Origin of the sequence: Leifsonia sp. NPDC058194 (assembly GCF_042883605.1) — a bacterium.
Lineage (GTDB): Bacteria > Actinomycetota > Actinomycetes > Actinomycetales > Microbacteriaceae > Leifsonia.
Genome location: NZ_JBHVVL010000003.1, coordinates 164,484 through 219,502, shown reverse-complemented (window position 1 = coordinate 219,502; position 55,019 = coordinate 164,484). Strand labels below are relative to the sequence as shown.

Annotated in this window: 54 protein-coding genes (2 of these 54 cut by a window edge); 22 read left to right on the top strand and 32 right to left on the bottom strand. The window is 72.2% G+C overall.

Going from position 1 to position 55,019, the window contains the following annotated elements:
• On the top strand, positions 1-205 hold the 3' portion of the coding sequence (locus ACFVU2_RS13215) for an SDR family oxidoreductase (protein WP_387874949.1). 590 nt of this gene lie to the left of the window's left edge; 205 of the gene's 795 nt are visible here — the last part of the coding sequence; its start codon lies beyond the left edge, outside the window; it ends in the stop codon at positions 203-205.
• Positions 206-212: 7 nt separating this feature from the next.
• Here the strand turns inward: ACFVU2_RS13215 and ACFVU2_RS13210 are convergent, their stop codons facing one another.
• The 3 genes from ACFVU2_RS13210 to ACFVU2_RS13200 are packed head-to-tail and all read right to left on the bottom strand — an operon-like array spanning position 213 to position 3,099.
• Positions 213-1,292, bottom strand: coding sequence for a DNA glycosylase AlkZ-like family protein (locus ACFVU2_RS13210; protein WP_387874946.1), 1,080 nt, complete (start codon positions 1,290-1,292; stop codon positions 213-215).
• Positions 1,289-2,389 (bottom strand): NAD(P)/FAD-dependent oxidoreductase, encoded by a 1,101-nt coding sequence (locus tag ACFVU2_RS13205; RefSeq protein ID WP_387874943.1) that lies wholly within the window; start codon positions 2,387-2,389, stop codon positions 1,289-1,291. Before ACFVU2_RS13205 ends, ACFVU2_RS13210 begins: the two co-directional genes overlap by 4 nt.
• On the bottom strand, positions 2,386-3,099 hold the full coding sequence (locus tag ACFVU2_RS13200) for an alpha/beta fold hydrolase (RefSeq protein WP_387874941.1): 714 nt from the start codon (positions 3,097-3,099) through the stop codon (positions 2,386-2,388). Before ACFVU2_RS13200 ends, ACFVU2_RS13205 begins: the two co-directional genes overlap by 4 nt.
• Before the next feature lie 152 nt (positions 3,100-3,251).
• Between ACFVU2_RS13200 and ACFVU2_RS13195 the strand changes: the two genes are divergently transcribed.
• Positions 3,252-4,139: an aldo/keto reductase gene (locus tag ACFVU2_RS13195; RefSeq protein ID WP_387874939.1), complete on the top strand. Its 888-nt coding sequence runs from the start codon at positions 3,252-3,254 to the stop codon at positions 4,137-4,139.
• Between the two features lie 60 nt (positions 4,140-4,199).
• Here the strand turns inward: ACFVU2_RS13195 and ACFVU2_RS13190 are convergent, their stop codons facing one another.
• Positions 4,200-5,000 carry an SDR family oxidoreductase gene (locus ACFVU2_RS13190; protein WP_387874937.1) on the bottom strand — a complete coding sequence of 267 codons (801 nt, stop codon included), beginning with the start codon at positions 4,998-5,000 and terminating at the stop codon, positions 4,200-4,202.
• 75 nt (positions 5,001-5,075) lie between these two features.
• Here ACFVU2_RS13190 and ACFVU2_RS13185 point away from each other — a divergent pair, with 75 nt between their 5' ends.
• The gene (locus ACFVU2_RS13185; protein ID WP_387874935.1) at positions 5,076-5,675 is read left to right on the top strand and encodes a TetR/AcrR family transcriptional regulator; all 600 of its coding nucleotides are present in this window, start codon (positions 5,076-5,078) and stop codon (positions 5,673-5,675) included.
• A gap of 11 nt (positions 5,676-5,686) precedes the next feature.
• On the opposite strand, the gene ACFVU2_RS13180 is transcribed toward ACFVU2_RS13185, so the two are convergent.
• Positions 5,687-6,088: a hypothetical protein gene (locus ACFVU2_RS13180; RefSeq protein ID WP_387874933.1), complete on the bottom strand. Its 402-nt coding sequence runs from the start codon at positions 6,086-6,088 to the stop codon at positions 5,687-5,689.
• A gap of 200 nt (positions 6,089-6,288) precedes the next feature.
• Here ACFVU2_RS13180 and ACFVU2_RS13175 point away from each other — a divergent pair, with 200 nt between their 5' ends.
• Complete coding sequence (locus ACFVU2_RS13175) at positions 6,289-8,832, top strand: ATP-dependent Clp protease ATP-binding subunit (RefSeq protein ID WP_387874932.1); 2,544 nt, start codon at positions 6,289-6,291, stop codon at positions 8,830-8,832.
• A gap of 73 nt (positions 8,833-8,905) precedes the next feature.
• Here ACFVU2_RS13175 and ACFVU2_RS13170 read toward each other — a convergent pair whose 3' ends face one another.
• The gene (locus ACFVU2_RS13170) at positions 8,906-9,856 is read right to left on the bottom strand and encodes a LacI family DNA-binding transcriptional regulator (RefSeq protein WP_387874929.1); all 951 of its coding nucleotides are present in this window, start codon (positions 9,854-9,856) and stop codon (positions 8,906-8,908) included.
• Positions 9,857-9,927: 71 nt separating this feature from the next.
• Between ACFVU2_RS13170 and ACFVU2_RS13165 the strand changes: the two genes are divergently transcribed.
• Both ACFVU2_RS13165 and ACFVU2_RS13160 read left to right on the top strand, forming a co-directional pair.
• Entirely contained in the window at positions 9,928-10,944 is a 1,017-nt protein-coding gene (locus ACFVU2_RS13165) for a zinc-binding dehydrogenase (protein WP_387874926.1), read from the top strand.
• Between the two features lie 99 nt (positions 10,945-11,043).
• The gene (locus tag ACFVU2_RS13160) at positions 11,044-13,566 is read left to right on the top strand and encodes a penicillin-binding protein (RefSeq protein WP_387874923.1); all 2,523 of its coding nucleotides are present in this window, start codon (positions 11,044-11,046) and stop codon (positions 13,564-13,566) included.
• On the opposite strand, the gene ACFVU2_RS13155 is transcribed toward ACFVU2_RS13160, so the two are convergent.
• The 4 genes from ACFVU2_RS13155 to ACFVU2_RS13140 all read right to left on the bottom strand — a co-directional run bounded on the left by ACFVU2_RS13155 (position 13,563) and on the right by ACFVU2_RS13140 (position 16,734).
• Complete coding sequence (locus ACFVU2_RS13155; RefSeq protein ID WP_387874921.1) at positions 13,563-14,438, bottom strand: 3-methyladenine DNA glycosylase; 876 nt, start codon at positions 14,436-14,438, stop codon at positions 13,563-13,565. The two genes, ACFVU2_RS13160 and ACFVU2_RS13155, sit on opposite strands and share 4 nt — an antisense overlap.
• 14 nt (positions 14,439-14,452) lie before the next feature.
• Positions 14,453-15,097 carry an HD domain-containing protein gene (locus tag ACFVU2_RS13150; protein ID WP_387874918.1) on the bottom strand — a complete coding sequence of 215 codons (645 nt, stop codon included), beginning with the start codon at positions 15,095-15,097 and terminating at the stop codon, positions 14,453-14,455.
• Positions 15,098-15,232: 135 nt separating this feature from the next.
• On the bottom strand, positions 15,233-16,267 hold the full coding sequence (locus ACFVU2_RS13145) for a zinc-dependent alcohol dehydrogenase family protein (RefSeq protein WP_387874917.1): 1,035 nt from the start codon (positions 16,265-16,267) through the stop codon (positions 15,233-15,235).
• Positions 16,264-16,734 carry a (deoxy)nucleoside triphosphate pyrophosphohydrolase gene (locus tag ACFVU2_RS13140; protein WP_387874915.1) on the bottom strand — a complete coding sequence of 157 codons (471 nt, stop codon included), beginning with the start codon at positions 16,732-16,734 and terminating at the stop codon, positions 16,264-16,266. Before ACFVU2_RS13140 ends, ACFVU2_RS13145 begins: the two co-directional genes overlap by 4 nt.
• Before the next feature lie 49 nt (positions 16,735-16,783).
• On the opposite strand from ACFVU2_RS13140, the gene ACFVU2_RS13135 reads away from it, so the two are divergent.
• From ACFVU2_RS13135 to ACFVU2_RS13125, 3 genes are read left to right on the top strand one after another with little or no spacing between them, the layout of a single operon-like run.
• On the top strand, positions 16,784-17,461 hold the full coding sequence (locus ACFVU2_RS13135) for a DUF1345 domain-containing protein (RefSeq protein WP_387874913.1): 678 nt from the start codon (positions 16,784-16,786) through the stop codon (positions 17,459-17,461).
• Positions 17,462-17,508: 47 nt separating this feature from the next.
• Entirely contained in the window at positions 17,509-18,054 is a 546-nt protein-coding gene (locus ACFVU2_RS13130) for a cysteine hydrolase family protein (RefSeq protein ID WP_387874910.1), read from the top strand.
• Between the two features lie 30 nt (positions 18,055-18,084).
• Positions 18,085-18,666: a hypothetical protein gene (locus ACFVU2_RS13125; RefSeq protein ID WP_387874908.1), complete on the top strand. Its 582-nt coding sequence runs from the start codon at positions 18,085-18,087 to the stop codon at positions 18,664-18,666.
• Positions 18,667-18,781: 115 nt separating this feature from the next.
• On the opposite strand, the gene hpaD is transcribed toward ACFVU2_RS13125, so the two are convergent.
• From hpaD to hpaH, 6 genes are all read right to left on the bottom strand, one after another.
• The gene (hpaD, locus tag ACFVU2_RS13120; protein ID WP_387874906.1) at positions 18,782-19,876 is read right to left on the bottom strand and encodes a 3,4-dihydroxyphenylacetate 2,3-dioxygenase; all 1,095 of its coding nucleotides are present in this window, start codon (positions 19,874-19,876) and stop codon (positions 18,782-18,784) included.
• A 46-nt stretch (positions 19,877-19,922) separates the two neighbouring features.
• On the bottom strand, positions 19,923-21,419 hold the full coding sequence (gene hpaE / locus ACFVU2_RS13115) for a 5-carboxymethyl-2-hydroxymuconate semialdehyde dehydrogenase (RefSeq protein WP_387874903.1): 1,497 nt from the start codon (positions 21,417-21,419) through the stop codon (positions 19,923-19,925).
• A gap of 28 nt (positions 21,420-21,447) precedes the next feature.
• Entirely contained in the window at positions 21,448-22,137 is a 690-nt protein-coding gene (locus ACFVU2_RS13110) for a GntR family transcriptional regulator (protein WP_387874900.1), read from the bottom strand.
• Positions 22,119-23,561: a fumarylacetoacetate hydrolase family protein gene (locus ACFVU2_RS13105; protein ID WP_387874897.1), complete on the bottom strand. Its 1,443-nt coding sequence runs from the start codon at positions 23,559-23,561 to the stop codon at positions 22,119-22,121. The genes ACFVU2_RS13110 and ACFVU2_RS13105 overlap by 19 nt, the downstream gene beginning before the upstream one ends.
• A 314-nt stretch (positions 23,562-23,875) precedes the next feature.
• A complete protein-coding gene (locus ACFVU2_RS13100) occupies positions 23,876-24,691 on the bottom strand; it encodes an HpcH/HpaI aldolase/citrate lyase family protein (protein WP_387874894.1) in 816 nt (271 codons plus the stop codon).
• Positions 24,676-25,461, bottom strand: coding sequence for a 2-oxo-hept-4-ene-1,7-dioate hydratase (hpaH, locus tag ACFVU2_RS13095; RefSeq protein WP_387874892.1), 786 nt, complete (start codon positions 25,459-25,461; stop codon positions 24,676-24,678). Before hpaH ends, ACFVU2_RS13100 begins: the two co-directional genes overlap by 16 nt.
• 301 nt (positions 25,462-25,762) lie before the next feature.
• Here hpaH and ACFVU2_RS13090 point away from each other — a divergent pair, with 301 nt between their 5' ends.
• The 5 genes from ACFVU2_RS13090 to ACFVU2_RS13070 all read left to right on the top strand — a co-directional run bounded on the left by ACFVU2_RS13090 (position 25,763) and on the right by ACFVU2_RS13070 (position 32,388).
• Positions 25,763-27,286, top strand: coding sequence for an ABC transporter substrate-binding protein (locus tag ACFVU2_RS13090; protein ID WP_387874891.1), 1,524 nt, complete (start codon positions 25,763-25,765; stop codon positions 27,284-27,286).
• Positions 27,287-27,362: 76 nt separating this feature from the next.
• A complete protein-coding gene (locus ACFVU2_RS13085) occupies positions 27,363-28,304 on the top strand; it encodes an ABC transporter permease (protein ID WP_387874888.1) in 942 nt (313 codons plus the stop codon).
• Positions 28,301-30,136, top strand: a complete 1,836-nt coding sequence (locus ACFVU2_RS13080) for a dipeptide/oligopeptide/nickel ABC transporter permease/ATP-binding protein (protein ID WP_387874886.1) — start codon at positions 28,301-28,303, stop codon at positions 30,134-30,136. The genes ACFVU2_RS13085 and ACFVU2_RS13080 overlap by 4 nt, the downstream gene beginning before the upstream one ends.
• Positions 30,133-30,966 (top strand): ATP-binding cassette domain-containing protein, encoded by an 834-nt coding sequence (locus ACFVU2_RS13075; RefSeq protein WP_387874883.1) that lies wholly within the window; start codon positions 30,133-30,135, stop codon positions 30,964-30,966. The genes ACFVU2_RS13080 and ACFVU2_RS13075 overlap by 4 nt, the downstream gene beginning before the upstream one ends.
• Positions 30,967-31,095: 129 nt before the next feature.
• Positions 31,096-32,388, top strand: a complete 1,293-nt coding sequence (locus tag ACFVU2_RS13070) for a hypothetical protein (protein ID WP_387874881.1) — start codon at positions 31,096-31,098, stop codon at positions 32,386-32,388.
• Between the two features lie 10 nt (positions 32,389-32,398).
• Here the strand turns inward: ACFVU2_RS13070 and ACFVU2_RS13065 are convergent, their stop codons facing one another.
• The 5 genes from ACFVU2_RS13065 to ACFVU2_RS13045 all read right to left on the bottom strand — a co-directional run bounded on the left by ACFVU2_RS13065 (position 32,399) and on the right by ACFVU2_RS13045 (position 37,759).
• Complete coding sequence (locus ACFVU2_RS13065; RefSeq protein WP_387874878.1) at positions 32,399-33,637, bottom strand: multidrug effflux MFS transporter; 1,239 nt, start codon at positions 33,635-33,637, stop codon at positions 32,399-32,401.
• Positions 33,634-34,614, bottom strand: coding sequence for an alpha/beta hydrolase (locus ACFVU2_RS13060; protein WP_387874875.1), 981 nt, complete (start codon positions 34,612-34,614; stop codon positions 33,634-33,636). The genes ACFVU2_RS13065 and ACFVU2_RS13060 overlap by 4 nt, the downstream gene beginning before the upstream one ends.
• Complete coding sequence (locus ACFVU2_RS13055; RefSeq protein ID WP_387874872.1) at positions 34,611-35,588, bottom strand: alpha/beta hydrolase; 978 nt, start codon at positions 35,586-35,588, stop codon at positions 34,611-34,613. The genes ACFVU2_RS13060 and ACFVU2_RS13055 overlap by 4 nt, the downstream gene beginning before the upstream one ends.
• A 61-nt stretch (positions 35,589-35,649) precedes the next feature.
• Positions 35,650-36,612: an aldo/keto reductase gene (locus ACFVU2_RS13050; RefSeq protein ID WP_387874870.1), complete on the bottom strand. Its 963-nt coding sequence runs from the start codon at positions 36,610-36,612 to the stop codon at positions 35,650-35,652.
• A 19-nt stretch (positions 36,613-36,631) separates the two neighbouring features.
• The gene (locus ACFVU2_RS13045; protein WP_387874869.1) at positions 36,632-37,759 is read right to left on the bottom strand and encodes a zinc-binding dehydrogenase; all 1,128 of its coding nucleotides are present in this window, start codon (positions 37,757-37,759) and stop codon (positions 36,632-36,634) included.
• 114 nt (positions 37,760-37,873) lie between these two features.
• Between ACFVU2_RS13045 and ACFVU2_RS13040 the strand changes: the two genes are divergently transcribed.
• Positions 37,874-39,334 (top strand): amidohydrolase, encoded by a 1,461-nt coding sequence (locus ACFVU2_RS13040; protein WP_387874867.1) that lies wholly within the window; start codon positions 37,874-37,876, stop codon positions 39,332-39,334.
• 25 nt (positions 39,335-39,359) lie between these two features.
• On the opposite strand, the gene ACFVU2_RS13035 is transcribed toward ACFVU2_RS13040, so the two are convergent.
• Entirely contained in the window at positions 39,360-40,112 is a 753-nt protein-coding gene (locus ACFVU2_RS13035; protein WP_387874865.1) for an SDR family NAD(P)-dependent oxidoreductase, read from the bottom strand.
• Between the two features lie 99 nt (positions 40,113-40,211).
• Between ACFVU2_RS13035 and ACFVU2_RS13030 the strand changes: the two genes are divergently transcribed.
• A complete protein-coding gene (locus ACFVU2_RS13030) occupies positions 40,212-41,186 on the top strand; it encodes an aldo/keto reductase (protein WP_387874863.1) in 975 nt (324 codons plus the stop codon).
• An 84-nt stretch (positions 41,187-41,270) separates the two neighbouring features.
• Here ACFVU2_RS13030 and ACFVU2_RS13025 read toward each other — a convergent pair whose 3' ends face one another.
• Positions 41,271-42,035: an alpha/beta fold hydrolase gene (locus ACFVU2_RS13025; protein ID WP_387874862.1), complete on the bottom strand. Its 765-nt coding sequence runs from the start codon at positions 42,033-42,035 to the stop codon at positions 41,271-41,273.
• Between the two features lie 114 nt (positions 42,036-42,149).
• On the opposite strand from ACFVU2_RS13025, the gene ACFVU2_RS13020 reads away from it, so the two are divergent.
• Both ACFVU2_RS13020 and ACFVU2_RS13015 read left to right on the top strand, forming a co-directional pair.
• Positions 42,150-43,145: a methyltransferase gene (locus ACFVU2_RS13020; RefSeq protein WP_387874860.1), complete on the top strand. Its 996-nt coding sequence runs from the start codon at positions 42,150-42,152 to the stop codon at positions 43,143-43,145.
• Between the two features lie 20 nt (positions 43,146-43,165).
• Positions 43,166-44,101 (top strand): MBL fold metallo-hydrolase, encoded by a 936-nt coding sequence (locus ACFVU2_RS13015; RefSeq protein ID WP_387874857.1) that lies wholly within the window; start codon positions 43,166-43,168, stop codon positions 44,099-44,101.
• On the opposite strand, the gene ACFVU2_RS13010 is transcribed toward ACFVU2_RS13015, so the two are convergent.
• From ACFVU2_RS13010 to ACFVU2_RS12990, 5 genes are all read right to left on the bottom strand, one after another.
• Positions 44,088-44,681, bottom strand: a complete 594-nt coding sequence (locus ACFVU2_RS13010; RefSeq protein ID WP_387874854.1) for a TetR/AcrR family transcriptional regulator — start codon at positions 44,679-44,681, stop codon at positions 44,088-44,090. The genes ACFVU2_RS13015 and ACFVU2_RS13010 overlap by 14 nt on opposite strands.
• Before the next feature lie 72 nt (positions 44,682-44,753).
• Complete coding sequence (locus ACFVU2_RS13005) at positions 44,754-46,463, bottom strand: amidohydrolase (protein WP_387874852.1); 1,710 nt, start codon at positions 46,461-46,463, stop codon at positions 44,754-44,756.
• Positions 46,460-47,287 carry a MoaF C-terminal domain-containing protein gene (locus ACFVU2_RS13000; RefSeq protein WP_387874851.1) on the bottom strand — a complete coding sequence of 276 codons (828 nt, stop codon included), beginning with the start codon at positions 47,285-47,287 and terminating at the stop codon, positions 46,460-46,462. Before ACFVU2_RS13000 ends, ACFVU2_RS13005 begins: the two co-directional genes overlap by 4 nt.
• Before the next feature lie 164 nt (positions 47,288-47,451).
• Entirely contained in the window at positions 47,452-48,162 is a 711-nt protein-coding gene (locus ACFVU2_RS12995; RefSeq protein ID WP_387874849.1) for an IclR family transcriptional regulator, read from the bottom strand.
• Positions 48,163-48,244: 82 nt separating this feature from the next.
• Positions 48,245-48,547 (bottom strand): DUF1905 domain-containing protein, encoded by a 303-nt coding sequence (locus tag ACFVU2_RS12990; protein ID WP_387874847.1) that lies wholly within the window; start codon positions 48,545-48,547, stop codon positions 48,245-48,247.
• 111 nt (positions 48,548-48,658) lie between these two features.
• Here ACFVU2_RS12990 and ACFVU2_RS12985 point away from each other — a divergent pair, with 111 nt between their 5' ends.
• Positions 48,659-49,060 carry a hypothetical protein gene (locus ACFVU2_RS12985; RefSeq protein WP_387874845.1) on the top strand — a complete coding sequence of 134 codons (402 nt, stop codon included), beginning with the start codon at positions 48,659-48,661 and terminating at the stop codon, positions 49,058-49,060.
• A 106-nt stretch (positions 49,061-49,166) separates the two neighbouring features.
• A complete protein-coding gene (locus tag ACFVU2_RS12980; RefSeq protein WP_387874842.1) occupies positions 49,167-49,799 on the top strand; it encodes a hypothetical protein in 633 nt (210 codons plus the stop codon).
• Between the two features lie 6 nt (positions 49,800-49,805).
• Here ACFVU2_RS12980 and ACFVU2_RS12975 read toward each other — a convergent pair whose 3' ends face one another.
• Both ACFVU2_RS12975 and ACFVU2_RS12970 read right to left on the bottom strand, forming a co-directional pair.
• A complete protein-coding gene (locus ACFVU2_RS12975) occupies positions 49,806-51,275 on the bottom strand; it encodes a lipase maturation factor family protein (protein ID WP_387874840.1) in 1,470 nt (489 codons plus the stop codon).
• 73 nt (positions 51,276-51,348) lie between these two features.
• Positions 51,349-52,044, bottom strand: a complete 696-nt coding sequence (locus ACFVU2_RS12970; protein WP_387874838.1) for an endonuclease/exonuclease/phosphatase family protein — start codon at positions 52,042-52,044, stop codon at positions 51,349-51,351.
• A 142-nt stretch (positions 52,045-52,186) separates the two neighbouring features.
• Between ACFVU2_RS12970 and ligD the strand changes: the two genes are divergently transcribed.
• A complete protein-coding gene (gene ligD / locus ACFVU2_RS12965) occupies positions 52,187-53,206 on the top strand; it encodes a non-homologous end-joining DNA ligase (RefSeq protein ID WP_387874836.1) in 1,020 nt (339 codons plus the stop codon).
• A 13-nt stretch (positions 53,207-53,219) separates the two neighbouring features.
• Here the strand turns inward: ligD and ACFVU2_RS12960 are convergent, their stop codons facing one another.
• Positions 53,220-54,290, bottom strand: coding sequence for an ATP-dependent DNA ligase (locus ACFVU2_RS12960; RefSeq protein ID WP_387874833.1), 1,071 nt, complete (start codon positions 54,288-54,290; stop codon positions 53,220-53,222).
• Positions 54,291-54,407: 117 nt separating this feature from the next.
• Here ACFVU2_RS12960 and ACFVU2_RS12955 point away from each other — a divergent pair, with 117 nt between their 5' ends.
• Positions 54,408-54,872, top strand: a complete 465-nt coding sequence (locus ACFVU2_RS12955; RefSeq protein WP_387874831.1) for an SIP domain-containing protein — start codon at positions 54,408-54,410, stop codon at positions 54,870-54,872.
• Here ACFVU2_RS12955 and ACFVU2_RS12950 read toward each other — a convergent pair.
• Positions 54,835-55,019 carry the end of an SDR family NAD(P)-dependent oxidoreductase gene (locus tag ACFVU2_RS12950; protein ID WP_387874829.1) on the bottom strand. Its footprint extends 715 nt past the window's final position, so only the last 185 of its 900 coding nucleotides appear in the window; its start codon lies off the right edge, out of view — the gene reads right to left on this strand; its stop codon occupies positions 54,835-54,837. The genes ACFVU2_RS12955 and ACFVU2_RS12950 overlap by 38 nt on opposite strands.

The following is a 55,019-nucleotide window of genomic DNA, read 5'->3' as shown; positions in this document are numbered from 1 at the left end:
GGTCGCCCTCCCGCTCGACGCATTCGTCGCCGAGGTCATGCAGCTCATCGAGACGCAGCCGGAGGCCACCGAGCTGCAGGTGGAGCGCGTCAAGTTCCTGCGTTACGGAGAGGCGCGCGGCGACTACGCCCAGGTGGTCGCGGCCCTGAACTCCTCCGACCCGCACGGCAAGGCGGAGGTGGCGGAGCCGGTCACTGCGCCCTGAGCGGCGCTCAGCGGGCCACGGTCAGCCCGAGCCAGCCGGCGAGTTCGGCGATCGCCGCGTCCACGTCGTCGCGCACGGCACGGGTGAACGGCTCGTCCTCGTGCACCGCGTCGACGCGGAGGACGCCGGCCTTCCGGTCGGCCGTCGCGTCGAGCTTGCCGACCAGGCGGTCCTCGTGCAGGATCGGCAGCGCGAAGTAGCCCCAGCGGCGCTTCGCGGCGGGCTTGTACATCTCGAGCAGGTACTCGAAGTCGAACAGGTCCTGCGTGCGCACCCGGTCGTGCACGAGCCGGTCGAACGGCGACAGCAGCGCGGTGCGGCCCGCGAACGGCGCTCCGACGGCCTCCGGATCGACCCGCCACTGAAGATCGCTGCCCTCGACCCGCACCGGCTCGCCCGCATCGCCCACCAGGACGGCGCGGGCGATGCCGAGTGCACGGAGCCGGCGGGCATCCCGCTCCGGCTTCGCTTGCGCTTCGGGCACGACCTCGATGCCCGACGGGTAGACGCGCTCGGCCACATCCCAGGTGCGCTGGCGCCCGGCGCGGCCGGCGACGGCGACCTCGCCGCGCCCCTGCAGCAGCTCGAGCATCCGCGTCACGTTCTGGTTGTGCGTCCACCCGCTCGACTGCCACGGCACCGCTGCGGTGTCCGGGATGTCCTTCGACAGCAGCGGGCCCTCGGCGCGCAGCCGGGCCAGCAGGTCGAGACGGAACGCGTCGTTGGCCGTCAGCCAGGCCGCCCACGCGGGTACCGCCTCCGGCCAGCGGGACATCCGGTCGAGCTGCAGCCGCAGATCGGAGACCGCGCGCACCATCGCGAAGGGCGGCTGCTTCGGGTCGTCCATCGCCTTCACCTCGTAGAGCAGGCGGTCGGTCTCGAGGGCGGTCCGCACCTCGTCCGGGCGGAAGGCCGCACCGAGCCGGGTGAACGCGATCAGCTCCGCGCTGGGCGCGACGGCCGCGGTCGGGTCGAGCTGGAGGAACGTCAGGTGCTCCACGAGGGGCACGAGACCCTCGGGCCGTGCGGCGTCGAGGCGCTGCGCCCGCACGGCGATGCGCCGGGCCTCGTCGCGGTCGAGGATCATGCGGCGGCCGTGCCGATCATCTGCTCGGCCAGCAGATCGCCCACGAGCGGACCCATCGTCAGACCCGCTGCGCCGAAGCCGGCGTTCACGTAGACGCCGGGATGCCCCTCCAGCTCGCCGACGGAGGGCAGCTCACCCTCGGGGAGCGGGCGCAGGCCGACCCGGGTCTCGATCACGGACGCATCGGCGAGCCCCGGCGCGACGGCCAGGGCATCGGCGAGCACCTGCTGCTGCCCTGCGGCGGTCACGCGCGCGTCGAAGCCCGAGCCGGTCTCGCGCGTGGCGCCGACGACGACGCGCCCGCCGTCGAAGGCGACGAGGTAGTGCGGGGCGACCGGGTGCACGGACGGCCAGTCGCGCGTGTCCGCTCCCTCGACCCGCAGATGCGTGATCTGACCGCGCTGGGGCTCGACCGGTACGCGGGCGCCCAGCCGGTCGAGCACGCGGTTGGTCCAGGCGCCGGCCGCGACGACCAGGGCGTCGGCGTGCAGTTCGCGCTCCTCGATCCGTGCCACACCGTCGGCGCCGAGTAAGACCGTGCCGTCGACGCGCGCGGCGCCGTGCGCCTCGGCCCCGGCGAGAAGGCCGGCCCGCAGTGCGCGGCCGTCGACGCGGGCGCCCCCGGCGATGTGGAGGGCGTGGAAGCCGGGACCGAGGGGCGGGAACAACTCCCGTGCGGTGGCCTCGTCGACGCGGCGGACGTCGCCGATCGTGCGGGCGTGCGGGGCGCGCTCGGCGACCCGCTCCTCCGCCTCGTCGATCACGGCGGGGTCGCGGTTCACGATCAGGGCACCCGAACGATGGAACCCGATGTCGCGGACGCCGACCTCGGCCAGCCGGTCGATCAGCTCGGGGTAGTAGTCGGCGGCGGCGGAGTAGAGCTCGTAGAAGTCGCCCCCTGCTCGGGATGACCAGGGCTGGATGATGCCGGCGCCGGCATCCGTCGCGCGCCCGGGCAGGCCGGCGTCGGCGACGGTCACCGCCACGCCGCGGCGGGCGAGCGCGAAGGCCGTGGCGGCTCCGGCGACGCCGCTGCCGATCACGAGGGCGCTCGCGGGCGTGCCGGACGATCCCGCGGCGCGCGTGCCGTCCGTCACCGGGAGGCCGCCTCGGCGATCGCCGCCCCGAGGTCCTGGGGGCGGGTGAACATCGGCCAGTGCCCGGTCGGCAGCTCCACGACGTCGTAGCGGTCGAGGGCGCCGAGCTCGCGGCAGAAGCCCTCGCCGGCGGCGACCCAGCGGCGCAGGTCGGCCTCGGGGAACTCGCACGCGATCACGGTCGCCGGCACCGCACGCCGGCGGGCGTCGTCGCGCAGCGCGATCGCACCCGTGACGACCCCGCCCGGCTCGGGGACCGCCTCGCGGCGGAAGGATGCGCGGAGCGCGTCGTCGAGGCCGACCAGGTCTTCGTCCTCGAAGTCGTCCCAGGCGGGCAGGGGGACCTCGCCGTCCACCGGGGTCAGCCCGCTCGGGATGACGTCGCCGGGCGCCAGGGGAGCGGAGTCCACGAAGACGATCCGCGACACCCGGTCGGGCCGGGCGTCGAGGGCCGCGTTGGCCAGCGGGCCGCCGCCGGAGTGCCCGACGAGCACGACGTCCCGCGCGCCCGGATCGCCGACGGCGTCGACGGCGGCCGTGATCGCCGCGACGTGCTCGGCGACCCCGATACCGGCCCGGGGCGACGTCACCGCCTCCAGCCCCGGGAGGGTGAGAGGGTGCGTGTGATGGCCGGCCGCCTCGATCACGGGCGTCACCCGCTCCCACGCACGTGCGGTCAGCCAGAACCCGGGGACGAGGACGATCTCCATGACCCGACCGTACCCCCGTCGGCCGACAGCACGGCCGACGGTGCGGCCCCTCGTGTGGCCGACGGTGCGGCCGGCCACGGCGGCGGTTCGACGGCGAGGGAGGCCCTGCTTCAGCCTCCCTCGCCCGGCCGGCGGCGCCTAGCGTGGGAGGCATGACCATCGATCTGACCCTCAACAACGGCGTCGTCATGCCCGCTCTCGGGCTGGGCGTCTTCCAGAGCCCGCCGGAGCAGACCAGCGCCGCCGTCGAGACGGCCCTCGCCGTCGGCTACCGGCACATCGACACGGCCGCCGCCTACGGGAACGAGCGCGAGGTCGGGGAGGGGATCCGCCGTTCGGGTCTCGACCGCGCCGACGTGTTCATCGAGACCAAGGTCTGGGTGACCGACTACGGACGCGAGGAGACGCTGCACGCGTTCGAGAAGGCGACCGGCAAACTGGGCGTCGAGCAGCTCGACCTGCTCATCCTGCACCAGCCCGTCCCGAGCCGGTTCGAGTCGACGATCGCCGCGTACCGGTCGCTGGAGACGCTGCTCGCCGACGGCCGCGTGCGGGCGATCGGCGTGAGCAACTTCACGCCCGCGCACCTGGACCGCCTCCTCGCCGAGACCGAGGTCGTCCCGGCCGTCAACCAAGTGGAGCTGCACCCCTACTTCTCGCAGCCGGACGTGCGCCGCGCCGACGAGCGGCACGGCATCGTGACCCAGGCCTGGTCGCCCATCGGCGGCATCACCTTCTACCCCGGCTGGGGCGAGAAGCGCCGCAGCGTGATGGACGACCCGGAGCTTGCGACGATCGCGGCCGCACACGGCAAGAGCCCGGCGCAGGTCATGCTGCGCTGGCATCTGCAGGAGGGCCGGTCGGCCATCCCCAAGTCGACGAACCCCGAGCGGATCGCCCAGAATTTCGACGTCTTCGACTTCGAGCTCTCCACGGGCGAGCTGGCCCGCATCGACGCCCTCGACACCGGCGGGCGCAGCGGCCCCGACCCGGACGTCCTGCGCGAGGAGCTGTTCCAGCGCGTCATCCCCGAGGCCTGAGCGACGGGCCGGGCCCCCGGAACTTCGGCGGCCCGGTTCCGGCGGCTCGGCTCCAGAGGCTCAGGAGGCGTCGTTCCAGGACCAGATGTCGTCGCCGCGCAGGGTCGCGTCGGCTCCACCGTCGTCGTAGATCACCTGGCCGGCCATGTGCGTGTTCTCCACGCTCGTCAGCCAGATCAGGAGGTTCGCGATCGACTCCGGAGGCTGGTGGTAGTTCAGCGGCATCGGAACGGACGCGTCGACCATGGCGGCACCCTCGGGGGTGGCGAGCAGGTCGGCCGTCATCGGGGTGACGACGGTGCCGGGAGCGACCGCGTTGAGCGGGATGCCGGAGCCGGCCCAGGCCTCCGAGACGGACTCGCGGCGCACCCAGCGGGCGAGCGCGCGCTTGGACGACGGGTAGACGATGTAGCCGGTCATCGGGTCGTCGGTGACGTAGCCCTGCGCGATCTCGAGGGCGCGCGCCTCGTCGCCGGCGAGGGCGGCCTCCACCATCTCGGCCGAGTTCTGCTGCAGCGACGCCATCGACGAGACGACCGCGGCGCGCGGGGCGTCGGAGGCGCGGAGCGCCGGGAGCAGCGCCTCCAGCAGCTCGGTGACGCCGAAGTAGTTGACCGAGATGGTCTTCGCGATCGGGGCGGAGATGCCGGCGCACGCGATGACCGCGTCGACGCGTCCGCCCGCGAGGGCGATCACGGCCTTCGCGGCCTCGGCGCGGCCCGTGCGGGTGGAGAGATCGGCCTCGACCTCGGCGCCGCGCAGGTCGACTCCGATGACCGTCTCGCCGTGTTCGCGGAGGATGCCGGCCGTCGTGGCGCCGATGCCCGACGCCGATCCGGTGACGACGTAGGTGCGTGTCATGAGATGTCCTTTCTACGGGTGAACATTATTGACAGACTACGCCAAAAAAGTGGAGGCAGTGCTAGTCTCGCCGCCGTGACCGATTCCGCCGACCGCACCGCGACCACCCGTGGCCGGGGCCGCCCGTCCGTGGTGGATCACGACGCCGTCGCCGAGGCGGCGATCCTGCTCTGGAGCGAGCGGGGATACGAGCAGACGACCTGGCGGGACCTGGCGGACGCGACCGGTGTGAGCGAGCGCACCCTGCTCCGGCACTTCCAGACCCGCGCCGCCATCGCCTGGACCGGGGTCGACGCGGCGCGCGAACGCCTCGCGTCCGCGCTCGCCGCGGCCGCGCCCGGGGAACCCCTCGCCGATGTGCTGCGCCACGCCGTCGTCGGCTCGGTGTCGCACGATTCCGTGCGCCGTCTCGGCTCGCAGTGGGCGACCCTGGTCTCCACCGAGCCCGAGCTCGCCGCCTTCGGGCAGCGCAGCAACCTCCCGTGGACGGCCGACCTCGCCGACTACATCGCCGCCCGGCTCCCGGAGGCCCCCCGGGCCGTCGCGCACGCCGTCGCCGCCGCGTACGAGGCTGCGAGCCGCTCGGCGCTCATCGACTGGGCCGCGAGCGACACGGGCGACCCGGCCGATGCCGTGGATGCCGCCCTGCGCTGGTTGCGCGTCGACGCGCGCTGAGTGCCGGCGGTCTACTTCGCGCGGTCGTTCGTCCCGTAGAGCGCGGCGGCGATGAGCAGGGGCTGGAACCACAAGCGGATCAGCCGCTTGCGGTCGGTGTCGAGCCCGAACGCGCTGCGGTGGTGCTGCCACTGCGACACGTTGCCGGGGAACACGGCCGCGAAGAACGCGGCGGCGATCCAGCCGACGGTGCTCCGGCTCGCGAGTCCCTTCCGCCTCGGTGTCACGGCCAGCGCGGTGCCGAGTGCGATCTCCACCACACCCGAGGCGAGGACCGTCGTGTCCTCGTCGAGCGGGACGAAATCGGGGACCTGGGCACGGAAGTCCTTGCGGGCGAAGGTGAGGTGGCTCACCCCGGCGAAGACGAGCCCGGCGCCCAGGAGGATGCGGACGGCCGTGCGGGCGCCGCTCATGCGCGGTGGATGGAGTCGGCGGATCGGGTGGTATCGGTGAGGCGGGAGGGGGCGGGGATGCGTCCAGTCATGCTCCGATGCAACGCCTTCCGCGCGTTCTCTGCAAGCGGACAGGATCGAGGAGGCCGTCCCGGAATATCCTTCCCCCTGTTTCGTTGAACTTGAGTGCACATCACTCAACTTTAGAAACTGGAGATCACGTGCCCGAGAACTTCACTCCCGAGAGCGGCGGAGCCGGCTCGTTCGACGAGTTCCTGGCCCGCTACCTCGCGGGCGAGCGTGCGCGCGGCGCGCGCTCGATCGACATCAGCCGGTTCTTGAGCCGGCGCACGCAGGAGATCCTCGCCGAGGCCGGCCGGTTCGCCCTCGAGCACGGCCACCGCGAGCTGGACGCCCTGCACATCCTGCGCGTCATGGCGGGCGAGGAGCCCGCACGCGAGGCGATGCGCGGCATCGGGGTCGACCCGGCGCGCGTCGTGCTCGCGGCCGAGCAGCGCCTGCCCGCCTCGGGCGACGTGGTGGACGCGGACGCCGCCTCCATCACCCCGTCGGCCCAGCGCGCGCTCTTCCACGCCTATCAGGTGGCGCGCGCCTCCGGGTCGACCTACATCGACCCCGAGCACCTCTTCTTCGCACTCGTCATCGGTCAGGACGCCCCCGCGGGGCAGGTCCTGCAGGCCGCCGGCGTGACCGCGGACGCGCTCACCAACGCCATGCGCCAGACCACCACGGTCGGCGCGGGAAGCCTGGGCGAGCCGGACGAAGCCGAGGACGAGTCGGAGACCCCGATGCTCGACCGCTTCGGCACCGACCTCACCGAGCTCGCCCGCGAAGGCCGGCTCGACCCTGTCGTCGGCCGTCTCGACGAGATCGAGCAGACCGTCGAGATCCTCTCCCGCCGCACCAAGAACAACCCGGTGCTGGTCGGCGAGGCCGGCGTCGGCAAGACAGCGATCGTCGAGGGCCTGGCCCGAGCGATCGTCGCCGGCGACGTCCCGGAGCAGCTGCAGGACAAGAAGGTCGTCGCGCTCGACCTGGCCGCGATGGTGGCCGGCACGCGCTACCGCGGCGACTTCGAAGAGCGCCTCACCGCGCTCATGGACGAGATCAGCGCCGGGACGGACGAGCTGATCGTCTTCATCGACGAGCTGCACACCGTCGTCGGTGCCGGAGGCTCCGGCGAGTCGGGCGGCATGGACGCGGGCAACATCCTGAAGCCCCGTCTGGCGCGCGGCGACCTGCACCTGGTCGGCGCGACCACGCTGAAGGAGTACCGCCGCATCGAGAAGGACCCGGCCCTCGAGCGCCGCTTCCAGCCGGTGACCGTCGGCGAGCCCGGCATCGAGGACGCCGTGCTGATCCTGCAGGGACTGCGCGACGCGTACGAGGAGCACCACGGCGTCCGCTACACCGACGACGCGCTCCGCGCCGCCGTCGAGCTGTCGGACCGCTACGTCTCCGACCGCTTCCTGCCGGACAAGGCCATCGACCTCATCGACCAGGCCGGCGCACGCCTGCGCCTGTCGCTGGGCAAGCGGGTCGATTCGTCCGAGCTGATGCAGAAGCTGGCGACCCTGGAGTCCGAGAAGAACTCCGCCGTGGCCGGCGAGCACTACGAGGAGGCGTCGCGGCTGCGCGACGAGATCGAGTCGGTGCAGCACGCCCTCGACGCGCTCGGCAGCGCCCCGCGCCCCGAGGCGGTCGTGGGCGAGCCCGAGATCGCGGCCATCGTCTCCCGCTCCACGGGCATCCCGGTGTCGCGCATCGGCGAGGCCGACCGCGAGCGGCTGGCACGGCTGGAGTCGGAGCTGCACGAGCGCGTCATCGGCCAGGACGACGCGGTCACCGCGGTCGCCAAGGCCGTGCGCCGCAACCGCACCGGGCTCGGCGACGAGCGCCGGCCGGTCGGCAGCTTCCTGTTCCTCGGCCCGACCGGGGTCGGCAAGACCGAGCTGGCGAAGTCCCTCGCCGGTTCGCTCTTCGGGGACGAGAAGGCCATGCTCCGGTTCGACATGAGCGAGTTCGGCGAGCGCCACACGGTCGCCCGCCTGGTCGGCGCCCCTCCCGGGTACGTCGGCTACGACGAGGCCGGCCAGCTCACCGAGCGCGTGCGGCGCAACCCGTACTCGGTCGTGCTGTTCGACGAGATCGAGAAGGCCCACCCCGACGTCTTCAACCTGCTGCTGCAGGTGCTGGACGACGGGCGCCTGACCGACGGGCAGGGCCGCACGGTCGACTTCCGCAACACGGTCGTCATCATGACCTCCAACCTCGGGTCCGAGTTCCTCGCCTCCCGCAGCGGTGCCCTCGGCTTCATCGCGCCCGGTGCGGACGGCTTCTCGTCCGAGAAGGACCTGCGCGACCGGGTGATGGGCAAGCTGCGCGAGGCGATGCGGCCGGAGTTCCTCAACCGCATCGACGAGATCGTGCTGTTCCGCAAGCTCGACACCGAGCAGCTGACGGGCATCGTCCGGCTGCTGCTGACCGCCACGGCCGCACGCCTGGCGTCCCGCGGTATCGCGTTCGAGGCCACGGATGCGGCCGTCGCGTGGATCGCCGACGCGGGCTACGAGCCCGAGTACGGCGCCCGCCCGCTGCGCCGCGTCATCCAGCGCGAGGTGGACGACCGCGTCGCCGACCTGATGGTGACCGGCGAGGTCTCCGAGGGCGGCACGGTGCTGGTGGACGCCGTCGACGGCGAGCTGCGTGTGAGCGCGCGGGCCGTCTTCGCCGCGGCCGCCTGACAGGCAGCAAACGAGTAGTCACAACACGCCGCGTCCGCATCTGCGGGCGCGGCGTGTTGCGTCATCCGGATGGTCATGCCGACTCACGCACGACGACCCGGGAACCCGTCGTCGGCTCGGCGAGCGGTTCCAGGCCGATCGCGACCCGGGCCGCGTGCGCCCCGAGTCGCTCCGCCTCCACGTGGACCGTGGTCAGCGCCGGCGTCCACAGCGCCCCGTACTCGCTGTCGCCGAAGCCGATCACGGCGAGGTCGCGGGGAGCGGACAACCCGGCCCGCGGCAGCGCTGACAGGAGGGCGAGGGCGGTCTCGTCGTCCACCGCGGCAATGGCCGTGACCTCGGGATGCTGCTGCAGGAGGTCGGCGACCGCCCGGCCCGTCGAGTCGCGGTCGGTGCCCGCCGAGTCGCGGTCGGTGCCCGCCGAGATCACGCCGGCCGCGGCGAGGCCGAGGCGCTCGGCCGCCTGCGCAAGGTGCGGGAGCCGGTCGTGCGGGAGCCGGTCATGCGGGAGTCCGGGATGCGCCACCGGCGCGCCGAACGCCACCGCGGTGTGCCCCCGGTCGCGCAGGTGGGCGAGCTGGGTGAGCGCGTGCGACGCCAGCCCGTAGACCCAGCCGCCCTCGGGGGCCTCCGGGTTCACGTGGCGGAAGGGTCCGGAGATGTCGACGACCGCGCGCGGCGAGATGGCCGCGATGGCGGAGGGGAGGGCCCGGTCGTGCGTGCCGTGCTGCACGAGCAGGCTGTGGTCGTGGGCGGCGAGCTCCGTGCTCATCCCGAGGATGAAGCCCTCCAGGATCGGGCCGCCGCGCCGCGCGCCGACATCCAGCAGCACCACGCGCGAGGTGCCCTCCCGCAGCGCCCGCGCCACCCCGTGCGGCACGTAGCCGAGGGCGCGCGCGGCCTCGCGTACCCGCTCCTGGGTGGCCGGCGTGATCACCTGGCCGGGCGTGCGGTTGAGCACGAAGCTCACCGTCGCGGGGGAGACGCCGCTCGCCCGCGCGACCTCCTTGATCGTGACGCTCACGCCGCCGATCCTAACGTGCACTAATTCGATTTAGTAACTACGGTGACCAGAACAGAGCGAAGGAGCCACGCATGAAATCCATCCGCGTCACCGGAGTCGACACCAACGAGTGGGTCGAGATCGAGAAGCCGACCGCCGGACCCGCCGACGTCCTGCTCGCGATCAAGGCCTGCGGGATCTGCGGTTCCGACGCGATGTACTCGCACTTCGGCGGCATCCCGCCCCGCGAAGGGGCGACCCCGCTTGGCCACGAGCCCGCGGCCGAGGTCGTGGAGGTCGGTGAGCAGGTCGAGGGCATCGGCGTCGGCGACCACGTCGTGATCGACACCATGGCGTTCACCGACGGGCTCCTCGGCTCGGGAGGCGCGCAGGGTGCGCTGTCCGAGTTCGTGGTGGTCAGGGATGCCGAGGTCGGCCGCCAGCTGCGCGTCATCCCGAAGGACATCCCCTGGGAGGTCGCCGCCCTCAACGAGCCGATGGCCGTCGCCTCCCACGCCGTCAACCGCACCGACCCGCAGGACGGCGACAGGGTCGTCATCTTCGGCGCCGGGCCCATCGGCCTCGGCGCCCTGCTCGGCTATCGCCGGCGCGGGGTCTCGCACATCGTGGTCGTCGACATCCTGCCCGCGCGCCTGCAGAAAGCGCTCGAGATCGGCGCGGACGCGGTGATCAACTCCGTCGAGGAGGATCTCGCTGCGCGGCTCGTCGAGCTGCACGGCGACGCCGCCACCCCGATGCTGCGCGGCGCGCGCCCCGGCACCGACATCTACCTCGATGCCGCCGGGGTCGGCTCCATTCCGCAGGCGGTCGCCGGCTTCGCGAAGCACGGCGCGACCCTCGGCATCGTCGCCGTGCACAAGCGACCGGTCGAGCTCGACTTCGGCGGCATCCTCCCGAGCGAGCTCACCATCGTGTGGTCGATGGGCTACCCGACCGAGATCTTCGACGTCACGGACGACATCATCGAGAACTGGCAGAAGTACGCGCTGATCATCAGCGACCGGCTCCCGTTCGAGAAGGCCCTCGACGCCCTCGCCCTCGCGGCGACACCGGGCGCGGCGGACAAGGTGACGGTCGTCTTCGACTGAGCGCCGGCGGGGTGGAGGGAGGCCGTTTCCTGTACGTCTCCGAACCTCCCTTCACCTCGCACCGACCGATTCCACAGGCCGGGTTGGAAGCGTGGACGGGTGTCTACTCACGATTCGAACCGTCCGCCGCTGATCGACCGCATCCTGGCGCCGGTCCAGCGACTGGAGCCGCGCCTGCCGCGCACCCGCGGCCGCGCGATCTGGCAGTTCGCGGGTCTGACGCTGGTCGCCGCGGTGCTCAGCTCGCTTTTCGTTCTTCCGGGTTTCCTGGGAACCGGTGTCGCCGCGGCCGCGGGCATCTCGGACTTCAACGCGCTGCCCGCGAACCTGCAGATCCAGCAGTTCGCGCAGAACTCGACCGTGTACGCGAAGCAGGGCGGTCAGGATGTGCCGATCGCGACGTTCTACGCCCAGAACCGCCAGGACGTCGCCTGGGACGCGGTGTCGCAGAACGTGAAGGACGCCGTGGTCGCCGCGGAGGATCCCCGCTTCTACTCCGAGGGTGCGGTGGATGTGCTCGGCACGGTGCGCGGAGCGCTCGCGACGGTCGTCGGCGGCGACGTGCAGGGCGGATCGTCGATCACGCAGCAGTACGTGAAGAACGTCGAGGTCGAGAAGTGCGAGGCGCTCACCGACGCGAAGAAGGTGCAGGCCTGCTACGACGACGCGGCCGGCCAGACTCTCCAGCGCAAGGTGCAGGAGATGCGCTACGCGGTCGGGCTGGAGAAGAAGTACAGCAAGAAGGACATCCTGATGGGGTACCTGAACGTCGTCGGCTTCGGCGGCCAGGTGTACGGCATCCAGGCCGCGGCGCACTACTACTTCAACGTCGACGCGAACGCCCTCACGCTCGCCCAGGCCGCGACCCTGGTCGCGATCGTGAACAACCCGTCCAACCTCCGCATCGACCAGCCCGACAGCAAGACCAACGGGGCGGCGAACGGCTACGCGCTGACCAAGGCCCGCCGCGACTACGTGCTCGACCGCATGTACGTGAACCACAAGATCACCGCGGCCGACCGCGACGCGGCCAAGAAGACCCCCGTGCAGCCGGTCGTCACGCCGACGACCTCGGGATGCGCGGCGGCGCAGCAGTACAACGCCGCGTTCTTCTGCGACTACGTGCGTGACGTCGTGCTCAACGACCCGGCGTACGGCAAGACCAGCGACGACCGCTGGGCGACGCTGAACCGCGGCGGCCTCAAGATCTACACGACGCTGAACCTCGACCTGCAGGCCGTCGCGCAGCAGTCGCTGAGCAACTACATCCCCGCGACCAAGGACGGCATCGATCTGGGGGCGTCGAACGTCTCCGTCGAGCTGGGCACGGGACGCATCGTGACCATGGTGCAGAACCGCGCCTTCAACAACACCGACCAACCGGTGGACGGTACGACCGCCGTGAACTACAACACCGACGAGGCGTACGGGGGCTCCTCCGGCTTCCAGACCGGGTCGACCTTCAAGGCGTTCGACCTGGCGGCGTGGCTGGAGGCGGGGCACAGTCTCTACGAGAGCATCAACGCGTCGCAGCACACGTTCCCGATGTCCGACTTCACCAGCACCTGCGGAGACATCTCCGGCCCCTCCTGGCAGGTCGCCAACGACGAGGGGTCGGCGAGCCGGCTGTCGGTCATGTCGGCCACGGCGGAGTCGGTCAACACCGCCTTCGCGATGATGGCGACGAAGGTCGACCTCTGCTCGATCCTCAACGCGGCGAAGTCGCTCGGCATCCACACAGCCGCGACCGGCGGCACCCTCAACTCGTACCCGTCGATGATCCTCGGCACCAACGAGGTGGCGCCGCTCACGATGGCGACCGCGTACGCGGGCATCGCGAACGGCGGGACGGTCTGCACCCCGATCGCGATCGACAAGGTGCTGAACGCGGACGGCAGCGCGCACAAGGTGAGCGCGAGCACCTGCACGCAGGGGCTCGACAAGAACGTCGCCGCGGGCGTGACGTACGCGTTGCAGGGCGTCATGACCGACGGCACGGCGACGAGCGCCAACCCCTGGGACGGCACCCCGGTCATGGGCAAGACGGGCACGACGGACGACTCGCTGCAGAACTGGCTGATCACCTCCACCACGAAGGTCGCGCAGGCGACGTGGGTCGGCAACGTCTCGGGCCAGACACCGTTGCGCAGCCTCAGCTTCAACGGGGTCGGCGGCGGCAACGTGAAGTTCTCCATCGTCAAGCCGATCCAGAAGGCGCTCGACCAGGTCTACGGCGGAGACGACTTCCCGCAGCCCCAGGACTCCTCGCTCTACGGCAGCAAGGTCACGATCCCGGATGTCGCGGGCAAGACGCCCGATCAGGCGCAGAAGCTGCTCGAAGCGCTCGGGCTCGACGTCACGGTCGATCAGAACCCGGTCGCGAGCAGCCAGGCCGCGGGCACGGCGGCCGGCACGGACCCGCCGGCCGGCTCGTCGGTCGAGGGAGGCGCGAGCATCACCATCCAGCTCAGCAGCGGTCAGGCCTCGAACACGCCGTCACCCGGTGGAGGCTCGACCAGCGCGCCGACGGAGAGCCCCGGGACCGGGAACGGGAACGGGAACGGGAACGGGAACGGGACCGGCAACGGGAACGGCGGCACCGGGACCGGCGGCACCGGCTAGGCCGCGGCGGCGGCCCCCTCGCCGAGCCAGGCGCCGAGCACGGCACCGCGCAGCGCGTTCGCGCGTTCGGCGAACTCCCGTTGGCGGCGCACGTACTCGGCCTTGCCCTCGGGGGTCTCGATGGCGACGGGCTCGGCGCCCCACGGGCGCATGTCGTAGGGCGACGCCTGCATGTCGAGCCAGCGGATGTCGCGAGCCAGTTCGAACGCGTCGAGCAGCAGCTCGCCGGGCACGAGCGGGCCGAGCTTCATCGCCCACTTGTAGACGTCCATCCCGGCGTGCAGGCAGCCCGGCTGCTCGAGCTCGGGCTGGGTCTCGCGCGTCGGCGCGAAGCGGTTGCGGGGCACGGCGTCGGGGGTGAAGAAGCGGAAGGCGTCGATGTGCGTGCAGCGCAGGTCGTGCGCCTCCACCACCTCGTCGGTGGCCGCGCCGCCGAGGCGCAGCGGGACGGCGTGGCGGGTCTCGTCCTGCCGGTAGACCATCGCCCACTCGTGCAGCCCGAAGCAGCCGAACTGGCCGGGGCGGGCGGCGGTCGAGCGGAGGATGCGCTCGATGCCGCGCAGCAGCGACGTCTTCTCCGCCTCGAATGCCGCATGGTCCACCACGAGGGCGCCGGGGGTCGCGCCGGGCGCGTACCACCGCCAGGACGCACGGGCGTCGCCCGCCGCCTCGGCCAGCTCGACCCGCGGCCCGGGATGCCAGCGGCGCAGCACGCGCGGCGAGTACGAGTAGTACGTGAAGAGGAAGTCCTCGACCGGATGCTTCTCGCCCCGGCCCGCCCGTTCGCGGCGCCCGGCCGTGAGCGCGTCGGCGCGCGCGGCGTGGGCCGCTTCGCGGGCGCGCCAGCCGGCGGGGTCGAGCAGGATGGTCACCCCTCGAGGATAGGTCAGCCGATCGACTCCAGCGGGTTCGCGGCCAGCTTCTCGCGCACGCCGCCCAGCACGAGGCGGTGGGCCTGGGTGTCCGGCTTGCGCTCGGCCTGGTCGGCGACGCCTGCGCCGAACTCGGCGGCGAGGTCGAGGCGCGGGTACGACGCGAGCACCTCCCGGCGCAGCTCCAGCGGGAGGTCGTCGGCGCGCGCACCCGAGATGTCGAGCGCGGTGGCCGTCTCGAGCAGGTGGCCTTCGAGGTCGAACGCGGGGTCGACCGCGGGCCAGTTGTGCCGCACGACGACCTCGTGCGCGCGGGTGCGCCGGGCGGCGTCCCAGCCCGCCCCGGCCGTGAGCGCGACGGCGACGTGGCCGCCGGCGTCTTCGTACGAGAGGGAGACGTTGTCGAATTCGGGGACGATCCCGATGTCGTGCAGGAGCGCCGAGACGTACAGGAGCTCGTGGTCGACGCCGTCGAGTCCGTCCCGCTGCGCGAAGGCCTCCGCCCACAGCCACGACCGGATCACGTGGTTGAGCAGCGATGGGGAGTGGTATTCGGTGGCGAGGTCGCGGGCGGCGCGTGCCGCCGGGGTGTCGGGTGCCGAAGGGAGGTCGGAGGCGCGGGGGAGGTCGGCGGCGCGGGGGAGGTCGGAGAGCGGCATCTCCCCATCCTGTCCGATCGCGGGCAGGCGACGCCGCTCAGATGCCGCCGCGAGCGGAGGAGATCCGGCCAGATCGGCGTGCCGCATCCTCCGTCGCCGGTCCGGCCGCGGCGTGTCGCTCCGAAGGCCCTCCGTTCACGACAGGGTCGGGTCGAGCACGGCGATGCCGACCGGGGGCGCCGTCTCCGCCGCCGGCAGCAGTCGGGCCGCCTCCGCGAAGCCGACACGGGACCCGACGAGCGCCTGCGGCGACACCGCCCCGGAGGCGACGAGGTCGAGCATCCCGGTGTAGTCGGCCGCGGCCATCCCGTGGCTGCCGAGCACGTCGAGCTCCCAGCCGATCACCCGGTCGAGCGGGAGCACCGGGCCGCCGCCGGGCAGCAGACCGATCTGCACGTGCCGCCCGCGCCGGCGCAGGGAGTGGAGGGCCGCCCCGGCCGTCGTGGGCGAGCCGACGGCGTCGATCGAGACGTGTGCGCCGCCTCCCGTCAGGTCGGCGATGGCAGCGGGAGTCGCGTCCCCGGCCTCGAGCGTGTGCTCGGCGCCGAACGCCCGCGCCAGCTCGAGCGCAGCGGGAGCGCGGTCGACGGCGATGGGTCGCGCGCCCAGAGCGGCCGCGATCATCACGGCGCTGAGCCCGACGCCGCCTGCGCCGTAGACGGCGATCCACTCGCCCGGCCGGATGTCCGCGCGAGCGGTGACCGCGCGGTACGCGGTCGCGAAGCGGCAGCCGAGGCTCGCCGCCGCCGCGTCGTCGATGCCGTCCGGGACCGCGACGAGGTTGAGGTCCGCGGCGCGCACCGCCACCCGCTCCGCATGCGAGCCCCCGTGGGTGAAGCCCGGCTGCGTCTGGTCGGGGCAGACCTGCGCCTGGCCGCTGCGGCACCACTCGCACCGCCCGCAACCGTTGACGAACGGTGCGGTCACGCGGTCCCCGGGGCGCCACCGCTCGACGCCCGCGCCGATCGACTCCACGACGCCGGCGAACTCGTGCCCGGGGACGTGCGGCAGGTGCACGCCGTCGTCGTGCCCCGCCCACGCGTGCCAGTCGCTGCGGCAGAGGCCCGAGGCCGCGACGCGGATGATCGCGCCGCCGTCGGGGGCGACGGGATCGGGGACGTCGGCCACCGCGATCGGTTCGGAGAACGCGTCGTACAGCAGGGCCCTCATGCGGTCCGCTCCTCCTGCAGCAGGCGCACGACCGGGCGATCGGCGTCGGCCCAGTCCAGGGCACCGAGCTCCTCGCGGGAGACCCAGCGCAGGAGGTCGTGGTCGGTGCTGCGCTCGGGTACGGCACCGGCGAGCGTGGCGGCGTAGCAGGCGAGGTCGATCGCGCGGGACCCCACGATGGTCGTGGTGCGGTCGAGGAGCGCACCGACGTGGATGGGCACGCCCAGCTCCTCCCGGATCTCCCGCTCCAGGGCGGCCTGCGGAGCCTCCCCGGCCTCCACCTTGCCGCCGGGGAACTCCCAGCGCCCCGCGGCGTCCCTGCCGGGGGCGCGACGGCAGGCGAGCAGCAGGGCGTCGTCGGCGAGGGCGTCGTCGGCGATCACGGCGGCCACGACGGCCAACGCGGAGGCGGCCGTGGTCGGGACGCCGGCGGAGGCGCGGTCGGGGGCGGGGTCGGCGGGAGGCATGGTCCCATCCTTGCCGGGATCGACGCCGGGCGGGCACTAGCATCCAGGTATGTCGGCTCCCGTCGGCGCGCGACGTGCGCCCATCGTGATCGGGTTCGTCCTGAGCCTGCTCGTCCAGCTCGCGATGATCGTCGTGGGCGTCTGGCTCGTGCTGCTCGCGGAGGACGACGACTCCACGCTGCTGCTGCTCGCGCTCTGGTGCACCATCGGCACCCTGTACGAGATCGTGGTGCTGATCGTGCTCGGCCGCGCCGCACGGCGCCCAGCGGTCGACGGCGATCGTCCCACCCGGTTCGAGGTCGGCCGCGTGGCCCGTCTCGTGTCGATGACCGCGACCATCCTGGCCAGCCTGATCGGCTTCACCGCCGCGATCCAGGTGCTCGGCCTGCACAACGACCCCGAGGTCGGCTCCATCACCGACATCGTCGGCGTGTGGTCGATGCTGCTCGCCTGGGGGTTCCTGCACTGGGGCTTCTCGCAGATCTACTACCAGCGGTACTACTCCAGCGACGTCCCGATCCTGCGCTTCCCGGCGACCGAGCATCCGCGGTTCGTCGAGTTCGTGTACTTCGCGTACACGCTCGGGACCTCCTTCGCCGCCTCCGATGTGGAGGTGCTGACCACGCGCCTGCGCTGGACCGTGCTCTGGCACTCGGTGCTCAGCTTCTTCTTCAACGGGCTCATCATCGTGCTGGCCCTCAACACGATCACCTCGTTCAACAAGTAGGCCGGGTGAAGCCCGATGCGGCCGGGCGCGACTGGCAGGATGGTCGGGTGAGCGCATCCATCCCGTCCGTCCTGCTCGTGATCGACCTGCAGAAGGGAGTGCTGCCCGGCTGCTGGGACGCCGACGGCGTCGTCTCCCGCGCGTCCGGTCTCGTCGACCGCGCGCGCTCCGCAGGCACCCCGGTCGTGTGGGTGCAGCACGAGGCGGACGACCTGCCCGCCGGCAGCGACGAGTGGGCCTTCGCCGACGGCTTGGAGCCGCGCGACGGCGAGCCCGTCGTGCACAAGCGCTACCGGGACGCCTTCGCCGACACCGATCTCGACGACGTGCTCGAAGGCCTCGACGCCGCGCGGCTGGTCGTCACCGGCGCGCAGAGCGACTACTGCATCCGCACCACCACGCAGAGCGCCGCGGTGCGCGGGTACGACGTGACCCTCGTCGAAGACGGCCACACCACCACCGACGCCGAGTGGGACGACGTGGAGATCACCGGGCAGCAGATCGTCGCTCACACCAACCGCTACTTCTCCGGCCTGCGCTACCCCGACCAGCAGTTCGCGGTGGAGCGCGCGGACGAGGTCGAGTTCGGGTAGGCCGTGCGGGGGATGCGAGGTCGGGGGACGATGACGGCGGGAAGACGGGTGCGTGCGCTGATCGGAGCGGGTCTCGTCGCGGGGATGATCGCGGCGGCGCTCACGGGGTGCGCGCCCGCGCGGGAGCGTCCCCAGGTCTGGTCGCCGTGGGGACCTCCCGGGTTCCGCCAGCCCGGCGCGCCGCTGCCCTTCATGCCGTCTCCGCCGCCCGAGCCTCCGGAGCAGGTGGAAGGCGACGGGGCGCCGCTCGACGGCGGGTCGGAGCCGCCCACCGGGTTCGGAGAGCCGGACCTCCGGCTGACGCAGACGTTCACGCTCAGCGACGGGACGGTCACCACGTGCCTGCTGGAACTGGCGGTGGCACCGGACGGCGGGGCCTCCGCGGGCGACGAGCGGGTCCTCCGGGCCCGGGAGACGCTGAGCACGACGGACTGGCTGACCGTGATCGCAGCGCCATCGGCACTGCCGCCGTTCACACCCGGCCTGACGGGGGCCGGCGAATCCGAGGCGGGTCAGCGGGCCCAGGAGGCCCTCGGTCGCATCGCCACGGAGTTGTTCGCCCGTGTCGCCACGAGCGGCTACTCCCTGATGGGGCAGAGCTCCTGCGGGTGAACGACGGCGATCCGATCCGACACGCCGGTGAAACGGCGCAACTCCGGAGATCCTTTCCGGGCGGGGCAGGATCTCCGGAGTTGCGGGGAGGCGGCGGCGAAGAGGACGGCGCAGGCTAGACCTGCGCGCCCAGCTTGAAGCCCTTCTCCTCGTCGCCCGCACGAGTGTACGAGAAGCCGTCGGCGCCGATGGTGACCTCCATCTCGGAGTCGTCGGTGCGGGCGACGAGCGGCTGGGGGTTGCCGTCGAGGTCGAGCACCAGGGAGGCCTCCGTGTACCAGGACGGCACGACCGGGTTGCCCCACCAGTCGCGGCGCTGGTTGTCGTGGACGTCCCACGTGACGACCGGGTTGTCCGGGTCGCCGGTGTAGTAGTCCTGCGTGTAGATCTCGACGCGGTGGCCGTCGGGGTCGCGCAGGTAGAGGTAGAACGCGTTGGAGACGCCGTGTCGGCCGGGGCCGCGCTCGATGCGGTCCGAGAGGCGCAGCGCGCCGAGCTTGTCGCAGATGGCGATGATGTTGTGCTTCTCGTGCGTGGCGAACGCGACGTGGTGCATGCGCGGGCCGTCCCCGCCGGTCATTGCGGTGTCGTGCACGGTGGGCTTGCGGCGCATCCAGGCGGCGTAGGTCGTGCCCTCCTCGTCCTGGATGTCCTCCGTCACGCGGAAGCCGAGGTCCTCCATGTACGCGACGGCACGGGGGACGTCCGGCGTGACCTGGTTGAAGTGGTCGAGGCGGACGAGCGCGCCGGGCGTGTAGAGGTCGTAGCGCCAGGCGAGCCGCTCGACGTGCTGCACGTCGTAGAAGAACTCGTACGGGAAGCCGAGCGGGTCCTCCACGCGCACACTGTCTCCGATGCCCTTCGTGAAGCCCTCGGACCGGCGCTCGATGCGGCAGCCGAGCTCGGAGTAGAAGGCGACGGCGCGATCCAGGTCTTCTGGGGAGCGCACGCGGTACGAGAACGCGGCGACGGCGGCGACCGGTCCCTTGCGCAGCACGAGGTTGTGGTGGATGAACTCCTCGAAGCTGCGCAGGTAGACCGCGTTCTCGTCCTCCTCGGTCACGACCAGGTCGAGCACGTCGACGTAGAAGTCGCGGCTGGCCTGCAGGTCGGTGACGACGAGCTCCATGTAGGCGCAGCGCAGGATGTCCGGCGGGGCGGCCTTCGGGGTGGGGATGCGGTTCGCGGGAGCGGGGATGGGGCTGCTCATGGTGTTTCTTTCTCTTCGTCGAGTCGAGTGGATGCGGCGTGCGGCGTCAGTTCGCGCCGAAGTGCGGGGTGTGGACCGCGCCGAGCGTGATGTGCACGGCCTGCTGGTCGGTGTAGAAGTCGATGGAGCGGTAGCCGCCCTCGTGGCCGAGACCCGACGCCTTCACGCCGCCGAACGGGGTGCGCAGGTCGCGGACGTTGTGGGAGTTGAGCCACACCATCCCGGCCTCCACGTTCTGGGAGAACGTGTGCGCGCGCTCCAGGTCGTTGGTCCAGATGTACGCGGCGAGGCCGTAGCGGACGCCGTTGGCGAGCTCCAGCGCCTCCTCGTCGGAGTCGAACGGGGTGATCGCGACGACGGGGCCGAAGATCTCCTCCTGGAAGATGCGGGCGTCGGGCTTCACATCGGCGAACACGGTCGGGGCGACGTAGTTGCCGTGGTCGAGGCCCTCGGGGCGTCCGCCGCCGGCGAGCAGCCGGCCCTCCTGCTTGCCGATCTCGACATAGCTCATGACCTTGTCGTAGTGCTCGGGGTGCACGAGCGCACCGACCTCGGTCTTCGGATCGTGCGGGTCGCCGACGACGATGTTCTTCGCGCGGGCGGCGTAGCGCTCGCAGAACTCGTCGTACACGGCGCGCTCGACGAGGATGCGGGATCCGGCCGTGCAGCGCTCGCCGTTGAGCGAGAAGACGCCGAAGAGGGTGGAGTCGATGGCGGCGTCCAGGTCGGCGTCGGCGAACACGACCGCCGGGGACTTGCCGCCCAGCTCCATCGAGAGGCCTTTGAGGAACGGCGCCGCGTTGCCGAAGATCAGCTGGCCGGTACGGCTCTCGCCGGTGAACGAGATGAGCGGCACGTCCGGGTGCTTGACCAGGGCGTCGCCCGCCTCCTCGCCGAGGCCGTTGACCAGGTTGAACACGCCGTCGGGCAGGCCCGCGTCGCGGAAGATCTCGGCCCACAGGCTCGCCGACAGCGGCGTGAACTCGGCCGGCTTCAGCACGACGGTGTTGCCGGTCGCGAGCGCCGGGGCGAGCTTCCAGCTCTCCAGCATGAAGGGCGTGTTCCACGGGGTGATGAGCCCGGCGACGCCGATCGGCTTGCGGTTGACGTAGTTGAGCTGGCTGCCGGGCACCTTGTACGCGTCGTCGCGCTGGGCCACGATCAGGTCGGCGAAGAAGCGGAAGTTCTCGGCCGCGCGCCGCGCCTGGCCGAGGGCCTGGGTGATGGGGAGGCCGGTGTCGAAGGTCTCGAGTTCGGCGAGCCGGGCATCCTGCGCCTCGACGGCGTCGGCGATGCGGTTCAGCACGCGGGAGCGCTCGCGCGGCTTCATGCGCGGCCACGGGCCGTCGGTGAACGCCCGGCGGGCGGCGGCCACGGCGAGGTCGATGTCCTCCTTCTGACCCGCGGCGGCGGTGACGTAGGTCTCGTTCGACACCGGGTCCAGCACGTCGAACGTCTTTCCCGAGACGCTGTCGACGAACTGCCCGTCGATGAAGTGCTGGATCTTCCCGGGAAGGTTCTCGGGGACGTAGTGCTGCGCCATGCGCGTGCTCTCCTTCAGGGTGGGGTGGTCAGTGGGTGTGCTTGTGTTCGCTCTGATAGGCCTGGAACGCGTCCAGCGTCGCCAGACGGTGCCGCCGGGCGGCCAGCTCGATCTCGAGCGGGTCGGCGCCGCGCTCGATCAGGGCCAGGATCTGCTCGTGCTCGTCCACCGACTCGCGGGCGCGGCCGGGCACGAAGCCGAAGGTCGAGTCGCGCAGCACGGTCAGGCGGTTCCAGCCCCGGTGCACCAGATCCAGGATGTGCGGGTTCGGGCACTCCTCGAAGAGCATGGAGTGGAAGCTCTGGTTGAGCTGCGTGAACCGGTGGGGGACGAAGCGGTCGAGGCTCGCGATCATCTCCTGGTTGACGGCGCGCGCCCGGCCGATGTGGTCGGCGGTGAGCAGGGGAGCGGAGAGCTGCGTGGCCGCGCCCTCCACGAGCGCCAGGGTCTGCATCGTGAAGGCGTACTCGGTGTCCTGCAGCAGGGCGACCTGGGCGCCGACGTTCTTCTCGAACGTCACCAGGCCCTCGGCCTCCAACCGTCGGATCGCCTCGCGCACCGGCACCACGCTGATGTCGAGCTCGCCCGCGATCTGGCCGAGCACCAGGCGGAACCCCGACACGTAGCGGCCGTCGTCGATGCGCGCACGCAAGAACTCGTAGGCGAGCTGCGACTTGCTGGGCGCCGCCGCGGCGGGCCTCACCGCTGCGTCGACCATGCGCGGTACCGTTCCTTCCACTCCGCGTTCATCGGAAAGAGCCCGTCGACCGGGTGTCCGGCGGCGACCTGCTCGGCCACGTACTCCTCCTCGCGCTCCTGCTCGATCGCGTCGGCGACGACCTCGGCGACCAGGGCGGGCGGGATCACCAGCAGGCCGTCGGCGTCGCCCACGATCACATCGCCCGGCTGCACGGCCGCACCGCCGCAGGCGATGGTGACGTCGGCCTCCCACGGCACGTGCTTGCGGCCGAGGACCGCGGGGTGCGGACCGCCGTGATAGGTCGGGATGTCGAGGGCGGCCACCTCTGCGAGGTCGCGCACGCCGCCGTCGGTGACGATGCCCGCGGCCCCGTTGACCTGGGCGCGCAGCGCCAGCACGTCGCCGACGGTGCCGCTGCCGCGCTCGCCGCGGGCCTCGATGACGAGCACCTCGCCGCTGCCGACCGCGTCGAAGGCGCGCTTCTGGGCGTTGTAGCCGCCGCCGTGGCTCGCGAAGAGGTCTTCGCGGTTCGGGATGTAGCGGAGCGTCTTCGCCGTGCCGACCATCCGGGCGTCGGGGCGGGTCGAGGCCAGGCCGTCGATGGAGACGTTGTTCAGGCCGCGCTTGCGCAGCTGCGAGCTGAGGGTGGCGGTGGCGACGCTCGCGAGGGCGGCGCGCAGCTCGTCGGTCAACACGAATGCCTGCTCGGCTGCCGCGGGGGGAGTGCCCCACGCCTCGCTGCGCTGATGGTCGTCGACGCTCGGCTTCGTGCCGAAGTCGCCGAACGGGACGCGGCCCTCGGTGATGCGCGTGACGAGCCGGCCGCTGGTCGGGGCGCCCGGAGCGCTCGGCGCATCCACCTCCACCTCGACGGTGTCGCCCGGCTGCGTGACCGACGAACCGGCCGGGGTGCCGGTGAGGATGACGTCGCCCGGTTCCAGGGTCATCAACTGGGAGAGGTCGGCGACCAGGCGGCCGAACGGGAAGAGTAGGTCGTCGGTGGCGCCCTCCTGCACGAGCTCGCCGTTCAGCCAGGTGCGCACGCGCAGGGCGGCGGGATCGACGTCGGCGGCCGCGATGACGTGCGGGCCGAGCGGGGTGAAGCCGTCGCCGCCCTTCGAGCGGACGTTCGAGCCCTTGTCGGCGGCCCGCAGATCGTAGAGGCCGAAGTCGTTCGCGGCGGTGACGCCGGAGACCGCGGCCCAGCCGTCCTCGGGCGACACCCGGCGCGCGGTGCTGCCGATGACCAGGGCGATCTCGCCCTCGAAGGCGAGCAGCTCGGTGCCCGCGGGCCGTTCGAGCTCGCCGCCGGTGGCAGCGACGGAGGACGACGGCTTGAAGAAGTAGGAGGGCTGGGCCGGGGTGCGCCCGCGCTGGGCGGCACGCGACCGGTAGTTCAGGTGCACCGCGATGATCTTGCCGGGGCGGGCGAGCTGGCTCACGGGGTGTTCTCCTCGTCGTCGGGGATGGTGCTGCTGGTGGATGTCGCGAGCTTCGCGACTCAAACCGTATTCGAGATTGTATACGATCCGTGGATGTCCTTCAAGGACTGTGGGGAACGGAGGGGATGCGGGCTCGGCCGAGGCCGGAACGCGGGGTGCGGAGGAGGTCGGGGGAGTGGGGGCCGCGATCTCCTCCGTTGCCGACGCGACGCGCACGCGCGGGTAACGGAGGAACTGCGGGCCGTTTCCCGCAGGAACTCCTCCCGAGCCTGCGCTGCGAGCCGACCACGAGCGGATCTCCTCCGTTGCCGACGTCAGTAGCTCGCGGGAGCCGTGCCGTCGGAGCCGGCGTCCGGGACGAAGCGTTCGGCGAGGGTCTCGGAGGCCCGCGCGAGCATTGTCACGTCGGAGCCGACCAGCAGGTAGGCGGCGCCCGCGGCGGCGTAGCGGTCGGCAGTGGCGGGGTCGAACGCGTTCACGCCGACCGGGGTGCCGGCCGCGCGGCCGGCGGCGATGACCGACTCCACGGCGGCGACGACCTCCGGATGGTTCTGCTGACCGAGCAGGCCCATCGACGCCGCGAGGTCGGCGGGGCCGACGAGGAGCGCATCCACGCCCTCCACCCCCGCGATGTCCGCGGCGACCGCGACGGCCTCGGCGGTCTCGATCTGCACCGTCAGCGAGACGAGGTCGTTCGCGCGTGCCAGATAGTCCGGTATGCGGCTCCAGCGCGACGAGCGGGCCAGCGCGCTGCCGACGCCGCGCACGCCGTGCGGCGGGTAGCGGACCGCGCGCACCATCTCGGCCGCCTGCTCGGCGCTGTCGACCATCGGCACCAGGATGTTCTGCGCACCCAGGTCGAGCAGCTGCTTCAGGATGACCGGGTCGCCGATCGGGGCGCGCACCACCGGCGTGACCGGGTACGCGGCGACGGCCTGGAGGATCGCCAGCGCGGACTCCAGCCCGATGGGGGAGTGCTCGCCGTCGACGACGACGAGGTCGGTGCCGCTGCCGGCGACGATCTCGGCGACGAGCGGGCTGCCGGAGCACACCCACTGCCCGTACTGGACGCGCTCGGCGGAGGCCAGGCGGTCGCGGAAGGTTGGGGCGGTGGTCAGACGAATCGGCATGTCACGGCTCCCAGGGTTCCGTAGTCGGCGTGCACGGTGTCGCCGCGCTCCACCCACATCGGGCGGGTGAAGGAGCCGGCGAGCACGATGTCCCCGGCCTCCAGTCGCGAGCCGTGCTGGGCCAGCTTGTTGGCCAGCCAGACGACGCCGTTCGCGGGGTGGTCGAGCACGGCGGCGGCGACCCCGGACTCCTCGATGGTCTCGTTGCGGTAGAGCAGCGCGCCGACCCAGCGCAGGTCGACGGCGTCGACGGGTACGGGCCGGCCGCCGACGACCATGCCGCCCATCGCGGCGTTGTCCGAGATGGTGTCGACGATGGTGCGGCCCTGCATCTCGATGCGCGAGGAGAGGATCTCCAGGGCGGGCACGACGTACGTCGTCGCGTCGAGCACGTCGTACAGGGTGACGTGCGGCCCCTCGAGCGGCTCGCCCAGCACGAAGGCGAGCTCGACCTCGATGCGCACGTTGGAGTACTGGTCGAACGGGATGACCGAGCCGGTCTCGTAGACCATGTCGGCGAAGATCGCTCCGTAGTCGGGCTCCGTGATCCCGGTCGCCTGCTGCATCACCTTGGAGGTGAGGCCGATCTTGCGGCCGACGAGTCGGCGGCCGGCGGCCAGCCCGCGCTCGACCCACACCTTCTGGACGGCGTAGGAGTCCTCCACCGTCATCCCGGGGTGCCGGGCGGTGAGCAGCGGGACGGTCGTGCGGTCGCGTTCGGCGCCCGCGAGTTCGTCGGCGATGGCCTGGATGGTCGTGGTGTCGAGCACCGCGGGGGCTCCCTTCGACGTCGGAGGAGGACCGGTACGGCCCCGTGTGGATCGTATATCATCCCGTACACCCTGGCCACGCCTGTGCGCGATCCGGCAACGGGGATGCGTGGATTTCCTGTTCCGAGCCGCGCCGTGTCAGGCTTCTCCCGTTGTTTTTCTCCGCTAGTTGCCTTTCTTGTCAACAACTGTAGAATTACCGCCACGACACAGCGGAGTGTCAGCCGTACCCCGGTCGACGACCGTCTCCACTGTGCTGTTTCGAGTTCCACACCCGCCTTGCGAACCGAGAGAAGACAAGATGAAGAAGGCACTGATCGCGGTGGCCCTGGCCGCCGCGACCGCACTGGCGCTCAGCGCCTGCGGCTCCGGGGGAAGCGACACGAAATCGACCACCGGCGCCGCCGGCGGACCGCTCAACATCGGCAACTTCGCCGACGTCACCAGCTGGGATCCCTCCCTGGCCGACATCGGCTTCGACGGGCCGTACCTGTCGGCCGTCTACGACCCGCTGATCGCCTCCGACGGCGACGGCAAGCCCGTTCCGGCCCTCGCCACAGCATGGAAGGTCTCGGACGACTACAAGAAGGTCACCCTCACGCTGAAGACCGGCGTGAAATTCTCCGACGGCGAGAAGTTCGACGCCGACGCCGCGGTGAAGAGCCTCGACTACCTCAAGCAGGGCGCGCGCAGCGGCGAGGCCTACGAGAACGTCGAGAAGTTCGTCGCCGTGGACCCCACCACGGTCGAGATCGACCTGACCCAGCGCGACGACACCCTCCTGTACTTCATGGGGATCGGCCGCAGCTACATGATGGCCCCGAAGGCGATCGCCGCAGGCACCCTCGCCAAGGAGCCCGTCGGCTCCGGGCCCTACACGCTCGCCTCGACGAGCGTCGCGGGCTCCGAGTACCACTTCACGAAGGTGAAGGACCACTGGGACGCCAAGCAGTTCCCGTTCGACCCGCTCGCGATCTTCCCGATCCAGGATGCGACCGCCCGCGACAACGCGATGCTCTCCGGCCAGATCAACGTGAACTACGCCGACGACACCGCGCTCAAGCAGGCCACCGAGAACAGCTGGAACGTGGCCGCCAAGGTCTCCGGCTGGGTCGGCCTGCAGTTCACCGACCGCGCGGGGGAGAAGTTCAAGCCGCTCGGGGACGTGAAGGTGCGCCAGGCGCTCAACTACGCCTTCGACGGCGCGAACATCCTGAAGTCGGTCGGCAGCGGTGCGGGCAAGGTCTCGAACCAGGCCTTCCCGGTCGGGCTCCCCGGCAACCTCGCGTCGCTCGACGACATGTACAAGACGAGCATCAGCAAGGCGAAGTCCCTGCTCGCCGAAGCCGGGTACGCGAACGGCTTCGAGCTGCACATGCCGATGTCGCAGGTGTTCCAGGTCTGGCAGCCCGTCGCCGACCAGGTGTTCAAGGAGCTCGGGATCACGGTCACCTGGGACGACATGCAGTACATGGACTACCAGAAGAACGCCCCGACCTACCCGATGTTCGTCGCCTTCCTCTCGATGGACGCCAACCCGGTCGCGACCGTGCAGCGGCAGATCAACCTGCCGCAGTGGTACAACCCCACCCCGCAGGTCGACAAGTTCCCCGACGTGGAGGCCGCGGTGCAGAAGGTGCTCACCGCCGACCCGAGCGACCAGGAGAAGCAGATCGAGGCGCTGAACACCCTCGTCACCGAGAAGGCGTGGTTCTCCGTCTGGTACCAGGCGAACAACAGCTACGTCAGCACCTCCGGCATCCAGGTCACCCCGGTGGTCGGGATGATGTTCCCCACCCTGCGGCAGATCGCCGTCAAGGGCTAGCAGCACGGGCGGGCCGCGCTTGCGGCGCGGCCCGCCCCTCCCACCCGCACCACCGGCTTCGACAGGAACTCCGCACATGATCAGATTCACGGTCAAGAGGCTCGTCTCGGGCGTGATCCTCTTGGTCGCCGTCTCCGTCGGCACCTTCTTCCTCGCCCATCTGGCGATCGGCGACCCCACGGCCGGCCTCCTCGGCACCGCCGCCACCCCGGCCCAGCAGGCGGCTCTCGCGGCCAAGATCGGCACCGACCGCCCGCTGATCGTGCAGTTCTGGGACTGGGCGGGCCACGCCGTCGTCGGCGACTTCGGCACCTCCTGGCGCAACTTCCAGCCGGTCGGCGCGCAGATCGCGCTGAAGCTCCCGGTCACGCTGTCGGTCGTCACGGCCGCGACCCTGCTCTCCGCCCTGTTCGGCGCCCTCTTCGGCGTGGCGGCGGGCCTGCGCCCCGGCAGCGTGCTCGACAAGGTCGTCAAGGCGGCCTCCGTGGTGCTCTTCGCCCTCCCCGGATTCTGGGTCAGCCTCGTGCTCGTGATCTGGTTCGCCGTCAACCTGAAATGGTTCCCCGCCGTCGGCTACGTGCAGCCGGCGGTGAGTGTGGAGGGCTGGCTGCGCTCGATCACGCTGCCCGCCATCGCTCTCTCGCTCGGCGCGATCGTCATGATCGCCGAACAGCTGCGCAACGCGATCATCTCGGCCAACAGCCAGGACTACGTGCGCACCCTGCGCAGCCGCGGGCTGTCGCAGCCGCGGGTGGTCGTGCACCTGGTGCGCAACGCCGCACCGGCCTCCCTCACCGTGCTCGCCCTGATGTTCGTCGGCCTGCTCGGCGGCGCGATCGTGGTGGAGCAGATCTTCTCCCTGCCGGGGATCGGCGCCCTCACCTCGGGCTCCTCCCAGAACGGCGACATCCCCATCCTGCTCGGCATCACGGTCATCACGGTCATCTTCGTGGTGATCGTGAACTTCCTCCTCGATGTGGCGCTCGGCTGGATCAACCCGAAGGCGCGTGTGCAATGACGGCGACCGAAGTGATCATCGACCCGCGGGACTCCGCGAAGGCCGCGGGCACCCCGCGCCGCGGCTCCACCTTCGTGCGGTTCCTGAAGCGGCCGGCCGGCGCCGTGTCGTTCGGCGTGCTCGTGCTGGTGCTGCTCGTCGCCGTGCTCGCGCCGCTGCTCGCGCCGCACGACCCCAACTTCGTCGACCTCGCCCTGACCAAGGCGCCGCCGAGCCCCGCCCATCCGCTCGGGGGCGACAGTGCGGGCCGGGATGTGCTCAGCCGTCTCATCTGGGGCACCCAGTCGACCCTGTGGGGCGCCTTCGTGACCATCTTCGTGGCGATCCTCGTCGGCGTCCCGTCCGGGCTCGCCGCCGGCTACTACGGCCGTGCCTTCGACCGCGGTGCGACCTGGGTCAGCGACGCTCTGCAGGCCGTGCCCGGCATGATCATCCTGCTGATCGTCGCGGCGGGTACCCGCAACGACTTCACGGTGCTGATGGCCACGCTCGGCGTGTTCATGGCGCCCGGGTACTTCCGCCTCACGCGCTCGACCGTGCTCGCCGTGCGCAATGAGCCGTACGTCGACGCGGCGCGCGTCTCCGGGCTGGGGGACGCGCGCATCATGTCGCGGCACATCGTCAAGGCGGTCTACGCGCCCGTGATCATCCAGACCGCGCTCACCGCCGGCCTCGCGATGGGCATGCAGGCCGGACTGCAGTTCCTCGGCATCGGCGGGGCGCGCACACCCGGCTGGGGCGCGATGATGAACGAGGGCTTCCGCACCATGCTGACGAGCCCGCTGCTGCTGCTCTGGCCGTCGCTCGCGCTCGGCATCACGATCGCGGCGCTCGCGGTGCTCGGGTCGACCCTCGCCGACGTGGTGACCGTGAAGACGCCGGTCGCGCGCCGCCGCCGTCTGCGGCGAACCGCCGGCTCCGAACCGGCGGCGGTCACCACCTCCACCGGCGCGGTCGCGCACAAGTCGGTCGACTCGGCGGTCCAGCTCACGAACCTGCACGTCTCGTACGCGGCGCCCGACGGCGGCGAGGTGGAGGTCGTGCACGGCATCACCCTCGACGTCGCGCCGGGCGAGGTGCTCGGCATCGTCGGCGAGTCGGGCTCGGGCAAGTCGCAGACCGTCTTCAGCATCCTGGACCTGCTGCCCGCCGGCGGCGCGTGCACGGCGGACGCCATCTGGATCGGCGGCCGCGACGTGACCCGGCTCGGCCACCGCGACCGCCAGCGGCTGCTCGGGCACGAGGTGGGGTACATCCCGCAGGAGCCGATGTCGAACCTCGACCCGTCGTTCACGATCGGCCACCAGCTCACCGAGCCGCTGCGCGCCGTGCACAAGCTCTCGCGTGCGCAGGCCAGGGCACGCGCACTCGAGATGCTCGAGAAGGTCGGCATCGTCGACCCGCCGCGTGTCATGAAGTCGTACCCGCACCAGCTCTCCGGCGGGATGGCCCAGCGCGTGCTCATCGCAGGCGCGATCGCGGGCAAGCCCTCGGTGCTGGTCGCGGACGAGCCGACCACCGCCCTCGACGTCACGGTGCAGGCGGAGGTGCTCGAACTACTCCGCGAGCTGCAGCAGGAGTACCGGATGGCGCTCGTCATCGTCACCCACAACTTCGGGGTGGTGGCCGACATCTGCGACCGCGTCGTCGTGATGCGCGACGGTGCCATCGTCGAGATCGGCGCCGTCGACCGCATCTTCGCCCACCCGACCAGCGACTACACCCGCGAGCTCATCGCGGCCTCCCTCGACGGCGCCGACAGCCGCGCCGCACTGGATGCCGCGCACGCCACCGCGGGCGCCTCCGATCCCCGAAAGGCGGTGCTGGCATGACCGGCCCATCCACGCCTCTGCTGCAAGCCGAGAACGTCGTCGTCGACTACGGGCAGCGGCGCGGGTCCTTCCGCGCCCTGAAGGAGGTGTCGATCGAGGTCGGGGCGGGCGAGTGCGTCGGGCTCGTCGGCGAGTCCGGCTCCGGCAAGTCCACGCTCGGCAAGGCGATCCTCGGCCTGGTGCCCGTCACGAGCGGGACGATCCGCTTCGACGGGCGCGACATCACCCGGCTGAAGGGGGCGAAGCGGCGCGAGCTGTCGTCGAGCATCCAAGTGGTGTTCCAGGATCCCTACGGGTCGCTGAACCCGGCCATGACGATCGGCGAGATCCTCGCGGAGCCGCTCACGACCGCGGGTGCCGGGCGCACGCAGGCCCGCGCGACGGTGCAGGAGATGCTCGACCGCGTGAAGCTCCCCGCCGCCGTCGTCGACCGGTACCCCAAGGAGTTCTCCGGCGGCCAGCGCCAGCGCATCGCCATCGCACGGGCGCTGGTGCGCAAGCCCCGCCTGATCGTCTGCGACGAGCCCGTCAGCGCGCTCGACCTCACGACGCAGGCCACGATCATCGACCTGTTCATCGAGCTGCAGCGCGACACCGGCGTCGCCTATCTCTTCGTCTCGCACGACCTCGGCGTCGTCCGGCGCATCTGCCACCGGGTGGCCGTCATGTACCACGGCGAGATCGTCGAGACCGGCGACGGCGAGCAGATCACCCGCGAACCGCAGCATCCGTACTCGCGCCGTCTGCTCACGGCGTCGCCCATCGCGGACCCGGCGCGGCAGGCCGAGCGACGCGCGGCGTGGCTGCGGTTGCGCGAGAGCGCAGCCTGACGCGGGCGCTGCGCGGACGAGCGTCCGCGCGGCGCGTTCCCGGCGTCCCGAGCGCCGATATGCTGTGCGAGGCGAGCGTCCCGACCGCCGTTCATTCTTCCGCGCCCCCGCTCGACTCGAAGGACCCCCGTGCGCTCTCGCCGCCTCGTTCCCGTCTCCCTGTCCGCCCTCGTCGTCGCCGCTGCGACGGCTCTGGCCGGATTCGCCCCTGCGAGCGCCGTCCCGGCGCCCGTGTGCGTCACCGACTGCACCGTCGCCTTCGACACCGCGTCGTCGGCCGGGGGCTTCACCGTCCCGACCGGCATCACCTCCCTCACCGCGACGGTGTCCGGGAGCGCCGGCGCGGCCGTGCCGACGGCGATCAGCCCCGACCCGGCGGGCGTCGGCGGAGCCGGGGGCAGCGCGACCATCGATCTCGGTGCGGCGTACGCGGGCACGACCCTCACCTTCAGGCTCGGCGGGGTCGGCGGCGCGACCTCGCTCTCCTCCGGCAGCGACCTGCTCGCGATCGCGGGCGGCGGAGGCGGAGCCGGATACGCCGGCCTCCTCGTCCTCCCCGACCAGGTCTTCGCGTCGTACACCGGCGGCGCGGGCGGTGCTCCGGTCACGGCCGGCGTGACTCCGGGCGGCTCCGGCGCGGCGTTCGGACCGCTGGCGGCCAACGGCATCGGCGGCAGCGCCGTCGGCGGAGCGGGCGGCAGCGGTGTCGCCCCGGGCACGGCCGGGCAGTCCCCGGCCGGGAGCGCCCCCGTCGCGGGCGGCGTCGGCAGCACGATCACGATCGGCGCGTTCGACCGCACCGGCGGCGCGGGCGGCGCAGGCTACGCCGGTGGCGGCGCAGGCGGCATCATGCGCGGCGTCTCCAACGGCGACCTCGACATCGACGTGGTGGCCCCGGGAGGCGGCGGATCCGGCTTCCTCGCCACCGGCCTGACCGCGACCGCGAACCCCGGCAACACCGGGACCGGCGTCGTGCGCTTCACCTGGTCGTACACGCCGACGGCGGCGACGACCTCCTCGTCCGCAGCGAGCGTGCTGCCCGGCGCGACCGTTCCGGTGACCATCGGCGGACTGCCGGCCTCGGCGCCGTTCACCGCGACCTTCGACGGCACCACCGTCTTCTCGGGCACGACGGCCGCCGACGGCACCGCGACCTTCTCGTTCGTGCTCGCGAACACCCAGCGCGCCGGTTCGTTCCCGGTCCAGATCGTCGTCGGCGGGGCCGTCGTCGCATCGACCGCCGCGGTGACGGTGGCCGCCGTCACCGCGACGACCGCCGGACCGGTCGCGACCGGCTCCGCCACGCTGGCCGCCACCGGCTCTAGTGTGCCGTGGGTCATCCTCGCGATCGCCGTTCTGCTGCTCGCCGCGGGCGCCGTGCTGGTCGTCATCCGCGTGCGGCGAGGGCGCTCGGCGAACTGAGCGCGCCGCGTCAGCTGCGAGCGAGCAGCCGACGCGACGCCGCCAGCGCGACGGCCGCGGCGATCGTCGCGGCGATGGCGATGGTCAGGGCCATCGTGAGAGCGGTCGTCCCGCCCAGGGCGGCCAACGGGCCGACGACGGGACCGACGGTGAACGTGACGGTGCCGAGCACCGCTGCCGCCGTGCCCGCGCGCATCCCGTGCCCGCCGAGCGCGAGCGCCGTGCCGTTCGGCCCGCCCACGCCGGAGGCGAAGAGGAAGCACGCGAGCGCCACCAGCACGCCGGCGACGCCCCACCCCAGCAGCACCCCGGCCAGCAGGAGGAGGGCCGCCGCGACGGTCGCCAGCTGCCCGGTCAGATACATCCGCGCGGGGCCGAGCCGGCGCACGAGCAGGCGGCTCAGCTGTGCGCCCGACAGGTTCGCCAGCGCGTTGAGGGCGAAGAACAGGCTGAACTGCTGCGGGCTGAGGCCGAACTCGTCCTGCAGCACGAAGCTCGACATCGAGAGGTAGCCGAAGAACGCCGCGCCACCGGCGGCCGCGGCCACCACGATGACGACGAAGAGCCCGTCGTGCGAGAGCGCCCGGAAGTCGGCGGCGGTCCGGCGCAGGCCGCCGCTGTGCCGCAGCCCCGGCGGCAACGTCTCGCGCAGGCCGGTGAGGGCCAGCACGAAGAGGGCGAGGCCGACCCCGGCGAGCACGCCGAAGATCCCGCGCCAGTCGAGCACGAGCGCGAGCGCGCCGCCGACGACCGGCGCGATGATCGGGGTGGAGGCGCTGACCAGGGCGAGCAGCGACAGCATCCGCGAGAGCTCGACGCCGCTGTACATGTCGCGCGCGACGGCCATCGTGATGACGAGACCGGCGGAACCGGCGAGCCCCTGCAGCAGCCGGGCGACCAGCAGCACCTGGATGGTGGGGGCGAGGGCGCACACCACCGAGAGGATCGCGAACAGCGCGACACCGACGAGCAGGGGCCGGCGCCTCCCGAACCGGTCGGAGAGCGGACCGGCGACCAGCTGGCCGACGCCCAGCCCGACCATGCACACGGACATCGTCGCCTGCGCCAGGGCGTCGCTCGTGCCGAGGCTGCCGGCGAGCTGGGGGAGCTGCGGCAGATAGAGGTCCATGGACAGCGGTCCGAAGGCCTCCAGCACTCCGAGCACCAGGATGCTGCGCCGCACACTCATCGCGGGACCGGATCCGGCCCCGGCGGCGGGCGCCGCCGAGACGCCCGGCAGCCCGGTCATCGCAGTCGCAGCACGCGCCGCACCCAGCTGTCCCGGGCGTCCAGCGCGGCGCGGGAGACGATCGCGTCCGGCGAGAAGCCCGAGAAGCCGTGGTAGGCGCCCGACCAGACGTGCAGTTCGGCTTCGCCGCCGGTCGCCCAGATGCGGCTCGCGTAGTCGATCGACTCGTCGCGGAACACCTCGGCGGCACCGACCTCGACGTACGCCGGCGGAAGGCCGGAGAGATCGGCGGCGCGGGCGGGGGCCGCATACGGCGACACCCGGTCGGTGAAGCGGTCGGCGCCGAGGATCGCGTTCCACGCGGTGTCGTTGTTGGTGCGGTCCCACGCGCCGATGCCGTCGTACTGCCGGCTCGACGGCGTGCTGTTGCGGTCGTCGAGCATCGGGCAGTTGAGCAGCTGGCCGGCCAGCTGCGGGCCGCCGCGGTCGCGCGCCATCAGTGCGACGGCGGCGGAGAGTCCACCGCCCGCGCTGGCGCCCGAGACGAGCAGGCGCCCGGGGTCGATGCCGAGCTCGCCGGCGTGGGCGGCCATCCAGATCAGGGCGGCGTAGCAGTCCTCACCGGCCGCGGTCCCCGGATGCTCGGGCGAGAGCCGGTACTCGACGGCCACCCCGACGATCCCGTGGCGCACGGCGAGGTCGATCAGCTCGCCGGTGCCGAAGAAGCGTGTGCCGAGCACCTGGCCGCCGCCGTGGATGCCCAGCACACCGGGCGCGTCCGGCCCGGCGTCCACCGGACGGATCACGGTGACCACCACGTCGGGCGCACCCGCGGGACCGGGGATGACGCGGTCCTCCCAGGTGACCGGCACGCCCGCCACCTGCTGCTCGATCGGCGGGATGATCGTGGTGAAGTGCGCCCGGTTCGCCAGGATCGTGTCCTCCCGCAGCGGGATGCGCTCGACCAGGTCGAGGAAGGCCGCGAGCCCCGGCTCGAGCTCCGAGTCGTACGGCGCGGGAGGCGGCGCGGCGCTCATCGGATGCCCAGCACCCGGCGCAGCCACGAGAACCGTGCGTCGAGCGCGGCCCGGGTCAGCTCGCTCGCGGGCGCGTACATGTCGAAGCCGTGGAAGCCTCCCGACCACACGTGCAGCTCGGCCGCGCCGCCCACCGCCCAGATCCGGGAGGCGTACTCGACGTCCTCGTCGCGGAACGGCTCGGCCGCACCCACCTCGATGTAGGCGTGCGGCAGGCCCGAGAGATCGGTCGCGCGGGACGGCGCCGCGTAGGCGGGGGCGTCGGTGCTGAACGCCAGCTCCTCGCCGAGCACGCACTCCCACGCGAGCAGGTTCGTCTCGCGGGTCCAGGTGCCGATCCCGGCGTACTGCCGGCTCGACACCGTCGTGTTCGTGTTGTCGATCATCGGGCACAGGAGCAGCTGCCCGGCCAGCGCGGGGCCGCCGCGGTCGCGGGCGAGCAGCGAGACCGCGGCGGCGAACCCGCCCCCCGCGCTGCCGCCCATCACGACGATGCGCTCGGGGTCGGCTCCGAGCTCGTGGGCGTGGGCCGCCAGCCAGACAAGCCCCGCGTAGCAGTCCTCCACGCCCGCGGGGTACGGGTCCTCGGGGGCGAGGCGGTACTCCACGTTGACCGCGATCACGCCGAGCTCGTCGACGAGCTGCACCAGGCGGCCGGTCTCCCAGCTGCGGTGGCCGACGATCATTCCGCCGCCGTGGATGTTGTAGAGCACCGGCAGGGCGGGTCTGGTCGCGTCGTGGCCGCGCGGCGTCAGCACGGTGATCTCGAGATCGGGCGCCCCGGCGGGCCCGGGGATGACGCGGTCGTGGGCGTCGATCGGCAGGTCGCCGATCACGTCGGCGGCGCTCGGGAACATCGTCGCCGCGCCGTCGCGCGCGTGCGGGATGGTCTCCCGGCTCAGCGCAGGCTGCGGGTCGGCGGCCATCGCGTCGAGAACGGGGGCGATGTCGGGATCGAACGGGACGGGGATCATCGGTGGCTCCTGGCGGTGGTGTCGTTCGTGTGCGGATGGAGGAGGTGGGAGAGGGTGCGGCTCACGGACCTTCTGGGTCGACCGCGTCCCGGTCGGCCCAGAAGGGTGCGACCCGCTCGCGGATCAGCTCTGCGCCCAGCCGGTCGAGCAGGGCGACGGCGTCGAGGTTCGAGCGCACCTGTTCGAGGCGGCTCGCTCCGAAGAGCGTGGTGGCCGTCGCGGGGTGGGTCAGCGTGAACGCGACGGCGAGCTGGGCGGGCGTGGCCCCCAGGTCGTCGGCGAGGGCGGCGAACGCCGGGACGTCCGCGACGATGCGCTCCCGCACCGCTCCCGGGTCGCGGCCGACCTCGCGGCCCGGCGTGATGTTGCCGGCGAGGATGCCGCCCTCCATCACGTCGGACGCCTGCATCGAGAGGCCCTGCTCCCACAGCCGGGCGAACGGGGCGCCGTCGGGGATCGAGCGGCGCGCGACGCTGTACTTGAGCTGGGCCAGCTGCGGGCCGGGGACGCCCTCGGCGGCGGCGATGTCGAGAAGGGACTGGATGTTCGTCGCCGACCAGTTGTTGACGCCCCACGCGCGGATGAGGCCCGCGTCGGCGAGGGCCGCCAGGTCGAGCACGAGGTCGCGCAGCTCGAGGTCGTCGCGCCGCAGGTCGCCGAGCACGACGAGATCGGCGTACTCGCTGCCGACCCGGAAGAGGGCGTGCTCCAGCTGGGGCCGGAAGCCTCCCTCGCCGAAGCCCTCGAGCCACAGCTTCTCCGACAGCAGGTAGCTCTCGCGCGGGAGGCCCGCGGCCCGGACGATCGCCGAGAACAGCACGTCGGTGAAGACCGGCGGCTGCGCGCCGCGGAATCCGTAGACGCCGACGTCGAAGAGGTTCACGCCGTGCTCGACGGCGAAGGCGACCATGTCGACCGCGTCGGCGAAGTCCATCCGGTCGTAGGTGTGCCACGAGCCGAGGGCCAGGACGCCCGCCTCCAGGCCGGAGGTGCCGATCGGGCGGGTGGGGATGCGGGAGGTCATGCTGCTGCTCCTTCTGCGCTCAGCCGAGGCGCGGGTCGATGACGGCTTTGATCTCGCCGAGGGCGGCCATGGTCGCGATCCGCTCCGAGGCGTCGGCGAGGCCGACGGGCGCGCTGAACAGGTCGTCCCACGGCATCCGGTCGGCGAAGGCGCGGAAGAAGTCGATCGCCCGGGCGTAGTCGCCGATGTCGCCGTTCAGGGAGCCGACGACCGTGAGCTCCCTGCCCATGATCGCGCTCAGTGCGACGGGATCGCCGACGGGGCCGGTGGAGCCGACCACGACGAAGGTGCCGCGCACGGAGGCCATGGCCACGGCCTCCGGGCCCACGCTGCGGGCGCCCGCGAAGTCGAGCACGAGATCGGCGCCAGCGCCGTCGGTGAGGGCGAGCACACGCTCGATCGTCGCCTCCGATCCGTCCGCGATGTCGACGACGTCGTCGGCGCCGAAGCGACGGGCCGCCGCCAGCCGGTCGGCCGGGGCTCCGACCGTGATGACCTGCCCGGCGCCCGAGAGATGCGCGACGGCGGTCGCGAAGATGCCCAGGGCGCCGGAGCCCTGCACGACGACGCGGGAGCCCGGCCGCACGCCGCCGGCGCGTGCGAAGGCACGGAGCACGGTCTTCGCCGCGCATCCCGCCATCGACGCCCAGGTGTCCTTCACCTCGGCGGGGAGCAGCAGCTTCGCCGCTCCCGGCACGACGTACGCGTGGTCGGCGAGTCCGGCCGTCGCGTAGGGCGGAACGTCGGAGCGCTGCAGGAATCCGTAGCCGCGGCGCGAGCAGTGCACCGGCTCGCGCAGCACGGTGCAGCCGAAGCACTCGCCGCAGGTGGACTCCGACCAGCCGATGCGGTCGCCGACGACGATCGGGCGGCCGAGGGCGTCGTGGGTGCCTGCGCCGACGGCGACCACCTCGCCGACCATCTCGTGTCCGAGGACGAGCGGCAGCATCCCGGGGAAGCTCATCGCCCCCGACCAGATCTCGATGTCGGTCCCGCACAGTGTGGCGCACGAGATGCGGACCAGGGCGGCGCCCGGCTCGATCTCCTCCGGCAGAGGGAGTTCCTGCAGTGTGAGCGGCTCGCCGTGCGCGGTGAGGACGGCGGCACGCGTGGTGCGGGGGATCGGGGGGACCGTGGGGATCGTCATCGATTGCTCCGGATCTCGACGCGCGGATGTCGTCGGCGTGGGTTATTCTACATACGTTGACCAAAATGGGAACAGGGGATCCACTCCGGTTCCCGACCGTCTCGAGGAGGAGCCGTGCAGCCAGCAGCCACCCCCGACCGCAGCGCGGACCTCGTCCTGCGCGGCGGCGTCGTCCACACGCTCGACGACGCGGGCTCCACCGCGCAGGCCATCGCCCTGCGCCACGGCCGGGTGCTCCGCGTCGGCACCGACGCCGAGATCGACGAGACGATCGCCCGCGGCACCCGTGTCGTCGACCTCGACGGCCGCGCCGTGCTCCCCGGGATCAACGATTCGCACCTGCACGCGGCCTGGCTGGGCGCGATGTGGCCGCACACCGTGTTCGGTCCGGGCGGCGCACCCGAGGCCCCGGCGGCGTCCATCGGGTCCGCGGAGGATGCCGTCGCCGGCGTCGAGGCGGCCGGCGACCCGCACGACACCTCCGGTTCGGCGCCGCTGCTCACGACGCGCGAGGAGCGTCGCGCGGCCATCCTGCGCGCGGGCGAGCTCATCGCCTCCCTCGGCATCACCAGCTACACCGAGCCCGGGCTCGGTCCGGGCGAGGACGACGGCGCGACCGGATGCTTCGGCCAGGACGTGTTCGAGGCCTACGGCGAGCTCGAGGCCGAGCGCGCCCTCACCGCGCGCGTCACCGTCCTGGGCCTCTTCGGCGTGCTGGACGGCCCGAGCGCGCTGCGCGACGTGCTCGCCGGGCTGCCCGGGCTCCGGCGAGAGACGGCGCGGCCGAGCCGGCTGCGCGTGGCCGGGGTCAAGATCTTCGCCGACGGCATCCCGCCCATGCACCAGGCGTGGACGCACCACCGCTACCCGGACGGCACCCAGGGCGGGCTGCTCGTCGAGGGGGCCGATCCCGAGGAGCGGGCGGCCGCGCTGCGCCGGATGATCCGGGAGGCCAACCGGCTCGGCCTGCAGGTCGGCGTGCACGCGACCGGCGACCGCACCATCGACACGGTGGTGGAGGCGGTGGAGGAGGCCCTCGCGCAGACGAAGACCGACCTCGGCCACTACGTCATCCACGGCGACCTGGTCGGCGCCGACGCCCTCGCGCGCATGGCCCGCCTCGGGATGGGGCTGAACATCCAGGCGGGGATCGCGGCGCACACCGCCTCGTGGGTCGCCGCCGTGCTCGGCGACGAGGTGGCCGCCTCGGCCTGGCCGATCCGGGCGGCCTGGGCGGCCGGCGTGCCCGTCTCGCTCAGCTCGGACGCCCCGATCCTCGCCCCCGACTGGCGGCAGGGGATCGCCGATGCCGACGCGTGGATCGGGGCGCCCGTGCCCGGTGGCGAGCGCGCCCGCATGCTCGACCTGCTGCGTGCGTACACGACCGTGCCGGCCCGTCAGGACGGCGCCGCCGCGTGGAAGGGCTCCCTCGAGCCGCGCAAGGCGGCCGACCTCTGCGTGCTGGAGGCGGATCCGCTGACGCTGACCCCGGCCGAGCTGCCCGGGGTCGCCGTCGACCTCACGGTGGTCGACGGCGACATCGTCTTCGAGCGGGTGCCCGTCACGTCGGTGTGAGCGGGCGCGTGCTGGCGCGTGCTGGTCAGACCAGCAGCTGCCCGCCGTCGACGGCGAGGCTCACGCCGGTGATGTGGGCGGCGTCCTGCCCGGCGAGGAAGACCACGGCGGGGGCGATGTCGTCCACCTCCGCGAGGCGGGCGAGCGGAATGCGGGCGGCCCACGCGGCGCGCTCGGGCGATCCCTCGGGCATCCCGAGCTGCAGCATCGGCGTGAGCACGGGACCGGGGGCCACCGCGTTGACGCGGATGCCGTCGCCCGCCAGTTCGATCGCGGCCCAGCGGGTGAGCGAGTCGACCGCCGCCTTGCTCGACTCGTAGGCGCCCATGCCCGGCGTGGGCTGACGGCCACCGATCGAGGAGATGTTCACGATCGCTCCGCGCGTGCCGGTCGCCGTCATGTGGCGCGCGACCGCCTGGGTCACCGTGAAGGTGCCGAGGATGTTGACGCGCACGATGAGGTCGTAGTCCCCCGCGGAGAGCTCGGTGAGGCGGCCGTGCACCGAGAGCACCCCGGCGTTGTTGACGAGCACGTCGACCGGGCCGTGATCGGCCGCCACCTGCTCGACCATCGCGGCGACGGCCTCCGGGTCGGTGATGTCGACGGCCACGGCGGCGACGCCGAGGTCGCTCGCGGCCGCGGCCACCGCATCGGCGTCGACGTCGGCCAGCACGACGCGGTCGCCGAGCTCGGCGAATGCGCGGCCGATGCCGCGGCCGATCCCGCCGGCGCCGCCGGTGACGACGACGGTGCGTGCGGGGGAGGGGGATGCGGTCATGAGTGGGCCTCTCTGCTCCTGGCCGCGACGTCGCGGCGCGTGGTTATATTATACGACTGTAGAAAAACCGACATCGACCGCTCGACGCAAGGAGGCCTCGTGCCCGAGACCGGAACCATCCCCACCCGCCCGCTCGGCCCCGCCGGCCCCGACGTGCCGGTGTTCGCCCTCGGCTCCTGGAACACCTGGGACCGGATGGCGCCGGACGACGCCGTCGCGCTCATCCAGCGTGCCCACGAGGTCGGAGCGGCCTTCTTCGACGTCGCGCACTACAACATGGGGCCGCACGCCGAGAACGCACGCACCGACCTGCTGTTCGGCGAGGCCGTGCGGGCCGCCGGACTGGCGCGCGAGGACTACCTGCTCTGCGGCAAGCTCTGGCTCTGGGAGTACCCGCAGACGTCGTTCGCCGACCAGCTCGCCGTCTCCCTCGACCGCATCGGCGTCGATCGCGCCGACCTCATCGTCGTCGGCGACTATTTCGGCGAGGTGGATGTGCGCCGGATCGTCCGCGACGTCGCCGCCGAGATCGCGCAGGGCCGTTTCGAATCCTGGGGCGTCAACAACTGGCTGATCGGCGACGTGCGCCTCGCTCTCGACGTGGCCGAGGAGGAAGGGCTGACCCCGCCGACGTTCGCGCAGCTCAAGTACGGGCTCGTCCGCCGGTCGATGGCCGAGGGGGAGCCCTACGGGGCGCTCTTCGCCGACGGGCGGCTGGCGCTGCAGGCCTCCGACGTCTTCGAGGGCGGCATCCTGGCCGGCAGGCTGTCGCCCTCGCGCAAGATCGGCGCCGACGTGGGCGGCATCCGCGAGCGCATCGTCGCCGCCTACCCCGAGGTGGAGCGCGTGGCCACCTCGCTCGACGCCACGCCCACCCAGCTCGGCCTCGCTTTCGCGCTCGCGCATCCCGCGACCGCGAACGTGCTCTTCGGCGTGAGCCGCCTGGAGCAGCTCGAGGACAACCTCGGGGCGCTCGCGCTGCTCGACCGGGTCGGTGCGGAGGCGCTCAGGGAGCGCACCGCTCACCTCTGGCTCGACCGCGACGTCGCCCCCGACGGCACCTGGGCACCCTGACCCGCCTGCCCAGTACTGGCGATTCGGCCCAAATGTCGTGAATAGCGCCGCCATTCACGACATTCGTGCCGAATGTGCGGGGGGTCAGGCGAGGAAGGCGAGGGCGGCGTCGCGGAACGCGGGGGAGTGGAGGGCGCCGAGGTGGTCGCCCGGCACGCGGGCGAGCCGCGCGTCGGGAACGATCGCGGTCAGCCCCTCCAGGCCCTGGGTCATCGCGTCGTCGACGCCGGCGACGAACAGGGTGGGCACGTCGGGCCGCGCGGCCGCGGGGTCTTCGGGTGCGAAGGGCTGCGACCCGAGCCCTGTGACGAGGGCGAGGAGCGAGTCCGTGTCGCGGCCCGGTCCCGACACCATCCCGGCCATCATCCCGGCGAAGGGATCGGCGGGCGGCTCGCCGTCGACGGCGCGCGCGACGGCGACCACGTCCATGCCCGCGAACGGCTCGAACGGGCTCAGGCCGCCGAGCACGAGCCGGCGCACGCGTCCGGTCGCGGCGGGCAGCTCCCACGCCAGGCGTGCACCGAGGGAGTACCCGATCACGTCGACGCGGTCGGCGCCGGTCGCATCGACGACGGTGGCGAGAGAAGCCGCGAGTGCGGCCACGACGGCGGTCGTCGACGCGCCGGCGCCGGCGACAGCGGGGGAGTCGCCGTGCCCGGGGAGGTCGATCAGGTACGCGTCGCGGCCGGCGGCGGCCAGCGCGTCCGCCCAGCCGTCGAAGTCCTCCCGGGCCGAGGAGGCGAAGCCATGCAGGAGCAGCACGGGCGGGAGCGCGGTGGTGGTCCGGGAACCGGCCGGTGCAGGCAGTGGGTGCACCGCGAGCGCGGAGAGGGGAGTGGGAGCAGGCATCGTCGACCTCCGGGTGAATTGTTTTTCTATGATAGTAGAAAATAAACGTCTCCGTCGGTAGAGTCATCCCGATCCCGCGGGCAGCCGCGGGCCACGAACCCCAACAGAAAGAGCGTGACCGTGACAACGACCCGTCCTGCGACGCCCGAAGCCATCGTCGACATCGCGATCGGCTTCATGGGCGCGAAGCAGCTCTTCGCCGCCAGCCGCGTCGGCCTGTTCGCCGCCCTCACCGACGGCCCGCTCGGCGCCGACGCCCTCGCCGCCGCGACGGGAGTGCCGCCGCGTCAGGCGCGCATCCTCGCCGACAGCATGGCGGCCCAGGGCCTGCTGACCCGCGTCGACGGCCGCTACGACCTCGAGCCCGACGCCCGCGCCTTCCTCACCGGCGAGAACGCCGAACTCGACCTGACGCCGTTCCTCGCCTTCCTCGGCACCACCAGCTACACCCAGTGGCTCGGCTACGACGCGACCGTCGACAGCGACGCCCCGGGCGTCCTGGAGCTGGACGAGTCGGGCTGGGGCGACTTCCTCGCCGGTGTCATGCGCTACAACGAGCTGCACGCGGCGATGCTGGGCGACGCCTTCGACTTCACCCCGTACCGCTCCGCTCTCGACCTCGGCGGTCTCAGCCCGGCATTCGCGGTCGAGGGCCTGAAGGCGAACCCCGGCCTCCACGTGCGCTTCGTGTTCGACCCGGCCTCCGTCGACTCCGTGCGCGAGGCGGTGGAGGCCGCCGGATACGGCGACCGCAGCACCGTCGAGGGAGCCGACACCGCGACGGCCCAGCCGGGCGGCGAGCACGACCTCGTGCTGGTCAACCACGTCATCCACCGCTTCGACGACGCGCAGAACCGGGCGATCTTCGCCAACGCCCGCGCGGCGGCGGCGGCCGGGGCGACCCTGGTCGTCCTGGACTTCTTCCTCGACGACGACCCGCAGCAGCGCAAGATCGACGCGCTGCACGCGGGGGAGTACTACAACATCGACGGCACGGTCGTGTACCCCGAGGCGACCGTGCGGTCGTGGCTCGAGGCGGCCGGCTGGCGGCCCGAGCGCACCGTCGCCCTGCCGGGCAGCCCGCGCATCCTCCTCGCGACGGCCGTCTGAGCTCGGCTAGCGTGAGGGGCGTGGCCGCCCCCGAGAGCATCCGATCCGATGTGCACCTGGTGCGCATCCCGATGCCCGGCGGCGGCCTGCCCTTCTCGCTCTGCTACCTGCTCGAGGATGCGGAGGGCCGCATCCACGTCATCGATCCGGGATCCCCGGGTCCGCTCGCCGTGGCGCTCATCGATGGCGCCCTCCACGCGATCGGGAAGCGGCTCGGCGACGTCTCGTCGATCCTCGTCACCCACCTGCACTCCGACCACGCGGGGGCGGCGGCGGCCCTCCGCGCGGCGACGGGGGCGCCGGTCCTGATGCACGAGCGCGAGCGCGACGCCCTCGCCGAATCGCACGGGGCCGCCGGTCTGGAGACGACGACCCTCGACGACTGGGGCGTCCCGGCGGACCGCCGCGCGGAGCTGCTCGCGCTGCCCGCGCTGCCGGTGGACGGCGTCGCCGCTCCGGATGCCGTGCTGACCGACGGTCAGCTGCTCGACATCCCGGGCCGGCGCGTCCGCGCGCTCTGGACCCCCGGCCACACGGCCGGCCACCTCTGCTTCGACGACGAGGACCGCGGCGTCCTCTTCACCGGCGACCACATCCTCCCCACGGTGAACCCGGGGCTCGGGCTCGGTGGGCCCGCGACCGACCCGATCGGGGACTATCTGACCGCGCTGCGCCGGGTCGCCGCGCTCGACCGGGAGGCGCTGCCCGGCCACGAAGGGCCGTTCCCGACTCTGGCGGAGCGCTGCGCCGAGCTCGCCGAGCACCACCTCCGCCGCGCCCGGCAGGTGCAGGCCACCCTCCGTCTGCGGCCCGGAGCCTCCGTCTGGGAGGTCGCGGCGACCTTGACGTGGACGGGAGGATGGGAGGCCCTCGCAGGCTTCACCTTGGCGTCCGCACTCGCGCAGACCGCGATGCACCGCGCGTTCGTCCGGTCGGGCGCGGCTATCGCGTGGTGAGGCGGTGGAAGAACGCCTCGATCTGCGCCTCGAGGAGTGCGGGCGTCGAGAGGTCGGGGGCGATCAGGCTCATGATGTTCGCGCCCGCGTTGATCAGCACGATCTCGTCGACCAGCTGCTCGTCCGGCGTCGCGGTCACGATGTCGCCGTCCGCGCGGCCCTGGGCGATGTAGGAGGCCAGCCCCGCTCGCCACGAGACGAGGTGATCGCGGTACGCCTGGTGCAGCTCCTCATTCGAGAGAGCACGCTCCCAGAAGCTCAGGAGCACGCGCCCGGCGGTGATCGCCTCGGGCGTGGTCGGTGCCGACGCCTCCACGATCGCGCGCAGCGCCTCGAGGCCGGTCTTGCCGCCGACCGCCTGCTCGACGCCGCCGCTCATCATGCCGAGCGCACGCTCGTACGTGCCCTGGATGATCTCGTCCTTGCCCGGGAAGTAGTGCTTGAGGGCGCCGTTGGCGAATCCCGCCTCGCTGGCGATCTCGCGCATCGTCGCCGCCTCGAGGCCGCCCTTGACGATCAGCCCCCAGGTGACGTCGATGATGTCGGAGCGGCGCTGATCGTGGTCGATCACCTTGGGCATGGTCCTCCACTCGTCCGTCGAACACCCGTCCGTGAGACGGCGTTGTTCGTCCACAAGTGTAGGGGAATGGGGTCAGTCCCGACGGTGCACGGCGCGCCCGGCGAAATACGTCGCCCGCGGCCGCAGCCCCACCAACTCGCCGACCGGGATCGCGAAGGGGTCGACGTCGAAGACGGCGAAGTCGGCCGAGAGCCCCGGAGCGAGCGAGCCGGTCGTGTCACCGAGCCCCATGGCACGGGCGCCGTTGACGGTGAAGACCTCGATCGCCTCCGCGAGTGTGATGGCCTGCTCCGGTCCGAGCGTCCCGGGGCGGACCCCCGAGGGATCGGCACGCGTGACCAGCCCCTGGATGCCCTCCCACGGGTTCGGCGTCTCGCTCACCGGCCAGTCCGAGCCGCCGGCGACCAGGGCGCCCGAATCGATCAGCGACCGGTTCGGCTGGAGCCCCGCCACCTCGGCGGCCGGGCGCACGGTGCCGAGCGCATCGGCGATCACGCCCGGGAACCACAGGAACGGCGAGATGTCGGCGGCCACCCCGAGCTGCGCGAAGCGGGGGAGGTCCTCCGGCGCGATGAACTGCCCGTGCGCGATCTGGTAGATCGGCGCGGTGTGCCCCTCCGACCGCACGACCTCAACCGCATCCAGCACCATCCGCACCGACGCGTCGCCGGTGCAGTGGATCTTGGCGGAGATGCCGAGGGCGGCGGTACGGCGCAGCCAGTCGAGCAGCTCGGCGGCGGGCATGGTCGTCCCGCCGTGCCAGGGGGCGTCGTCGTGCCCGGACTGCTCATCGTCGCCCTCGGCCGGCAGGTACGGCTCGAGGAAGGCGCCGGTGCGGGCGGGCGGTGTCCCGTCGAGGAAGATCTTCACGAAGTCCGGCCGGTGGTGTTCGCCGGAGAGCTCGTCGCGGTGGGCGATGAGCGCGTCGCCGAGCTCGTCGTACCCGAAGATCTGGTCGTTGACGGTCATGGACGACACCACCCACGCGTCGAGCTCGCCGCGGGCGTCGAGAGCGGCCAGCGCCCGCATCTGCGGCAGCGAGATGGCGGCGTCCTGGAAGGCGGTGATGCCGTAGCTGTGCAGGATCTCGATTCCGCGGGCGGACGCCCGCACATCCTGTTCGGCCGACAGCGCCACCGCGGGGGCGGACACCGCCTCCACGAGCAGCCCCGCGGCCTCGAGCAGCACGCCCGTGGGCTCCCCGGTGGCGGGATCGCGGAGGATCGAACCGCCCTCCGGGTCGGGCGTCGCGGCATCGATCCCAGCGAGTTCGAGGGCGCGGGCGCTCGCCCAGCGGTTGTGATGGCTGTCGTCGGTCAGGAGCACGGGACGGCCCCCGGCCGCGGCGTCGAGCGCGTGTCGCGCCGTGGCGCGCCCGAGCGTGTCGAGGAGTCCCGTGCCCCAGCTGCTGCCGACGATCCACTCGTCGGGGCCGAGGGTCGCCGCCCGGCCGCGTACCGCGTCGACGATCCCGTCGAGGGATGCGGTATTCGGGAAGGTCAGCTCGAAGAGCTCGGCCCGCCCGGCGTGGGCGTGGTGGTTGTGGACATCCACCAGGCCCGGCATGGCGAAGGCGCCGGCGAGGTCGATGGTCCGGGTCCCGCTGTCGCGGAACCGTTCGATCTCCTCCGCCGTCCCGACGGCCAGGATGCGCCCGTCGCGCACGGCGAACGCCTCGGCCCGGGAGCGCGCGGCGTCGACCGGATAGATGGTGCCGCCGGTGACGATGAGGTCCGCGCCGACGATTGGTTCTGCGCCGACGATGGGGTCTGCGCCGCTCACGCCGTCGCCGGGTCGTATGCGGCCGGGTGCACGGTGTTGCTCAGGAGGCGGCCGTGGGCGCCGAACGTGAAGTGCGTCGGCTGCTCCCCGCTCGCGTCGAGCCCGAAGAGGACGCCGTGGGAGCGCAGGGCCCGCTGGTCGCGGTGATCGGCGATGGTCACCGATGCGCACGGGATGACCTTCTCGCGCCAGGAGAAGACGAGGATCCCGGGCCGCACCTCCCACACCGAGCTCTCGTCGGTGTCGGCCAGCCCGCGCTCGGGTCCGGCGAGGCACTGCCAGGTGTACCACTGCGGCCCGAGGTAGACGTGCTCGTAGGCGTGCTCCGTGCTGTACTCCCACAGCACCCGGCGCCCGACCAGTGTCGTGGAGGGGGCGGCGGCCGTGCCGGATGTCGTCAGCTCCTCGATCACCGAGGGGACGAAGAGCTGCTTGACGGCGGTGTTGCCGGGGAATGCGCCGCCGATCGCCTGCACCACGGAGAGCGCCCGGCCCGAGTGGAGGTCGAGGACGAGCGAGACCGCCTCGGTCGGGTCGTACTCGTGGTGGAACTGCACGAAGTAAAGGCCGTCGTCGACCAGGAACGCCTCGTAGTCGTCGGCGCTCTCCGTGTGCGGGATCGGGTCTCCGGCTCCCGGGACGTACTCCCACTCGACCCGGTGCTCGGCGAAGCGGTGCACGATCCGCGTGCCCCTGTCGTCGACGAGTGTCGCCGTGCGTCCCGCGAGGTCGGTCGAGTGCTCCGCCTTGTTCGCGTCGAAGCCGGGCGCGAGCCCGTCGAGGGGCAGCCAGGCGGCGGTGTCGGTGAGGTCGTCGATGGGCATTGCGGTTCCTTCCGTCGTCCGCCCAGTATCCGCAGGCGCTCGCCCGTGCCGGAAGGGCGGGGGAGCGGATGTGCGGCTGCGGTCAACCGTCGTTCCGGCGTCGCCAAGCCGCGGCCCGGTGCGGCCCGGCCCGGCCAGGTCCGGTCAGGCCCGACCAAGCCAGATCAGCGCAGCTCGGCCGCGATGGCCTGCGCTGCCAGACGCAGCCGCTCGGCGACCGCCTCCACCTCGCGCCCGTTGGCCACGAACACGACGGCGACAGCGGCGGGGGCGCGGTCCGGCAGCACGAGGGGCACTGCGACGGACGCGAGCCCGGGGATCACCTCGTCGTGGCTCGTGGCGTATCCCCGTTGCCGGGCCTCCGCGGCCTCGTCGCGCGGGTGCTCGTCGGGCAGCGCCCGCCACTGCGAGCCCGTGAGCACGGACTGGATCGCGATGCCGGGGGCCCCGGAGGCCAGCGGGTGCCGGGTCCCCGGGCGCTGCACCAGGGTCGCGTGGGCGTGGGAGGGCTCGACGCTCACCAGGGTGACGACCTCGTGCCGGTCGAGCACGGCGACGAAGGCCGTCATCGAGAGGTCGTTCGCGATCGCGGTCAGCTGCGGCAGGGACGCGGACTGCAGGTCGCGCGACACCGCGCGCGCCAGCGTGGCCATCCGCGGCCCCAGCTGCACGGCGCCGGCGGCGTCGCGGACGACGAGGCCGTGGTCCTCCAGCGTGCGCAGGATGCGGTAGGCGATCGAGCGATGCACCCCGAGCGACTCGGAGAGGGCCGCGATGGTCATCGGATCCTCCGACTCGGCCAGGATCTCCAGCAGCCGGATGCCGCGCGAGAGCGTCTGCGAGTGCGGCGCGCTCTGCTCGCCCGGTCGATCCATGGAGCCATTCTGTCCCATCGAGGCCCTTCCTCACTCGCGGCCGATGGTGGGCCGGTTCAGGGCAGGGCCTCAGAGCAGGGCCTCAGAGCAGCGTCTCGACCCCGAGCCGCACACGGTCGCCGAGCCCGACCCCCTCCGCGCGACGCACGGAACCTTTGATCGAGACGATGTACGCGCCCTCGGCGCTCTCCGGGAAGATCGACGTCGACCAGCGCGATCCGCCGAGCGTCATCATCACCTTCACCGAGCCGAAGCCGGCCGGGGGATGCGGTTGGAGCCGGATCTCCTCCGACACGTCGTCGGGCAGACGCGCGAACACCCACAGGTCGCGCCGGGCCTCCCACCGGAACAGCTCTGCCTCGAACTCGTACCGCACTCCCGCCATGCCCTCCACCCTGGCACGGGCCCCCGACATCCGCCCCCTCCCGCTGCGCGCACCGCGGCCGATACAGTGACCGTGACCGGATCGCCACCGCATCCGCCCCGAGGAGGTCCCATGTCCGTCAAGCGCCCCGGATCCGTGACGTTCGTCGCCGTCCTGACCTACATCAACGGCATCCTCAACATCATCGGCGGCGTGGTCCTGCTCTTCACGCGCGAGTCCGCTCCGGGAGCGCAGACCGCCGGCGGCCTGGCCGGGGTCACCACGTCCGCGATCGTCTCGATCGTGCTGGGGATCGTGATCCTGATCGTGGCGCGCGGCCTGCTGAACGGCAGCACGGTCTCCCGTGCGCTGGTCACGCTCGTCATGATCCTCAACCTGATCAACGGGGTCCTCCTGCTCTTCACACTGCAGTTCTTCAGCGGGGTGCTGGACATCCTGTGGGCGATCATCGTCCTCTCGCTGCTGTTCACCCGCCGGGCCAACGCGTTCTTCACCGGGCAGCCGACGGCCTGACCGTTCCGCAGGCGGCGCCCGAACACGAGAGAATGGATCCGGGCGTCGTCGCCGCGTCGTCCGCGGGCGCCCCCGCACGACGAGAGAGGGACGGGCAGAAGAGACGATGGGCTGGTCGACCTGGTTCCGAGGGGGAGCACCGAAGAAGAAGACGGTGCGCACCCGGCCCTTCGACGAGGAGGCGCTGACCGCCCCGCCCGCGCCGACCCTGGACCAGTCCGTCGAGGAAGGCATGCTCCTGGCGGAATACGCCACCCGCATGGCCATCAAGAACCACATCGTCGTCGACACCATCCAGTACGGAAACGACTTCGATCCCGCGCGGCACACCGGCGAAGCGGCGCGCATCCTGCGCGAACTGGCCTCCGAGCAGGGCCAGGCCGCCGGCCGCATCGACGAGGAGCTCTCCGTCGCGACGGGCCTGCGCGGGGACGCCACCCATCCGCACGACTACCGGGACGTGGATCTCGACAACCTGAACCTGCGCAAGTCGGCGGCGCTCGCCCTCGCCCAGCAGCTGCGCGCGAAGGCGGATTCCGACGACGAGCTGCTCGCCCTGGTCGAGCGCGGCCGTCAGGACGCGTGGGACGACGTCGGCACGGCGATCGAAGCGGGCCTCGACGCCCTCTCGGGTGTGGAGGCGCTGCGCGACGACTACGAGCGCGAGAAGCCGGCACGGCTCAAACTGCTCATCTGGCGCGATCTCGCCAAGTTGGAGGAGGAGCGGACCGGGTACTGACCCGGATCAGCCCCGCAGCGAGACCGGCGGCACCAGGGTGCCGGCCTCGGTCCGCACCCAGCGGTCGCCGGTCGCTCGTTTCTCGCCCCGGGTCGTGAAGCGGTAGAGGTGCATCGTCGCGCGGACCGCCCGGGGCGCCGCACCACCGAACGGATCGGTGCGCAGCAGCTTCAGCGTCGGGCCGTCCGCCTCCAGCAGCCGCAGCAGGAACACCTGGAACCAGGGGGAGTCCCGTGACCCGAGCGCGAGGAACCACATCAGCCAGTCCAGGCGCAGGTGGTAGGGCGCGAACTGCGCCGGGAGCCGCCGGACGTCACCGGGCTTGCCCTTGAACGCGTACTCACGCCACTCCGCTCGCCGGTCCTGCGGATCGTCCGCCGTGCCCTCGACCGTCACCTCGAAGCGCTCGCGCGTCACGCTGCCGAACGCGCCGTAGGCGTTGACCAGGTGCCAGCGGTTGAAGCTGGCGTTCATCAGCTGGCGGCGGCGGAACAGGTTCTTCAGCGGCGGCCAGCTGAGCGCGACCAGCCCGGCCGTGACCACCAGGGCGACCACCGCGTACCCGGGCGCAACGGACTCGGCGCCGAGCCCGCCGAGGTGAGCGCCGCCGTCCGCCCACGACAGCGCCCAGCTCCACACCCCATCGCTCACCGCCGAGAACGCCAGCACGATGGTGATGGCGTTCAGCCACGCGAAGTTGCCGGTGGCGACCAGCCACAGCTGGGTGAGCACCACGATCGCCGCCGCGCCCGCGGCGACCGGTTGGGGCAGGAAGAGCAGCCAGGGCACCGCGAGCTGCGCCACGTGATTGCCGAGCACCTCGACGCGGTGGAACCACTTCGGCAGCAGGTGCGCCGTGCGGCTGAGCGGGTTCGGCATCGGCTGGGTCTCGTGGTGGTAGTACAGGGCGGTCAGATCGCGCCAGACGCGGTCGCCGCGCATCTTGATCATGCCCGCGCCGAACTCCAGGCGGAACACGAGCCAGCGCAGCAGCAGGATGATCGTGATCGGCGGCGCGGTGTCGGCCGACCCGAGGAAGGCGACCGTGAAACCGGCCTCGCACAGGAGGCTCTCCCAGCCGAAGCCGTAGAAGGTCTGCCCGATGTTCACGATCGAGAGGTACAGGAACCAGACGACCAGGAACACGGGGACGAACACCCAGCTCGGCGTCAGCTGGAGCACGCCGAGCACGACGAGCGCCGACAGGGCCGTTCCCGTCACCGCGACGACGCGGAGCAGCCGGTCGGTGTAGATCGGGCGCCCGGAGCGCTGCAGGCGGAAGAGCGTCGGCTGTGCCCGTCCGTAGGCCGACCTCAGGAACCGCGGTGCGGGCAGCAGCCCGTGTTCGCCGAGCAGGGCGGGGAACTGGTTGAGCGCCGAGACGAAAGCGACGACGTAGAGCAGCGCCACACCGCGCTGCAGGATCTCGCGGGCGATCGTGTAGTCGCCGCCCGCGAGCCAGCCGAGCACATCCATCCGGCACCTCCCGCTCCTTCGTACTCTCGAACCGGCAGGCGGTTCAATCGGTGGAGGAGTCCGGGGGCGGCGGTCAGGCGGCGTTCAGGCGGCGGGCGGCATCCAGGCTGATCGCGCGGTGGTCGGAGGCGCCCGGAGGCAGCACGTCGACGCGCTCGATGTCGAAGCCGGTGGAGGTGACGAAGTCGAAGTAGCCGGTGAAGAACTTGTACCGCAGGTAGGTCGGCTCGGTGCTGCGCATCAGGGTGTACCCGCTCGTGGTCAGGCTGCGTTCGAGGCCGTTGATGAACCACGGGTAGTTGAAGTCGCCGACCATGATCGCCGGGGTGTCGGGGGCGAGCGAGCGCATCCCCTCGTGGGCGGCGGCGATCTGCTTGCGGCGCAGGGAGTTGGAGGCGGTCAGCGGGGCCGCGTGGAACGAGCCGACCAGCACGTTGTCGCCGCTGTCGCGGTCGCGCAGGTGCACGGCGAGCAGACGCTCGTGCGCGGGGGCGAGCACGCGGTCGTGCAGGGACTTGCGGACGGCGAAGACCTGGGTGTTCAGGATCTCGTAGCGGTCGTCGCGCACATAGACGGCGAGGCCGAGGCGGTTGGCCCGCGTCGCGTCGGCGAGGCTCAGGTGGTGGAGGCGGTCGGGGAGGATCTCGGTGTCCGCCTCCTGCAGGCACAGGGCGTCCACGTCGTGGGTCAGGGCGATGTCCGCCAGCTCGTGCCCGGCGGCGTGCTTGCGGAGGTTGTAGCTGATGATCCTCAGGGCGATGCACCTCATCTCGTGGTCCGGCCAGTCGAGGGGGCGCGGTCGGACGCGCTAGTCATTCTGGCCCAACTCCGGCCCGGCGCCGGGGGGCGGGCCGCATCCCACATGGAATTCACACCCTGGTCATCGGGAGTTCGGGCGGTACGGTGGACCCATGGCAGGCGACGCGGTCATCCTCACCGTCCCGGGCCCGAGCGGCGACCGGGAGGTGCGCATCTCGAGCCCCGGCCGGGTGCTCTGGCCCGAGCTCGGCATCACGAAGCTCGATCTGGCGAACTACCTGGTGACGGTGGGCGACGCGTTCGTCCGGGCGAACGGGGACCGTCCCGTCTCGCTGCAGCGCTTTCCCGAGGGCATCGACGGCGAGCAGTTCTTCTCCAAGAACCCGCCGCGCGGCGCCCCGGACTACGTCCGGTCGGTGATGGTCGTGTATCCCAGCGCCCGCTCGCATCCGCAGCTGGTCATCGACGAGCCGGCCGCCGCGGTCTGGGCGGCGCAGATGAACACGGTCGTCTTCCACCCGTGGCCGTCGCGCGCAGAGGACTCCGACAACCCCGACCAGCTGCGCATCGACCTCGACCCGCAGCCCGGAACGGAGTTCGCGGACGCGATCCCGGCGGCGATCGAGCTGCGCGCGGTGCTCCGCGAGGCCGGGCTGGACGCCTTCGTGAAGACCTCGGGCAACCGTGGGCTGCACGTCTTCGCACCCATCGAGCCGGTCCGCGAGTTCCTCGACGTGCGGCATGCGGTGATCGCGGCCGCGCGCGAATTGGAGCGGCGCCTGCCGGACACCGTGACGACCGCGTGGTGGAAGGAGGAGCGCGGCGAGAAGATCTTCGTCGACTTCAACCAGGCGAACCGCGACCGCACGATGGCGGGTGCGTACAGTCCGCGGGCGCTGGCGCACGCCCCCGTCTCCACTCCGATCACGTGGGACGAGCTCCCGGGCGTCGATCCGCGCGGATTCACCGTGCTCACCGTGCCCGACCGGCTGGCGACCGTCGGCGACCCGTGGGAGCGCTTCGGCGACGATCCGGGCCGGATCGACGTGCTGCTGGACTGGTGGCAGCGCGACCTCGACGCGGGCCTCGGCGAGCTGCCCTTCCCTCCGGACTATCCGAAGATGCCGGGGGAGCCGCCGCGCGTGCAGCCGAGCCGCGCGAAGAAGTCCTGAGGGGCGGCAGGTCTCAGGTGAGCACGTCGCCGAGGTCGTAGGCCACGGGGCGGTCGAGCTGATCGAAGGTGCAGGATCGCGCCTCGCGGTCGGGACGCCAGCGTTCGAATTGCGCCGTGTGACGGAAGCGCATGCCCTCCATCTGGTCGTAGCGCACCTCCAGCACGCGCTCGGGGCGCAACCGCACGAACGAGACGTCCTTGCCGGCGGAGAATCGGCTGCGCTCCGTCTCGCCGGTGACGGCCGCCCCGGTGTCGTCGCGTTCGACCAGCGGCTCCAGCTCGTCGATGAGCGCGAGCCGGGTGGCGTCGGTGAACGCGGAGACCCCGCCGACGTTGCGCAGTGAACCGTCGGAGTCGTACAGGCCGAGGAGCAGGGATCCGACGCCGCGCCCGCTGGCGTGGATGCGGTAGCCGAGCACGACGACGTCGGCGGTGCGGTGATGCTTGATCTTCAGCAGCGTTCGCTTGTTCGGGGAGTACGGCCCCGCCAGCGGCTTCGCGACGACCCCGTCGAGCCCGGCGCCCTCGAATTCGACCAGCCAGCGCCGGGCGAGCTCCACGTCGGTCGTCGTGCGGGTGAGGGCGATCGGTGCGGGCAGCGCCGCGGCGAACCCCTCGAGAGCGGCTCGGCGCTCGCTGAAGGGCCGGTCGAGGTACGATTCGTCGCCGAGTGCGATGAGGTCGAACGCGATGAAGGTCGCGGGTGTCTGCTCGGCGAGCAGCTTCACGCGGCTGGCGGCGGGGTGGATGCGCTGGGAGAGCGCCTCCCAGTCGAGGCGTTGACGCCCGGGTTCGCCGGTGGGGACGACGATCTCGCCGTCGAGCACGCACGGCCCGGGGAGCAGCCGCCGGAACGCGTCGACCAGGTCGGGGAAGTAGCGTGTGAGCATCTTGGAGCCGCGGCTGCCGATCTCGACCGTCCCGATCGCGTCGCCGTCGCCCGGTTCCGCGTAGACGATCGCCCGGAAGCCGTCCCATTTGGGTTCGTAGCTGAGGCCGCCGTCCACGGTGCCGGGGTCGGGGACCGCCGGCACGGCTTTGGCGAGCATCGGCGCGACGGGGGACTCCGGTGTGGGGCGCATGCCTCGATCATCCCGCGCGGACAGCGGCGGCGGAAGGGCGCGCAGTCTGGGCGTCGGCTTCGAGGTGCGGGCCGCGGGGTTGAGGTTAGGTAAGCCTGCCCTATACTCGAACACGAGATGCACCGACCCGACCATTCCTCCCACACCGCCGAGACGGCGCACCACGACGACCGCGTGCAGTTCCTGGTCGTCGGCGACGAGAGTTCGCTCTCGGAGGTGGAGGCCGAGCTCGCTCTTCTGCCGCTGTGCGCCCGCGGCCGAGTGTTCGTGGAGGTCGAGGATGCGGAGCACGTCTCTGCGATCGCTGCCCCCATCCGGATGACGGTGACCTGGTTGACGCGCGCGACGCGTTCGGGTCGCCCCGGCACCGGTGAGCGCTGCGCGCGCGGCGAGGCCGCCGCACGGGCCGTCCGTGCGTGGGCGACGGAGATGTTGTGCGATGGTCCCGGCGCGACTCAGGCGATCGTGACCGGCGGTTTCTCCCTCGTGACCGAGGTGCGGGAGCTGCTCGTGGGCGAGGTGGGGATGGACCGCGACGCGGTCGTCACACCGGAGCGCCCGCACCGACGAGCTGCTGTGTGACCGTCCAGAGGTCGCGGCCGAGCTGGGCGTCCTTCGCCTGCGCCGTCGTCGTGCCGTTGGCGGTCAGTCGGTCGAAGTAGGTGCCGCTCGGCGCCTGCACCGGCGACTCGGCTGCGAGCCTGACCAGGGGAGCCGCGCCTTCGGCGA

Bases quoted from the DNA above. Each gene is read 5' to 3' on its own strand.
- ACFVU2_RS13180 (WP_387874933.1), bottom strand. From the start codon at position 6,088: ATGAGCGGCGCCCGCACGGCCGTCCGCATCCTCCTGGGCGCCGGGCTC.
- ACFVU2_RS13165 (WP_387874926.1), top strand. From the start codon at position 9,928: ATGAAATCCATCCGCGTCACCGGAGTCGACACCAACGAGTGGGTCGAG.
- ACFVU2_RS13065 (WP_387874878.1), bottom strand. From the start codon at position 33,637: ATGACCGGGCTGCCGGGCGTCTCGGCGGCGCCCGCCGCCGGGGCCGGA.
- ACFVU2_RS12980 (WP_387874842.1), top strand. From the start codon at position 49,167: ATGGGCTGGTCGACCTGGTTCCGAGGGGGAGCACCGAAGAAGAAGACG.
- ACFVU2_RS13075 (WP_387874883.1), top strand. From the start codon at position 30,133: ATGACCGGCCCATCCACGCCTCTGCTGCAAGCCGAGAACGTCGTCGTC.
- ACFVU2_RS13045 (WP_387874869.1), bottom strand. From the start codon at position 37,759: ATGACGATCCCCACGGTCCCCCCGATCCCCCGCACCACGCGTGCCGCC.
- ACFVU2_RS13150 (WP_387874918.1), bottom strand. From the start codon at position 15,097: ATGCCGCTCTCCGACCTCCCCCGCGCCGCCGACCTCCCCCGCGCCTCC.
- ACFVU2_RS13110 (WP_387874900.1), bottom strand. From the start codon at position 22,137: ATGGTCGACGCAGCGGTGAGGCCCGCCGCGGCGGCGCCCAGCAAGTCG.
- ACFVU2_RS13210 (WP_387874946.1), bottom strand. From the start codon at position 1,292: ATGATCCTCGACCGCGACGAGGCCCGGCGCATCGCCGTGCGGGCGCAG.
- ACFVU2_RS13125 (WP_387874908.1), top strand. From the start codon at position 18,085: ATGACGGCGGGAAGACGGGTGCGTGCGCTGATCGGAGCGGGTCTCGTC.
- ACFVU2_RS13000 (WP_387874851.1), bottom strand. From the start codon at position 47,287: ATGCCCATCGACGACCTCACCGACACCGCCGCCTGGCTGCCCCTCGAC.
- ACFVU2_RS13195 (WP_387874939.1), top strand. From the start codon at position 3,252: ATGACCATCGATCTGACCCTCAACAACGGCGTCGTCATGCCCGCTCTC.
- ligD (WP_387874836.1), top strand. From the start codon at position 52,187: ATGGCAGGCGACGCGGTCATCCTCACCGTCCCGGGCCCGAGCGGCGAC.
- hpaE (WP_387874903.1), bottom strand. From the start codon at position 21,419: ATGGCGCAGCACTACGTCCCCGAGAACCTTCCCGGGAAGATCCAGCAC.
- ACFVU2_RS13140 (WP_387874915.1), bottom strand. From the start codon at position 16,734: ATGCCTCCCGCCGACCCCGCCCCCGACCGCGCCTCCGCCGGCGTCCCG.
- ACFVU2_RS13100 (WP_387874894.1), bottom strand. From the start codon at position 24,691: ATGCCGATTCGTCTGACCACCGCCCCAACCTTCCGCGACCGCCTGGCC.
- ACFVU2_RS12995 (WP_387874849.1), bottom strand. From the start codon at position 48,162: ATGGATCGACCGGGCGAGCAGAGCGCGCCGCACTCGCAGACGCTCTCG.
- ACFVU2_RS13060 (WP_387874875.1), bottom strand. From the start codon at position 34,614: ATGAGCGCCGCGCCGCCTCCCGCGCCGTACGACTCGGAGCTCGAGCCG.
- ACFVU2_RS12970 (WP_387874838.1), bottom strand. From the start codon at position 52,044: ATGAGGTGCATCGCCCTGAGGATCATCAGCTACAACCTCCGCAAGCAC.
- ACFVU2_RS12990 (WP_387874847.1), bottom strand. From the start codon at position 48,547: ATGGCGGGAGTGCGGTACGAGTTCGAGGCAGAGCTGTTCCGGTGGGAG.
- ACFVU2_RS13025 (WP_387874862.1), bottom strand. From the start codon at position 42,035: ATGCCTGCTCCCACTCCCCTCTCCGCGCTCGCGGTGCACCCACTGCCT.
- ACFVU2_RS13010 (WP_387874854.1), bottom strand. From the start codon at position 44,681: ATGCCCAAGGTGATCGACCACGATCAGCGCCGCTCCGACATCATCGAC.
- ACFVU2_RS13055 (WP_387874872.1), bottom strand. From the start codon at position 35,588: ATGATCCCCGTCCCGTTCGATCCCGACATCGCCCCCGTTCTCGACGCG.
- ACFVU2_RS13035 (WP_387874865.1), bottom strand. From the start codon at position 40,112: ATGACCGCATCCCCCTCCCCCGCACGCACCGTCGTCGTCACCGGCGGC.
- ACFVU2_RS13050 (WP_387874870.1), bottom strand. From the start codon at position 36,612: ATGACCTCCCGCATCCCCACCCGCCCGATCGGCACCTCCGGCCTGGAG.
- ACFVU2_RS12975 (WP_387874840.1), bottom strand. From the start codon at position 51,275: ATGGATGTGCTCGGCTGGCTCGCGGGCGGCGACTACACGATCGCCCGC.
- ACFVU2_RS13145 (WP_387874917.1), bottom strand. From the start codon at position 16,267: ATGAGGGCCCTGCTGTACGACGCGTTCTCCGAACCGATCGCGGTGGCC.
- ACFVU2_RS13085 (WP_387874888.1), top strand. From the start codon at position 27,363: ATGATCAGATTCACGGTCAAGAGGCTCGTCTCGGGCGTGATCCTCTTG.
- hpaD (WP_387874906.1), bottom strand. From the start codon at position 19,876: ATGAGCAGCCCCATCCCCGCTCCCGCGAACCGCATCCCCACCCCGAAG.
- ACFVU2_RS13080 (WP_387874886.1), top strand. From the start codon at position 28,301: ATGACGGCGACCGAAGTGATCATCGACCCGCGGGACTCCGCGAAGGCC.
- ACFVU2_RS12955 (WP_387874831.1), top strand. From the start codon at position 54,408: ATGCACCGACCCGACCATTCCTCCCACACCGCCGAGACGGCGCACCAC.
- ACFVU2_RS13135 (WP_387874913.1), top strand. From the start codon at position 16,784: ATGTCGGCTCCCGTCGGCGCGCGACGTGCGCCCATCGTGATCGGGTTC.
- ACFVU2_RS12960 (WP_387874833.1), bottom strand. From the start codon at position 54,290: ATGCGCCCCACACCGGAGTCCCCCGTCGCGCCGATGCTCGCCAAAGCC.
- ACFVU2_RS12985 (WP_387874845.1), top strand. From the start codon at position 48,659: ATGTCCGTCAAGCGCCCCGGATCCGTGACGTTCGTCGCCGTCCTGACC.
- ACFVU2_RS13200 (WP_387874941.1), bottom strand. From the start codon at position 3,099: ATGGAGATCGTCCTCGTCCCCGGGTTCTGGCTGACCGCACGTGCGTGG.
- ACFVU2_RS13190 (WP_387874937.1), bottom strand. From the start codon at position 5,000: ATGACACGCACCTACGTCGTCACCGGATCGGCGTCGGGCATCGGCGCC.
- ACFVU2_RS13090 (WP_387874891.1), top strand. From the start codon at position 25,763: ATGAAGAAGGCACTGATCGCGGTGGCCCTGGCCGCCGCGACCGCACTG.